The 55676-nt window shown below is 64.2% G+C and carries 56 protein-coding genes (1 of these 56 running past the window's edge); 17 read left to right on the top strand and 39 right to left on the bottom strand.

Annotated features, from left to right (window positions below; all coding sequences use genetic code 11):
- The 7 genes from IGS61_RS15435 to IGS61_RS15405 all read right to left on the bottom strand — a co-directional run.
- On the bottom strand, positions 1-30 hold the start of the coding sequence (locus IGS61_RS15435) for an SIMPL domain-containing protein (protein ID WP_230540366.1). The gene continues 726 nt to the left of window position 1, outside the view; the window shows 30 of its 756 coding nt (coding positions 1-30); it begins with the start codon at positions 28-30; its stop codon lies off the left edge, out of view.
- A 103-nt stretch (positions 31-133) separates the two neighbouring features.
- Complete coding sequence (locus IGS61_RS15430) at positions 134-889, bottom strand: SIMPL domain-containing protein (RefSeq protein WP_230540365.1); 756 nt, start codon at positions 887-889, stop codon at positions 134-136.
- A 206-nt stretch (positions 890-1095) separates the two neighbouring features.
- The gene (locus IGS61_RS15425) at positions 1096-2334 is read right to left on the bottom strand and encodes an MFS transporter (protein ID WP_230540364.1); all 1239 of its coding nucleotides are present in this window, start codon (positions 2332-2334) and stop codon (positions 1096-1098) included.
- Positions 2335-2509: 175 nt separating this feature from the next.
- A complete protein-coding gene (locus IGS61_RS15420) occupies positions 2510-2920 on the bottom strand; it encodes a hypothetical protein (RefSeq protein ID WP_230540363.1) in 411 nt (136 codons plus the stop codon).
- Between the two features lie 150 nt (positions 2921-3070).
- Entirely contained in the window at positions 3071-4087 is a 1017-nt protein-coding gene (ilvC, locus tag IGS61_RS15415) for a ketol-acid reductoisomerase (protein WP_034750044.1), read from the bottom strand.
- Between the two features lie 74 nt (positions 4088-4161).
- Positions 4162-4653, bottom strand: a complete 492-nt coding sequence (gene ilvN / locus IGS61_RS15410; protein WP_010399754.1) for an acetolactate synthase small subunit — start codon at positions 4651-4653, stop codon at positions 4162-4164.
- A 1-nt stretch (position 4654) separates the two neighbouring features.
- A complete protein-coding gene (locus IGS61_RS15405; protein ID WP_051991041.1) occupies positions 4655-6385 on the bottom strand; it encodes an acetolactate synthase 3 catalytic subunit in 1731 nt (576 codons plus the stop codon).
- A 496-nt stretch (positions 6386-6881) separates the two neighbouring features.
- On the opposite strand from IGS61_RS15405, the gene IGS61_RS15400 reads away from it, so the two are divergent.
- From IGS61_RS15400 to IGS61_RS15380, 5 genes are all read left to right on the top strand, one after another.
- A complete protein-coding gene (locus IGS61_RS15400) occupies positions 6882-7451 on the top strand; it encodes an RNA polymerase sigma factor (protein WP_230540362.1) in 570 nt (189 codons plus the stop codon).
- Positions 7448-7852 carry a DUF3619 family protein gene (locus tag IGS61_RS15395; protein ID WP_230540361.1) on the top strand — a complete coding sequence of 135 codons (405 nt, stop codon included), beginning with the start codon at positions 7448-7450 and terminating at the stop codon, positions 7850-7852. The genes IGS61_RS15400 and IGS61_RS15395 overlap by 4 nt, the downstream gene beginning before the upstream one ends.
- Positions 7853-8623 carry a DUF3106 domain-containing protein gene (locus IGS61_RS15390; protein ID WP_230540360.1) on the top strand — a complete coding sequence of 257 codons (771 nt, stop codon included), beginning with the start codon at positions 7853-7855 and terminating at the stop codon, positions 8621-8623.
- Complete coding sequence (locus tag IGS61_RS15385) at positions 8613-9149, top strand: RDD family protein (protein ID WP_230540359.1); 537 nt, start codon at positions 8613-8615, stop codon at positions 9147-9149. Before IGS61_RS15390 ends, IGS61_RS15385 begins: the two co-directional genes overlap by 11 nt.
- A 63-nt stretch (positions 9150-9212) precedes the next feature.
- Entirely contained in the window at positions 9213-9641 is a 429-nt protein-coding gene (locus tag IGS61_RS15380) for a group III truncated hemoglobin (RefSeq protein WP_230540358.1), read from the top strand.
- Here the strand turns inward: IGS61_RS15380 and IGS61_RS15375 are convergent.
- From IGS61_RS15375 to IGS61_RS15305, 15 genes are all read right to left on the bottom strand, one after another.
- Positions 9638-10396 (bottom strand): rRNA pseudouridine synthase, encoded by a 759-nt coding sequence (locus IGS61_RS15375; protein ID WP_230540357.1) that lies wholly within the window; start codon positions 10394-10396, stop codon positions 9638-9640. The genes IGS61_RS15380 and IGS61_RS15375 overlap by 4 nt on opposite strands.
- An 82-nt stretch (positions 10397-10478) precedes the next feature.
- On the bottom strand, positions 10479-11405 hold the full coding sequence (locus tag IGS61_RS15370; protein WP_230540356.1) for a class I SAM-dependent methyltransferase: 927 nt from the start codon (positions 11403-11405) through the stop codon (positions 10479-10481).
- Positions 11392-11586 carry a Fe-S cluster assembly protein IscX gene (gene iscX, locus IGS61_RS15365; protein WP_071076333.1) on the bottom strand — a complete coding sequence of 65 codons (195 nt, stop codon included), beginning with the start codon at positions 11584-11586 and terminating at the stop codon, positions 11392-11394. The genes IGS61_RS15370 and iscX overlap by 14 nt, the downstream gene beginning before the upstream one ends.
- Position 11587: 1 nt before the next feature.
- Positions 11588-11929: an ISC system 2Fe-2S type ferredoxin gene (gene fdx, locus IGS61_RS15360; RefSeq protein WP_034750070.1), complete on the bottom strand. Its 342-nt coding sequence runs from the start codon at positions 11927-11929 to the stop codon at positions 11588-11590.
- Between the two features lie 67 nt (positions 11930-11996).
- Entirely contained in the window at positions 11997-13877 is a 1881-nt protein-coding gene (hscA, locus tag IGS61_RS15355; protein WP_230540355.1) for a Fe-S protein assembly chaperone HscA, read from the bottom strand.
- A gap of 108 nt (positions 13878-13985) precedes the next feature.
- The gene (hscB, locus tag IGS61_RS15350) at positions 13986-14501 is read right to left on the bottom strand and encodes a Fe-S protein assembly co-chaperone HscB (RefSeq protein ID WP_230540354.1); all 516 of its coding nucleotides are present in this window, start codon (positions 14499-14501) and stop codon (positions 13986-13988) included.
- Positions 14502-14567: 66 nt separating this feature from the next.
- On the bottom strand, positions 14568-14888 hold the full coding sequence (gene iscA, locus IGS61_RS15345; RefSeq protein WP_230540353.1) for an iron-sulfur cluster assembly protein IscA: 321 nt from the start codon (positions 14886-14888) through the stop codon (positions 14568-14570).
- Positions 14889-14939: 51 nt separating this feature from the next.
- Complete coding sequence (gene iscU / locus IGS61_RS15340; protein WP_076567031.1) at positions 14940-15329, bottom strand: Fe-S cluster assembly scaffold IscU; 390 nt, start codon at positions 15327-15329, stop codon at positions 14940-14942.
- 55 nt (positions 15330-15384) lie between these two features.
- Entirely contained in the window at positions 15385-16641 is a 1257-nt protein-coding gene (locus tag IGS61_RS15335; RefSeq protein WP_070288779.1) for an IscS subfamily cysteine desulfurase, read from the bottom strand.
- Positions 16642-16681: 40 nt separating this feature from the next.
- Complete coding sequence (iscR, locus tag IGS61_RS15330) at positions 16682-17158, bottom strand: Fe-S cluster assembly transcriptional regulator IscR (protein WP_034779566.1); 477 nt, start codon at positions 17156-17158, stop codon at positions 16682-16684.
- A gap of 189 nt (positions 17159-17347) precedes the next feature.
- The gene (locus tag IGS61_RS15325) at positions 17348-17899 is read right to left on the bottom strand and encodes an NADAR family protein (RefSeq protein WP_230540352.1); all 552 of its coding nucleotides are present in this window, start codon (positions 17897-17899) and stop codon (positions 17348-17350) included.
- Between the two features lie 32 nt (positions 17900-17931).
- Positions 17932-18711: a uracil-DNA glycosylase gene (locus IGS61_RS15320; RefSeq protein WP_230540351.1), complete on the bottom strand. Its 780-nt coding sequence runs from the start codon at positions 18709-18711 to the stop codon at positions 17932-17934.
- A gap of 158 nt (positions 18712-18869) precedes the next feature.
- On the bottom strand, positions 18870-19520 hold the full coding sequence (gene maiA, locus IGS61_RS15315; protein WP_230540350.1) for a maleylacetoacetate isomerase: 651 nt from the start codon (positions 19518-19520) through the stop codon (positions 18870-18872).
- A 14-nt stretch (positions 19521-19534) separates the two neighbouring features.
- Positions 19535-20557: a fumarylacetoacetate hydrolase family protein gene (locus IGS61_RS15310; RefSeq protein ID WP_230540349.1), complete on the bottom strand. Its 1023-nt coding sequence runs from the start codon at positions 20555-20557 to the stop codon at positions 19535-19537.
- A gap of 52 nt (positions 20558-20609) precedes the next feature.
- A complete protein-coding gene (locus IGS61_RS15305; protein WP_070224143.1) occupies positions 20610-21143 on the bottom strand; it encodes a VOC family protein in 534 nt (177 codons plus the stop codon).
- A 106-nt stretch (positions 21144-21249) separates the two neighbouring features.
- Here IGS61_RS15305 and IGS61_RS15300 point away from each other — a divergent pair, with 106 nt between their 5' ends.
- The 7 genes from IGS61_RS15300 (at position 21250) to IGS61_RS15270 (ending at position 29893) form a co-directional block, all read left to right on the top strand.
- The gene (locus IGS61_RS15300; protein WP_230540348.1) at positions 21250-22185 is read left to right on the top strand and encodes a LysR family transcriptional regulator; all 936 of its coding nucleotides are present in this window, start codon (positions 21250-21252) and stop codon (positions 22183-22185) included.
- Positions 22186-22214: 29 nt separating this feature from the next.
- Positions 22215-22832: a gamma-glutamylcyclotransferase gene (locus tag IGS61_RS15295; protein WP_230540347.1), complete on the top strand. Its 618-nt coding sequence runs from the start codon at positions 22215-22217 to the stop codon at positions 22830-22832.
- A 218-nt stretch (positions 22833-23050) separates the two neighbouring features.
- Positions 23051-25453, top strand: coding sequence for a sigma-54-dependent transcriptional regulator (locus tag IGS61_RS15290; protein ID WP_230540346.1), 2403 nt, complete (start codon positions 23051-23053; stop codon positions 25451-25453).
- Entirely contained in the window at positions 25428-26648 is a 1221-nt protein-coding gene (locus IGS61_RS15285; protein WP_230540345.1) for a DUF917 domain-containing protein, read from the top strand. Before IGS61_RS15290 ends, IGS61_RS15285 begins: the two co-directional genes overlap by 26 nt.
- On the top strand, positions 26645-27358 hold the full coding sequence (locus IGS61_RS15280) for an aspartate/glutamate racemase family protein (RefSeq protein ID WP_230540344.1): 714 nt from the start codon (positions 26645-26647) through the stop codon (positions 27356-27358). Before IGS61_RS15285 ends, IGS61_RS15280 begins: the two co-directional genes overlap by 4 nt.
- 290 nt (positions 27359-27648) lie before the next feature.
- A complete protein-coding gene (locus IGS61_RS15275) occupies positions 27649-29562 on the top strand; it encodes a S8 family serine peptidase (protein WP_230540343.1) in 1914 nt (637 codons plus the stop codon).
- Positions 29563-29716: 154 nt separating this feature from the next.
- Complete coding sequence (locus IGS61_RS15270; protein WP_230540342.1) at positions 29717-29893, top strand: hypothetical protein; 177 nt, start codon at positions 29717-29719, stop codon at positions 29891-29893.
- 463 nt (positions 29894-30356) lie between these two features.
- Here the strand turns inward: IGS61_RS15270 and IGS61_RS15265 are convergent, their stop codons facing one another.
- The 12 genes from IGS61_RS15265 to IGS61_RS15210 all read right to left on the bottom strand — a co-directional run bounded on the left by IGS61_RS15265 (position 30357) and on the right by IGS61_RS15210 (position 43209).
- Positions 30357-31544, bottom strand: coding sequence for a PA0069 family radical SAM protein (locus IGS61_RS15265; RefSeq protein ID WP_442908071.1), 1188 nt, complete (start codon positions 31542-31544; stop codon positions 30357-30359).
- An 80-nt stretch (positions 31545-31624) separates the two neighbouring features.
- Positions 31625-32332, bottom strand: coding sequence for a tRNA-uridine aminocarboxypropyltransferase (locus IGS61_RS15260; protein WP_230540341.1), 708 nt, complete (start codon positions 32330-32332; stop codon positions 31625-31627).
- A 96-nt stretch (positions 32333-32428) separates the two neighbouring features.
- The gene (locus tag IGS61_RS15255) at positions 32429-34186 is read right to left on the bottom strand and encodes a methyl-accepting chemotaxis protein (protein WP_230540340.1); all 1758 of its coding nucleotides are present in this window, start codon (positions 34184-34186) and stop codon (positions 32429-32431) included.
- Positions 34187-34448: 262 nt separating this feature from the next.
- Positions 34449-34961 (bottom strand): lipocalin family protein, encoded by a 513-nt coding sequence (locus IGS61_RS15250; RefSeq protein WP_230540339.1) that lies wholly within the window; start codon positions 34959-34961, stop codon positions 34449-34451.
- A 21-nt stretch (positions 34962-34982) separates the two neighbouring features.
- The gene (locus tag IGS61_RS15245; RefSeq protein ID WP_230540338.1) at positions 34983-35768 is read right to left on the bottom strand and encodes a substrate-binding periplasmic protein; all 786 of its coding nucleotides are present in this window, start codon (positions 35766-35768) and stop codon (positions 34983-34985) included.
- A gap of 48 nt (positions 35769-35816) precedes the next feature.
- Entirely contained in the window at positions 35817-36851 is a 1035-nt protein-coding gene (gene tssA / locus IGS61_RS15240) for a type VI secretion system protein TssA (protein ID WP_230540337.1), read from the bottom strand.
- A 20-nt stretch (positions 36852-36871) separates the two neighbouring features.
- A complete protein-coding gene (tssH, locus tag IGS61_RS15235; RefSeq protein ID WP_230540336.1) occupies positions 36872-39514 on the bottom strand; it encodes a type VI secretion system ATPase TssH in 2643 nt (880 codons plus the stop codon).
- Complete coding sequence (gene tssE, locus IGS61_RS15230) at positions 39511-39972, bottom strand: type VI secretion system baseplate subunit TssE (RefSeq protein WP_230540335.1); 462 nt, start codon at positions 39970-39972, stop codon at positions 39511-39513. The genes tssH and tssE overlap by 4 nt, the downstream gene beginning before the upstream one ends.
- A gap of 66 nt (positions 39973-40038) precedes the next feature.
- The gene (locus IGS61_RS15225) at positions 40039-40530 is read right to left on the bottom strand and encodes an Hcp family type VI secretion system effector (RefSeq protein ID WP_034750126.1); all 492 of its coding nucleotides are present in this window, start codon (positions 40528-40530) and stop codon (positions 40039-40041) included.
- A 31-nt stretch (positions 40531-40561) separates the two neighbouring features.
- Positions 40562-42061: a type VI secretion system contractile sheath large subunit gene (gene tssC, locus IGS61_RS15220; protein WP_230540334.1), complete on the bottom strand. Its 1500-nt coding sequence runs from the start codon at positions 42059-42061 to the stop codon at positions 40562-40564.
- 1 nt (position 42062) lies between these two features.
- A complete protein-coding gene (tssB, locus tag IGS61_RS15215) occupies positions 42063-42572 on the bottom strand; it encodes a type VI secretion system contractile sheath small subunit (protein WP_230540333.1) in 510 nt (169 codons plus the stop codon).
- 37 nt (positions 42573-42609) lie between these two features.
- Positions 42610-43209, bottom strand: coding sequence for a hypothetical protein (locus tag IGS61_RS15210; RefSeq protein WP_230540332.1), 600 nt, complete (start codon positions 43207-43209; stop codon positions 42610-42612).
- 279 nt (positions 43210-43488) lie between these two features.
- On the opposite strand from IGS61_RS15210, the gene tssJ reads away from it, so the two are divergent.
- The 3 genes from tssJ to icmH are packed head-to-tail and all read left to right on the top strand — an operon-like array spanning position 43489 to position 46278.
- Entirely contained in the window at positions 43489-44088 is a 600-nt protein-coding gene (tssJ, locus tag IGS61_RS15205) for a type VI secretion system lipoprotein TssJ (RefSeq protein ID WP_230540331.1), read from the top strand.
- A 37-nt stretch (positions 44089-44125) separates the two neighbouring features.
- The gene (gene tssK, locus IGS61_RS15200; RefSeq protein WP_230540330.1) at positions 44126-45496 is read left to right on the top strand and encodes a type VI secretion system baseplate subunit TssK; all 1371 of its coding nucleotides are present in this window, start codon (positions 44126-44128) and stop codon (positions 45494-45496) included.
- On the top strand, positions 45493-46278 hold the full coding sequence (icmH, locus tag IGS61_RS15195; RefSeq protein WP_230540329.1) for a type IVB secretion system protein IcmH/DotU: 786 nt from the start codon (positions 45493-45495) through the stop codon (positions 46276-46278). Before tssK ends, icmH begins: the two co-directional genes overlap by 4 nt.
- A 127-nt stretch (positions 46279-46405) precedes the next feature.
- On the opposite strand, the gene IGS61_RS15190 is transcribed toward icmH, so the two are convergent.
- The 4 genes from IGS61_RS15190 to IGS61_RS15175 form a co-directional block, all read right to left on the bottom strand.
- Positions 46406-47185, bottom strand: a complete 780-nt coding sequence (locus IGS61_RS15190; protein ID WP_230540328.1) for an OmpA family protein — start codon at positions 47183-47185, stop codon at positions 46406-46408.
- Positions 47186-47194: 9 nt separating this feature from the next.
- The gene (tagF, locus tag IGS61_RS15185) at positions 47195-48175 is read right to left on the bottom strand and encodes a type VI secretion system-associated protein TagF (RefSeq protein WP_230540327.1); all 981 of its coding nucleotides are present in this window, start codon (positions 48173-48175) and stop codon (positions 47195-47197) included.
- On the bottom strand, positions 48172-52002 hold the full coding sequence (gene tssM, locus IGS61_RS15180; RefSeq protein ID WP_230540326.1) for a type VI secretion system membrane subunit TssM: 3831 nt from the start codon (positions 52000-52002) through the stop codon (positions 48172-48174). Before tssM ends, tagF begins: the two co-directional genes overlap by 4 nt.
- A 217-nt stretch (positions 52003-52219) precedes the next feature.
- Positions 52220-53059 carry a M15 family metallopeptidase gene (locus IGS61_RS15175; RefSeq protein ID WP_230540325.1) on the bottom strand — a complete coding sequence of 280 codons (840 nt, stop codon included), beginning with the start codon at positions 53057-53059 and terminating at the stop codon, positions 52220-52222.
- A gap of 139 nt (positions 53060-53198) precedes the next feature.
- On the opposite strand from IGS61_RS15175, the gene IGS61_RS15170 reads away from it, so the two are divergent.
- Positions 53199-53879: a hypothetical protein gene (locus IGS61_RS15170; protein WP_230540324.1), complete on the top strand. Its 681-nt coding sequence runs from the start codon at positions 53199-53201 to the stop codon at positions 53877-53879.
- 58 nt (positions 53880-53937) lie between these two features.
- Here IGS61_RS15170 and IGS61_RS15165 read toward each other — a convergent pair whose 3' ends face one another.
- Positions 53938-54732, bottom strand: a complete 795-nt coding sequence (locus IGS61_RS15165) for an alpha/beta fold hydrolase (protein ID WP_230540323.1) — start codon at positions 54730-54732, stop codon at positions 53938-53940.
- A gap of 336 nt (positions 54733-55068) precedes the next feature.
- Here IGS61_RS15165 and IGS61_RS15160 point away from each other — a divergent pair, with 336 nt between their 5' ends.
- The gene (locus IGS61_RS15160) at positions 55069-55452 is read left to right on the top strand and encodes a hypothetical protein (protein ID WP_230540322.1); all 384 of its coding nucleotides are present in this window, start codon (positions 55069-55071) and stop codon (positions 55450-55452) included.
- The last annotated feature ends 224 nt before the right edge of the window (positions 55453-55676 follow it).

Below are 55676 nucleotides of genomic sequence, written 5' to 3'. Positions count from 1 at the left end.
AGCGGCCAGCAACGATTTCATGACGGTCATGGTGTTCTCCTGGAAAATAATGGGGCAAAAACGACCATGGGGCCAGCAGCCCCATGATCATCTTAAAACATGCTAACGCGGAAACATTTCCACGCGAGTGCGCTTACTTGAACTTGACCTTGCCGACGACGCGCATGTCGAGCGTCGTTTCGCCTGGTTCGAAGCTCGGTTCGGCGACGGTGCTGTCTTCGGCCATCTTGGCGCTGCGCATCATCATCGGTGCGGCGGCAGGACGGCTTTCGGTGGCGTAATTGCCCGAACCTTCGAAGTCCACGGTATCGAGCACGGCGTCGGAGACGTTGCGGCCCATGGCCTTGGCGATGGCGGCCACGCGCTCGTTCAGGTTTTTATACGTGGCGGCGATGCGCTGGTCGTCCAGCAAGCGGATGGTTTCCGGCTTCAGGCCGAAATTCAAGCCATTCAGGGTCAGCACGCCTTGCGCCGCCGACACGGTTTTTGGCAAGGTCGCCAGGTTGGCCGTCGTCACTTCCAGGTACTGGCCGACACGCCAGGCCGTCGGCAAACGCGGCTTGGCCACGGCGCCGGCCGGCAATGGGCGCTCTTCCGGGTACACGGGATAGGTGTAGTAGCCGTACGATTTCAGTGCGGCCGACGGATCAGCCTGCTTGACGATGGCGATACCCTTGTTCATCTTCTGATTGACTCTCGACGCGGCGGCGGCCTTGTCCTTGTCCTGTTCTTCGACGGCCAGGGTAGCGACCACCTGGTCATTGACATGCTTGACTTCGCCAAATGCGGGGACGACCACCAGGGTGCCGGAAGTCGGCAAGGATTGAGCTTGCGCGCTCAGGGCAACGGTGGCTGCGGCGGCAACAAGGACGGATTTCATCACGGTCATGGGGGTACTCCTAGGTAGTTAATGTGGCTGACAGCCCGCGAAAGGGACGCTTTTGCCATCCCTTTCGCTTGAGAAACTTGTCAAACTGTGTAGATTCTAACGCCTCGTTCATTCCTGTGGCGCAAATTAACAAATCGTCACAAAATGTGCTTGCCAGTCACATCTGCTCACATTTCAATACACTGCCATTGAAAATAACAGTGCTGTTAGTGACCTATGACCGCGCCGCCGCTGCGCCGGCCCGGCTTGAAACTGTGCCGGTGCGCGCGCCAGGCGATGGCCAGCGCCACCAGCAGCAAGGCCAGCATGGCCCATGGGAACGACGCCGCGCCATAGCCGTCGAGCAACATGCCGCCCGCCAGGCCGCCGCCCGCGATGGCCACGTTCCAGATGGTCGCCACCATCGCTTGCGCCACGTCCATGCCGTCGCCGGCCGCATCCGCCGACGCCGTCTGCAGCAGGGTACCCGCGCCACCGAAGGTGATGCCCCAGATGGCCATGCTGACATAGATGACGATTGGCGAGTCCATCGCCAGCCCCAGCGCCACCATCACGAGGGCAAAGGCGGCGATGCAGCCCAGCACGAGCGGGCGCAGCCAGCGGTCGATCAGCTGGCTGACCAGCCAGATGCCGGCCAAGGAACCCACGCCATACACGAGCAGCACCAGGTCGACGCGGGGGCGCAAGCCGGACGGCGCCAGGAACGGGGCAATATAGGTATATAAAATGTTATGCGCCAGCATCCAGGCGACGATCACCGCCAGAATCGGCCGCACGCCCGGCGTCATGAACACTTGCCGGATCGACAGGCGTTCGCCATTCTTTTGCCCCGGATAATCGGGCACGGCCAGCAGCACCCACGCGACCAGCACCACGGCCAGGCCGGACATGATGCCGAAGATGCTGCGCCAGCCCAGCACTCCGCCCATCAGGGTGCCCAGCGGCACGCCCAGCGACAGGGCCAGCGGCGTACCGATCATGGCAATGGCCATCGCCCTGCCCTGCTGTTCCACGCCGACCATGCGGCGCGCGTAGCCGGCCATCAAGCCCCAGGCGAGGCCGGCGGCCATGCCGGTGACGAAGCGCGCGGCCAGGGCGACGACGTAGTTGGGCGCCAGGGCCGTCGCCGTATTGAAGATCAAGAAACCGATGATCGCCAGCAACAAGACATTGCGCCGGCGCCAGGTACTGGTCAGCGCCGTCAGGGGAATCGCCGTCAGGATCGAGCCGATGGCGTACACGGTGACCAGCTGCCCAGTCATGACTTCGGAAATGCCCAGGTCGCGGGCAATCTGCGGCAGCAAGCCGGCCGGCAAGGTTTCCGACAGCAGGGCGAGAAACGCCGTCATGGCCAGGGCCAGCAAGGCCAGGACGGGAAGCCGTTCGGAAACGGAAGATTCGGCAGTGCCCGGCATGGGTACTGTGGCGGTAATGCGGTCGGTCATAGGGGTCCTTCAGGTTGCCAGACGGCTGATCAATTAGCGTCTGGCGTGCTACAAAAGCGGTGATGCGCGTTGCGGTCGGCAGATACCGAAACAGATGCAGCTATATGAAACTGCAAAGGAAGGGCGGGATTGTAAAGCAAACGCAGCAAAAGCGTGCGTACAAAGACAACCGTGCTCAGGCTGGCGTCATGCAGGCGTCATTGGCCGCCTTGCGCGGCGAAAACCAGGCATTCGATCTCGGACTGTACAGCAAGGCGCAGATGACGGCGAACAGGAGCGCGCCAGGCAAGACGTACATCTTCTGCGGCAAGGTCGCCAGGCAGAACGCAATGTCGATCACGCCCCACACCAGGTACACAGTGCGCGCGCCACGCTGTCTTTGCAGCATGGCCAGCGCTGCCACCAGGGTAATGCCCTGACTGAAGATCAAAATCGCGTATTGCACCTCGGCGGGAATCGCGCCGTCCGCCATCCACGCCTGCATGGCGGGATCGTTGCGGCCGAGGTAAGCCGACACCAGCGCCGACAGCGAGCCGATGACCAGAAACCAGCAGCTGATGGCAACCGAAACGGGGCGCTTGACCACATGAAGATTCCCAACAAGAACTTTAGAAAAAACAAGCATGAGGCTGACGGTGTGGTTGAATGGGCCTGATTGTAACGGATGTCGGCTGCCGAACGCCCGCGCACAAAAAAAGCCGGCTTGCGCCGGCTTCGTGTGAGGAACGGTAAATGCTTAGTTCTTCGACTGGTCAACCATCTTGTTCTTGGCGATCCAAGGCATCATGGCGCGCAGTTTCGCGCCCACTTCTTCGATCTGGTGCTCGGACGTCAGACGGCGGCGCGAGATCAGGGTCGGTGCGCCTGCCTTGTTTTCCAGGATGAAGCTCTTCGCGTATTCGCCCGTTTGAATGTCTTTCAGGCATTGACGCATCGCATCCTTGGTGGCCGAGGTCACGACTTTAGGACCGGTCACGTATTCGCCGTATTCGGCGTTGTTCGAGATCGAGTAGTTCATGTTGGCGATGCCGCCTTCATAGATCAGGTCGACGATCAGCTTGAGTTCGTGCAAGCACTCGAAGTACGCCATTTCAGGCGCGTAACCCGCTTCCGTCAGGGTTTCGAAGCCGGCCTTGATCAGTTCCACGGCACCGCCGCACAGCACGGCTTGTTCGCCGAACAAGTCCGTTTCGGTTTCTTCACGGAAATTCGTTTCGATGATGCCGGCACGGCCGCCGCCGTTGGCCGACGCGTACGACAAGGCGATATCGCGGGCGATGCCCGATTTGTCCTGGTACACGGCGATCAGGTGGGGCACGCCGCCGCCCTGGGTGTAGGTGGCGCGCACGGTATGGCCTGGCGCTTTCGGCGCGACCATGATCACGTCCAGGTCGGCGCGTGGCACGACCTGGCCGTAATGCACGTTGAAGCCGTGGGCGAAGGCCAGCACGGCGCCCTGCTTGGCGAACGGAGCGATGTTTTCGTTGTAGACCTGGGCGATGTTTTCATCCGGCAACAAGATCATGATGACGTCGGCCGCTTTCACGGCGTCGTTGACTTCCGCTACTTTCAGGCCAGCTTGTTCGACCTTGGTCCACGAAGCGCCGCCCTTGCGCAGGCCGACGGTGACGTTGACGCCCGAATCGTTCAGGTTTTGCGCGTGCGCGTGGCCTTGCGAACCGTAGCCGATGATGGCAACGTTTTTGCCCTTGATCAAGGAGAGGTCAGCGTCTTTGTCGTAAAAAACTTTCATGGTATTTCCTATAATTTGATGATGCGTTGTTGTTTTAAATGCGGCCCGCGGGCCGCGTAGTGCTGCTTGTATTTTTATACTTTGAGGATGCGTTCGCCGCGGCCGATGCCGGAACCGCCCGTGCGGACGGTTTCCAGGATGGCGGCGCGGTCGATCGAATCGATGAACGCGTCGAGCTTGACCTTGTTGCCGGTCAGTTCGATCGTGTACGTCTTTTCGGTGACATCGATGATGCGGCCACGGAAGATATCGGCGGTGCGCTTCATTTCCTCGCGCTCCTTGCCCACGGCACGAACCTTGATCAGCATCAACTCGCGTTCGATATGCTGGCCTTCGGTCAGATCCACCACCTTCACCACCTCAATCAGACGGTTCAGGTGCTTGGTGATCTGCTCGATGATGTCGTCCGAACCGCTGGTGACGATGGTCATGCGCGACAGGGTCGAGTCTTCCGTCGGCGCCACCGTCAATGTTTCGATGTTGTAGCCGCGTGCCGAGAACAGGCCCACCACGCGCGACAGGGCGCCCGCTTCGTTTTCCAGCAAGACAGAAATAATATGGCGCATATTAAAGATCCTCCGAACCGAGCATCATTTCGGACAGGCCCTTGCCGGCTTTCACCATTGGCCACACGTTTTCGGACTGGTCGGTAATGAAGTTCATGAATACCAGCCTGTCTTTCATGCCGAACGCCTCTTTCAGGGCGCCGTCGACGTCGCCCGGTTTTTCAATTTTCATGCCCACGTGGCCATACGCTTCGGCCAGCTTCTCGAAGTCGGGCAGCGAATCCATGTACGACTCGGAATAGCGCGAACCGTAATCGATTTCCTGCCACTGGCGCACCATGCCGAGGAAACGGTTGTTGAGCATGATGATCTTCGGCGTCAGGTGATACTGCTTGCACGTGGCGAGTTCCTGGATGCACATCTGGATCGAGCCTTCGCCGGTAATACAAGCAACGGTGGCGTCCGGATTGGCCATCTGCACGCCCATGGCGTACGGCAAGCCGACCCCCATGGTGCCCAGGCCGCCGGAATTGATCCAGCGGCGCGGCTTATCAAAACCATAATATTGCGCGGCCCACATCTGGTGCTGGCCCACGTCGGACGTGATGAAGGCATCGCCCTTGGTGATCTGAAACACTTTTTCCACCACCGATTGCGGCTTGATGACCAGGTCGGAGGTTGGATATTTCAGGCATTCGCGGCCGCGCCATTCGGCGATCTGCTTCCACCAGTTGCTCAAGGCATTGACGTTCGGCTTGGCTTCGGCCGCGTCCAGTTGCGCGAGGAACTCGATCAGCACGTCCTTGACGTTGCCGACGATGGGGATATCGACCTTGACGCGCTTGGAAATCGACGATGGATCGATGTCCACGTGGATGATCTTGCGCGGATGCGAGGCGAAATGTTTCGGGTTGCCGATCACGCGGTCATCGAAACGGGCGCCGATGGCGATCAGGACGTCGCAATTTTGCATCGCCATGTTCGCTTCGTAGGTGCCGTGCATGCCGGGCATGCCGACATACTGCTCGCTCGAGGCGCGGTAGCCGCCCAGGCCCATCAAGGTGTTGGTGCAAGGGAAACCCAGGCGGTCGACCAGCTTGTTCAGCTCGGGAGCCGCATGCGCCAGGATGACGCCGCCGCCCGTGTAGATCATCGGGCGTTCGGCTTGCAGCAGCAGCTGCACGGCCTTGCGGATCTGGCCCGAATGGCCCTTGTCGACGGGACGGTAGGAACGCATCTCGACTTCCTTCGGGTAGTCGAAATGGCATTTGTGCATGCTGATATCCTTGGGGATATCGACCAGCACGGGTCCCGGACGGCCGGTACGGGCGATGAAGAAGGCTTTCTTGATCGTCGCTGCCAGGTCCTTGACGTCCTTGACGAGGAAGTTGTGCTTGACGACGGGGCGCGTGATGCCGACCGTGTCGCATTCCTGGAACGCATCCTGCCCGATGGCGTGGCTCGGCACCTGGCCGGAGATCACCACCATGGGAATCGAGTCCATGTACGCGGTCGACAGGCCCGTGACGGCATTCGTGACGCCCGGACCGGACGTGACGATGGCGACACCGACCTTGTTCGAGCTGCGCGAATAGGCATCGGCGGCGTGGATCGCGGCCTGCTCGTGGCGTACCAGGATATGCTGGAATTTGTTTTGCTGGAAGATGGCGTCGTAGATATAGAGTACGGCTCCGCCCGGGTATCCAAAGACGTGCTCGACGCCCTCTTCAGCCAGACAGCGCACGACAATTTCTGCGCCGGTAATGGGTCCTGCTGCTGCTTCGGTATTCATGAAACATTCCTTTCAAGGTCCATTGGAGATTGATCGGATGTTCTTTCCTGACGAGGTACGCCTAACGCAACAGTGCTCCTGCTTCCCTTTTCATGCGGTCACGCAATTTCTTTGGGCACCCATAGATACCTTACAAAACAACGCTTAACGCAACTCGTTTGGCCGGAGTTTCTGTGGCGCCTGTACGAACCGCTCGCGCTTGTGGCGCGGGTTAGAACAAACTGCCTACAAATGAAAGCGCGTCTTGCCGCGGATAGCCTTGTGTGCCGGTCGCGACCTGACCATAGGGCTTTGGGGTGTTCAAAGCGTCCCATACGTTATCGCGTTGCACCATGATGGTCAAGGAAAATGTCGGCCTCGCTGCATTTTTGCCCGCACAACGTGCAAAAACCCTGCGGAAACGCACATTTTTTGCTAGCATGCACGGGGTTGCAAAAAGCATACCCGCCCCCATTTCGCCCACCGCACCCGCAGCCGCTAAGATCCCCGATACCGCATGGCAACAGACAAAGAATTATCCGACTTTCTAGAAAATGTCGAGCGGCGCGCTTTCAAGCAGGCCGCCTACGCGGTCCGCAAGGAAGAATCGGCACTCGACATCGTGCAGGATGCCATGATCAAGCTGGCCGAGAAATACGGCGACAAGCCGGCCGCCGAGCTGCCGATGCTGTTCCAGCGCATCTTGCAGAACACCATCCTTGATTATTTCCGTCGTGAAAAAGTTCGCAACACCTGGGTCAGCCTGTTTTCCGGCATGAAGCCCTCGGGCGACGAGCATGAAGATTTTGATATACTTGACACGTATGAATCGGAACAGGGATCGAGCGCCGCCGAATCCTCGGCCGACCAGGTCGAACGCGCGCAAATCCTTGATTTGATTGATATAGAGGTACAAAAACTGCCGTCACGTCAACGCGAAGCCTTCCTCATGCGTTATTGGCAGGACATGGATGTGGCTGAAACAGCGGAAGCGATGGGTTGCTCCGAAGGTAGCGTGAAAACACATTGCTCCAGAGCTACCCACACGCTCGCCGAATCGCTGAAAGCCAAGGGAATTAAATTATGAACACCGACGATCTCAATTTCGCTTACAAAGTGCGCCATGCACTGAACGAAAAACTCGACGACCTGCCCGCATCGGCCACCGATCGCCTGGCAGCGGCACGCAAGCTGGCCCTGTCGCGCAAGAAGGCGGACGCGCCCATCGCCGTGGCCGCGCGTGAAAACGTGTTCGCCGGCGTGGCCAGCCAGTTCTTCGCCGAGCCGCTGTCGTGGCTGGGCCGCATGAGCGTCATCATCCCGCTGCTGCTGCTGGTCGGCGGCCTGGTGGGCATCTATCAGTTTGAGCAGGAACAACATATTGCCGAACTGGCAGAAATCGATGCCGCCGTGCTGTCCGACGAATTGCCGCTGTCCGCGTACATGGACCATGGCTTCAACGCCTACCTGACGAAACGCGAGCAATAAATGGCACGCACGAGCGTACGCAAAGGCTGGCTGGCCGGCGGCATCGGCCTGGGCGCCTGCGCCCTGGCGGGCGCCGCCTGGGTAGGCGCGCAGCAACATGCCGCGCCCGCCGCGCCTCCCGTGGCGGCAGCGCCCGTGGTGGCGCCGGCCCCGGCCGTCAAACCCGGTTCGCCCCGCACGGCCGGCAAGGGCGGCACGCCGCCCAAGGCCAGCGAGAATCCCTCGTGGAACAAGCTGTCGCGCGCGCAGCAGGAAGCCCTGCAGCCGCTGGCGGGCGAATGGAACAAGCTCGAAGCCTTGCGCAAGCAGAAATGGCTCGATATCGCCAACCGCTTTGCCTCCATGTCGCCCGACGAGCAAACCCGCGTGCATGAGCGCATGCGCGAATGGGTCAAGCTGACGCCGGAACAGCGCCGCCTGGTGCGCGAAAACTATGCGCGCACGAAGAAGATTGATCCTGGTCAAAAAACCGCGCAATGGGAGCAATACCAGCAATTGCCGGAAGATCAAAAGAAAAAGCTGGCCACAGAACTGGTGCCGATGCCGAAAAAGCCGCTGGAAAAAGTTCCCGCGATCAATTCGAACACGAGCAAGCCGGCCCCCATCCTGCTCCCCACTACGCCGGCAGCGCCTGTCGCCACCGCCCCCGCCACGCCGCCAGCCGCCACGCCAGCGGTGGCCGTGCCGGTCACGGATCCGGCCGCGATCCCCGCCACCGTGCCCGTCACGCCACCCACCACGCCTGCCCCACTGCCGACCAATGCCAAATAGCACGCCTGCCGCCAGCATCACTTCCCATCCCACGATCAAGCGCCGCCTGATTTCCATGGTGTACGAATCGCTGCTGGCCCTGGCCGTGCTGTTCCTGCCTTTCCTGCTGTTCGAACTGGCCGTGCAAGGCGCGCATACGCCGTTGACGGAACACATGCGCCAATGCCTGGCCTTCCTCGTCATGGGCGCGTATTTCATCCATCAATGGAGCCGCGAAGGGCAAACCCTGGCCATGAAGACGTGGCGCCTGAAAGTCGTGCTGCCGGGCCATGCCCACGTGCCGCTGCGCGTGGCCGCGTACCGCTACATCCTGTCATGGATGTGGCTGCTGCCTGCGCTGCTGGTGTCGTATGCATTCGGCTTGCAGCACTGGACAGCGCTGGGCGCCATCGGCGCGGGCATCCTGGCCTGGTCGGCCACGGCCCTGTTCACGGGCAATGGGCAATTCCTGCACGACAAGCTGGCGGGCACGCAGATCGTGCAATTGCCGGCACCGGCCAAGAAGTCGAAGAAAGTCGCCGCCTGAGTTTTTATGCGGCTTGACCTGGGTCATTGAAGCGCCACGGGGGCTCTGCGATCATGGCATGCCATGAATAATACCGCCCCCCTCCCCCACACACGTTTCGCTCCCTACCGCGAGGAAGTCTGCAGCGAAGACGACGTCAAGCATCTCGTTCACACCTTTTATGCGGCCGCGCGCGACGACGCCATGCTGGGCCCCATCTTTGCCGCCGAGGTCAAGGATTGGGATGCCCACCTGGCCACATTGGTCGATTTCTGGTCAGGCTTGCTGCGCGGCACCATGCGCTACCACGGCAAGCCGCTGGCCCAGCACGCGAACATGGAAAACCTGACACCGTGCATGTTCCGCCGCTGGCTGACCCTGTTCTTCGCCACCACCGAAAGCATGGGCAATGCCGCCTTGCAAGAGAAGGCCGACACCATCGCCTTGAATATTGCCGAACGGCTTTGGAAAAGCTTTGCGGAAAGCCACGCCATCGTGGCGCCGCAGCTTTAAAACCTCTCGTAGCCTTGAAGGTAGCGCCACTGGCCTGACGGCATGGCGCCCATCGAAATGCGGCCGATGCGCAGGCGTTTCATGGCGACCACGTCCAGTCCCACCATCTTGCACATATGGGCGATCTGGCCCGGCTGCACGTTTTTCAGGGCAAAACGCAAACGCGTCTCGTTCTGCCAGCTGACCTTGATCGGCGGCAAAGGCTTGCCATTGAAGGGCAAGCCGTGATTCAGCAGCGCCAGGCCGTTTTCCATGATGCTGCCCGACACTTCCACGATGAATTCCTGCTCCACCGTTTTCGCTTCATCGACCAGCTTGCGGGCGACGCGGAAATCCTGCGTAAATACCAGCAGGCCCGAGGCCATGGTTTCCAGCGGATTGGTGATCGTCAGGCCGATCAGATGGCGCTTGAGGAAGCGCGTGACGGAGCTGGGCGCCACATTTTCCGGCGTGAAAATTTCTTCGGGACGCAAGCAACTGAGGGCTGGCTTGCCTTCCGCGCCGACGCCGCCGTTGATGCCGGCCGGCTTGTGCAGCAAAATCGTCACGGGCGGCATTTCATCGAGGGTGGCGTTCGGCAACAGCACCACTTCCTGATTATCCGCCACGCGCGCGCCCGATTCCTCCACCAGCACGCCATCGACCGTGACCCAGCCGCCCTCGATATACAGCTCGGCCTCGCGGCGCGAACAGGGCACGTCTTCGGACAGGCGCTTGGCCAGGCGGACGGTGGGCATTTCAATAGGTGTGGTCATGGCGGAGGCGCAAAAAGCAAGAGGAGGAGAAAGCCGGTATTGTAACCGACCCGCTCCTCCCCTCGTGTGCGACAGCGTATGCTTACGCAGTAGCCTTGGCCAGCTCTTCGGCAAAGAAGCGGTGGCCCATCTCTTCCAGGCCCAGCGTCTGCAGCACTTCCTGCAGGCGCTCCGTCGGACGCTGGCGCGGCAAGTTCTTGTAGCTGGCGATGATCAGCTCATTCTTCATCGAATGCTCCCAGCCCACCAGTTCCGTCACGCTGACCTGGTAGCCATGCGCTTCCAGCTGCAGACAGCGCAGCACGTTGGTGATCTGGCTGCCGAACTCGCGCGTGTGCAGCGGGTGGCGCCACAGTTCCGTCAAGACATTCTTGCCCAGGCTCTTGCCCTTGTTCTTCTTCAATACGGAAGCGACTTCGGCCTGGCAACATGGCACCAGCACCATGAACTTCGCCTTTTTCTTCAGGGCGAAGTGAATCGCATCGTCGGTGGCCGTGTTGCACGCATGCAAGGCCGTGACGATGTCGATCTGCTGCGGCAGCAAGTTCGATTCCGTCGATTCGGCCACGGACAGCGGCAAGAACGACATGCCGGGGAACTTGAATTTCTTCGCCAGCTCTTGCGAGCGCTGCACCAGCTCTTCGCGCGTCTCGATGCCGTAGATGTGCGAACCGTCGTTGCCATTCTTGAAGAACAGGTCGTACAGGATGAAACCCAGATACGACTTGCCGGCGCCGTGGTCGACCAAGGACACGCCGGGGTGGTCGAGCTGCACCTCGCGCAGCAGCGGCTCGATGAACTGCGTCAGGTGGTACACCTGCTTGAGCTTGCGGCGGCTGTCCTGGTTCATCTTGCCGTCGCGCGTCAGGATGTGCAATTCCTGCAGCAAGGCGACCGACTGGCCATCCTTGATCTCGGGCATGTTGCTGGCGGCGGTGATGACGTCTTTCGGCGCAACGGCGCTGTCGGCCCCCTTGGCGGCGGCTGCCGCGCCCTTAGCGCGCTTCATCGATCCACGCCATCTGTATCGCTTCGAGCACTTTTTCGCCGCCGCGCGTGTGGTCATCGTCGAAACCGTCCAGTTCCACTACCCAGTTGTGCAGGTCGGTGAAACGCACGGTCAGCGGGTCGATGTCCGGATGCGCATCGTACAGCGCTTCGGCAATCGCGTGTATGTCGGACCATTTCATGTTAGTGACTGCCTTCGCTGACCTGGTTGATCGTGTATTTCGGGATTTCGACGACGAGGTCGGCCTCGGCCACGATGGACTGGCACGACAGGCGCGACACGGCTTCCAGGCCCCAGGCCTTGTCCAGCATGTCTTCTTCCAGTTCCGTCGCTTCGTTCAAGGATTCGATGCCTTCGCGTACCAGCACGTGGCAAGTGGTGCAGGCGCACGATTTTTCGCAGGCGTGCTCGATGTCGATGTCGTTTTCCAGCAGGATGTCGCAGATGGACTTGCCGGCCGGTGCTTCGATGACGGCGCCGTCCGGGCAAAGCTTGGCGTGCGGCAGGATAACGATTTGTGGCATGGTTTCTTCTTTCAGTCTGTCATTCGGGGCGCGGCCACAATATCGGCGGCGCGCTGTTCAATTGGTTTTATACGACCTGATCCAGGGACTTGCCTTTCAGAGCAGTGCGCACGCTGCGGTCCATGCGGCGCGAGGCGAAATCCTCGGTGCCGTCGGCGAGCAGCTCGATCGCCAGCTTCAATGCCTGGTGGTCGATGGCGCCGCTTTGCGATTGCGCAATAGCGTCGCGCACCTTCTGCATCAAGCCATCCACGGCCGCGCGCTCGGCGTCGTCCAGCAGGGCGCCGTCTTCGTCCAGCGCCGACTGCGTGGCCAGCAGGATGCGTTCCGCTTCCACCTGCTCTTCGCGCAGCGCGCGCGCCACCATGTCGGTGTCGGCCGACGTGTACGAATCCTGCAGCATGCGGGCGATGTCGTCGTCGCCCAGGCCATACGCGGGCTTGACGCTGATCGACGCTTCCACGCCCGAGCGCAATTCGCGCGCCGAGACGGACAGCAAGCCGTCCGCATCGACCTGGTAGGTGATGCGGATGCGCGCGGCGCCCGCCACCATCGGCGGAATGCCGCGCAGCTCGAAGCGCGCCAGCGAGCGGCAATCGCTGACCAGTTCGCGCTCGCCCTGCAGCACGTGCACGGCCAGCGCCGTCTGGCCATCCTTGAATGTCGTGAATTCCTGTGCGCGCGCGCACGGAATCGTCGAGTTGCGCGGAATGATCTTTTCCACCAGGCCGCCCATGGTTTCGATGCCCAGCGACAGCGGAATGACATCCAGCAACAGCCAGTCGTCGCCGGCGGCGCGGTTGCCAGCGAGCAAGTTCGCCTGGATGGCCGCGCCCAGCGCCACCACCTTGTCCGGGTCGATATTCGCGTGCGGCGTCGTGTGGAAGAATTCGCTCACGGCGCGCTGCACGTGCGGCATGCGCGTGGCGCCGCCCACCATCACCACGCCGTCGACGTCGTCCGCATCCACGTTTGCGTCGCGCAAGGCTTTCTTGATGGCGTTCATGGTCTTGCCCACCAGGTGCTGCGTCATGGCGGCAAAATCCGCGGCCGTGATGCGCAGGTGGATTTCTTCGCCCGAGTTCAGCTTGGCGTCGATCGTCGTTTCCGGCTTGGTCGACAGCAATTCCTTGATTTCGCGCGCCTTCACCATCAGGATGGCCGTGTCTTCATCGGACAGCGGCGCCAGCTTGGCCTGCTCGCTGATCCAGCAGAACAGGCGGCGGTCGAAATCGTCGCCGCCCAGGGCCGAGTCGCCGCCCGTGGACAACACTTCGAACACGCCCTTGCTCAGTTTCAGGATCGAGATGTCGAAGGTGCCGCCGCCGAGGTCGTACACGGCGTACACGCCTTCGGAGGCGTTATCGAGGCCGTAGGCGATGGCGGCGGCCGTCGGCTCGCTCAGCAGGCGCAAGACATTGATGCCGGCCAATTGCGCCGCATCTTTCGTCGCCTGGCGCTGGGCATCGTCGAAATACGCTGGCACAGTAATCACGGCGCCCACCAGGTCGTCGCCCAGCGAGTCTTCCGCGCGCTGGCGCAAGGTGGCGAGGATTTGCGCCGACACCTCAACCGGGCTTTTCACGCCGGCCACGGTTTTCAGCTGCACCATGCCAGGCGTATCCTGGAAGTCGTAGGGGAGGTTTTCCGCGTAGGCGATGTCGGCCAGGCCGCGGCCCATGAAGCGCTTGACGGACACGATGGTATTCTTCGGGTCGGTGGTCTGTGCGGCCAGGGCCTTGTAGCCGATGTTCGCGTGGCCATTCGGCAGGTAGCGCACGACGGACGGCAGCAAGGAGTGCCCTTCTTCGTCGTTGAGCACCTCGGGAATGCTGTTGCGCACGGTCGCGACCAGGGAATTGGTGGTGCCAAGGTCGATGCCGACGGCCAGGCGGTGCTGGTGCGGCGCGGTCGACATGCCTGGTTCGGAAATTTGCAGAAGTGCCATTGTATTCGTGCCTCGATTAATTTTTTGCGTGATGCAGCTGATGCCTGGTGCGCATTATAAGACGGGGGCCGGACTGGCGCTTGGCACGCCGGTCAAGCTATCCGGCGATCAAACCTCGATGGCCTCATAGGCAAAACGGACTTCCTCGCCGAATTTGTCGAGGAACATCAGGGCGCGCACGCTTTGCGCGGCATTCACATAGTCGCCGCCATCGAGCTGGGCGGCCACCTGGGCCAGCAGGGCCTTGCGTTCGCCGCGCAGCTGGCGGTCCAGGGCGTCGAGCGCGTCGGCATCCTTGCCCGCGCGCGCGTCGCCCAGCTCTTCGCGCCACTCCATCTGCTGCATCAGGAAGCTGACGGGCATGGCCGTGTTCGACTCCGTCTGCAGGTCGACGCCATTGAGTTCGCACAGGTATTGCGCGCGCTTTTGCGGGCTTTTCAGGGTTTGATAGGCTTCATTGGCGCGCGTGGCCCATTGCATGGCCACGCGCTTTTCGGCGCTGCTGGCGTTGATGAAACGGTCCGGGTGGACCTTGCCCTGCACGTCGCGGTAGGCCGCATCGAGCGCGCTCATGTCGAGCCTGAACTGCGCCGGCAACTGGAATAATTCGAAGTGGTTTTGCATAATGGTCAGTGGTCGCTGTACCGCAATCGATGGGTACAGCGCACCGACCGGGGTCTTGCCAGCTGTTTAAATCCTGAAGGACTCGCCGCAGCCGCAGGCGTCTTTTTCGTTCGGATTGTGGAACTTGAAGCCTTCGTTCAAGCCTTCGCGCGCGAAATCGAGTTCCGTGCCGTCGATGTAGGGCAGGCTTTTCGGATCGACGAAGACTTTCACGCCGTGCGACTCGAAGACGCTGTCTTCGTCCGCCGCTTCATCGACGTATTCGAGCTTGTAGGCCAGGCCCGAGCAGCCCGTGGTGCGCACGCCGAAGCGCAGTCCCACGCCCTTGCCGCGCCGTTCGATATAACGGTTGATGTGCTTCGCCGCTTTTTCGGTCAGTGTGATCATGTATTTCTCCGCAACTGCCCCGGCCTTGCGGCTGGGGCGGGCTGCCAACGTTTAAGCTGCTACTGGATGGCGGGTCTGGTAATCCAGCACTGCCGCCTTGATGGCGTCTTCCGCCAGGATGGAGCAGTGGATCTTCACTGGCGGCAGGGCCAGTTCTTCGGCGATCTGCGTGTTCTTGATGGCCAGCGCCTGGTCCAGGGTTTTACCTTTGACCCATTCCGTTACCAGCGAGCTCGACGCGATGGCCGAACCGCAGCCATAGGTCTTGAATTTCGCGTCTTCGATCAGGCCGTCGGCGCCGACCTTGATCTGCAGTTTCATCACGTCGCCGCAGGCAGGCGCGCCTACCATGCCGGTGCCGATGGTTTCATCACCCTTGTCGAAAGCGCCCACGTTGCGCGGGTTTTCGTAGTGATCGAGTACTTTGTCCGAGTAAGCCATTTTGATGCTCCTTAAATATTCTTGCCGGCCCTGTCCAACAGGGCCAGAGTGTTGGTTAGTGGGCTGCCCATTGGATCGAATTGATGTCGATACCCTCTTTAAACATGTCCCACAGCGGCGACAGTTCGCGCAATTTGTGTACTTTCGATTTCAGCAGGTTCACGGCGAAGTCGATGTCTTCCTCGGTCGAGAAGCGGCCGATGGTGAAGCGGATCGAGCTGTGCGCCAGTTCGTCGCTGCGGCCCAGGGCGCGCAGCACGTACGATGGTTCCAGGCTGGCCGAGGTGCAGGCCGAGCCGGACGACACGGCGATATCCTTGATCGCCATGATCAGCGACTCGCCTTCGACGTAGTTGAAGCTGACGTTCAGGTTGTGCGGCACGCGGTGGTCCATGTCGCCGTTGATGTAAACTTCTTCGATCTCTTGCAAGCCCTTGGCCAGACGGTCGCGCAAGGCCTTGATGCGGCCGATTTCGCTGTCCATCTCTTCCTTGGCGATGCGGAAGCTTTCGCCCATGCCGACGATCTGGTGCGTCGGCAGGGTGCCCGAGCGCAGGCCGCGCTCATGGCCGCCGCCGTGCATCTGCGCTTCCAGGCGCACGCGCGGCTTGCGGCACACGTACAGGGCACCCACGCCTTTCGGGCCGTAGGTTTTATGCGCCGTGAAGGTCATCAGGTCGACCTTGGTCTTTTGCAGGTCGATGACGACCTTGCCCGTCGCCTGCGCGGCGTCGCAATGGAAGATGATGCCTTTCGAGCGGCAGAACACGCCGATCTCGTCGATCGGCTGGATCACGCCGATTTCGTTGTTCACCAGCATCACCGACACGAGGATGGTATCCGGGCGCACGGCCGCGGCCAGCTGCTCGACGGTGATCAGGCCGTTGTCTTGCGGTTCCAGGTACGTCGCTTCGAAGCCGATGCGTTCCAGTTCGCGCACCGTGTCGAGCACCGATTTATGCTCGGTCTTGACGGTGATGATGTGCTTGCCCTTGGTCTTGTAGAACTGTGCCGCGCCCTTGATGGCCAGGTTGTTGCTTTCCGTCGCGCCGGAGGTCCAGATGATTTCGCGCGGATCGGCGTTCACCAGGGCCGCCACGTGGCCGCGCGCCTCTTCCACGGCTTTTTCCGCCGTCCAGCCATACATGTGGCTGCGCGATGCCGGATTGCCGAACTGCTCGCGCAGGTAGGGAATCATCTTGTCGGCGACGCGTGGATCGATCGGCGTGGTGGCCGAGTAATCCATGTAGATCGGGAAATGCGGCGCGGTTTCAAAGTGCACCTGGCCTACGTTTTTTTCTGGGGCGTTCATCAATAACTCCTGCAATCAGCAACTTGGTATTTTGTTATGTTCAACCGAGGGCGGCGTGGTTACGGTGCATCACCATCACGCTTTGTTCGGCAATCTTTTGTCTCTGCTGGTCGACCAGGTCCTGCAAGGACACAGAATCCAGATAATCGACCATTTTTTCGTTGAGCGTGGACCACAATTCATGCGTCATGCAGCGCGCCCCCGTGGCCGCGTCGGCGCCGTGGCAATGTTCCTTGCCGCCGCACTGCGTGGCATCGAGCGGTTCGTCGACGGCGATGATGATGTCGGCCACCGTCACCTTGTCGGCGCGGCGCGCCAGGCTGTAGCCGCCGCCCGGACCGCGGATCGATTCGACGATCTCATGCCGGCGCAGCTTGCCGAACAGCTGCTCCAGGTAGGACAGGGAAATCGACTGGCGCTGGCTGATGCCGGACAAGGTGACCGGTCCCTTGCCCTGGCGCAGGGCAAGATCGATCATCGCTGTCACGGCAAAACGGCCTTTTGTAGTCAGACGCATACATCCTCTGGTCAACTGGTTTAAAATATTGCGGTTTTTCAACTCCTCAAACCCCGAGTAGTTGAATGATTTAGTCAAGTATAACAAATTCGGCGGGGTTTGTCAGAGCGCCCCTCGATGACCACAGGGCTGGCAGGGGCATGGCCGGCCGCGCCAGGCGCGGCGGCATCAGGAAAACAACAGTACTGCTCAGGCACGCAAGGCGGCACGTACTTTCATCAGTTCAAAACCCAGCAGGTTCAAGCCGTCCCAACGGGAGGGATCGCCGATGCGCGGATTGTCCGACGCCAGGCCCACGCCCCAGATGCGGTCGACGGGACTGGCTTCGACGATGACGCGCTCGCCCGTGCCCAGCAAAAACTTGCGCAGCGCGGCTTTTTGCGAGAACTTGGCAAAGTTGCCATCGAAGACGATGCCAGCGCGCGCCGCTTCCCACACCCTGGCGTCAAAATTGGCCACTTCGCGCCCCAGCTTCTTGACTTCCGACGGCCGTTCGGCCGCCACGATGCGCGCCTGCACGGCGGTATCGCCAAACAGGGCCGCCTTTTGCGCCATCATGTAGTGCTCGGCCGTCGCATACGTCACGCCAGCCAGGCTGAACGGCGACGGAAACCACTGGCTGAAGCAGCTTTTATCGGGCACCTGCGGCTGCGCCGGCGTGTGGCCCCAGAAATACAGATAGTCGGGCACGCCGCCCGCCGCGATCCACGCCTTCAATTCTTCCACGTTACTGATTTGCATATTCCCCGCACTTCCGCCAGACAGGCGATGATTCAAGCACGCAACAGTTGCATCGGGCCAAACAAGGCCTGCATGTCGCTGTTGCCGATAAAGGACAGATTATACGGATGTTCCGCCGTCACCTGCGGCAAGGCGGCCGCCACCGGCAGGCGTTTGATGAGCTCGGCAATCTTGCCCCACAGCACCAGTTGCGGCAAGGCCGCCCCGCCCTGCAGCGCCAGCGCTTCCAGCACCACCTGCAGGAAGGGCAGCCAGCCGCGCGCATCCTGCACGGGCGGCACGTGGGAACGGAACACCAGCGCCGCGTTGAGCAGCAGGAAACCCTGCTCCGTCATCTTGCGCTGCAAGTCGGGCAAGGTCTGGATCACGCCGCTGCCGGCTTGCAGCGCGGCGGCCGCCACGGGCGCCATGGACGCGCCGGACGTGTCGCCGCCCTGCAGCCGGCCATCGGCCACCAGCAGCATCTTCATGAAGTTGCGCAGGGAGGTGGCGCGGTTGACGGGCTTCGACAGGCCCGTCGCCGACCACAGGCTGCCGACGGCGCCATCCATGAAGCACACGCCCGTGGCGCTGTCGGCGCGCGGATACGGCCCCTCGCCCACCAGCACGTAACGCACCTGCGCCAGCGGCAGGGCAAAAGCGGCGAACAGCCGGCCCTGCGTGGGCAGATAATCGTCGGCGGCCAGCGCCGGCAGGTAGGCGGGATCGGCCGCCATCACGGCGTGCAGGCCGCGCAGCAGGATGGGCCGCCAGGAAGCATGCGCCAGGGACAGGGCATCGGTGATGCTGGCAGGAACGATTGTTGCGGTCATGGCGCGTCAGTAAAATATTTGGGCAAACGCAAATTGTAGCCTACCGGCAAGCACGCGTTGACTGCGCAAAATCAATTCCGCATAAAAAAAGCCCCGGCCTGCATGCTGGCCGGGGCGACTTGCGTTTGATGCGGCTCAAAGTTTGATGCGGCTCAAACTTACTCGGCGTCAGGCTGCCGCGACGGATGGGCGGCGGCAAACGCGGGCAAGGCGGCGCAATGCGCATGGATGCGCGCCACGCGCGGGTACGGCGCCAGGTCGATGGCAAAGCGCTGCGCATTGAACACTTGCGGCACCAGGCAGCAGTCGGCCATCGTCGGGCTGTCGCCATGGCAGAACAGGCCAGCTCCGGCCGGGTCGCCCTGCGCCAGCAGCGCTTCCACGGCCGCCAGTCCCTCGGCCATCCAGTGGCGGTACCACTCCTGCTTGGCCTCGTCCGACAGCCCCAGGGTGTTTTTCAGGTATTTCAGCACGCGCAAATTCGTCAGCGGATGGGCATCGCAGGCAATCGCCAGCGCCAGCGCGCGCACGCGGGCGCGTCCCAGCGCGTCGGCCGGCAGCAGCGGCACGGCGGGCCGCGTTTCATCCAGGTATTCGAGCATGGCCAGCGACTGCGTCAGGATGGCGCCGTCGTCGTCGAGCGCCGGCACCAGGGCCGACGGGTTGACGGCGCGGTAGGCCGGCAGCAGCTGCTGGCCGCCGTCCTGCAGCAGGTGCACGGGGATGCTGTCGTAGGCGATGCCCTTTAAATTAAGGGCGATGCGCACGCGGTAGGCGGCCGAACTGCGGAAATAGGTGTACAGCTTCATGGCGCGCCCTCCCCTCAGGCGCGGCCGGCGTACAGGGCCACGGTTTGCTCGATGCTGCCGAAGATGCTGGCGCCCGCCGCGTCGCGCATCTCGATGCGCACCGTGTCGCCGAACTTCAGGTACGCCGTCTTCGGCGCGCCGTGTTCGATGGTTTCATACATGCGCACTTCGGCCAGGCAGCAGTAACCGACGCCGCCATTTTCGATGCTGGAACCGAACAGGTTGCCCTGCTTGTTCGACACGGTGCCCGAGCCGACGATGCTGCCGGCGCCCAGTTCGCGCGTCTTCGCCGCATGCGCGACGAGCTGCGCAAAATTGAAGGTCATGTCTTCGCCCGCATTCGGCTTGCCGAACGGCTTGTCGTTCAGCTCCACCAGCAGCGGCAGGTGCAGCTTGCTGTCCGCCCAGTCGGCACCCAGTTCATCGGGCGTGACGGCGATGGGCGAAAACGCGCTGGCCGCCTTCGACTGGAAGAAACCGAAGCCCTTGGCCAGTTCGCCCGGGATCAGGTTGCGCAGCGAGACATCGTTGACGAGCATGACCAGGCGGATCGCTTGCGCCGCATCGGCCGCGCTGGCGCCCATGGCCACGTCGCCCGTAATCACCGCCACTTCCGCTTCCAGGTCGATGCCCCACTCTTCCGACAGGGCGAAGATGGGGTCGCGCGGCCCGATAAAACTGTCGGAGCCGCCCTGGTACATCAGCGGATCCGTGTAGAACGAGGCCGGCACTTCCGCGTTGCGCGCCTTGCGCACCAGTTCCACGTGGTTGATGTAGGCGGAACCGTCGGCCCACTGGTAGGCGCGCGGCAGCGGCGAGTGGCATTGATTGGCGTCAAACGGCTGCGCGTCCGGCGCCTGGCCCGCGTTCAGGGCCGCGTAGGCGGTTTCGAGCTTGGGCGCCACGGCGTCCCAGTTGTCGAGCGCCGCCTGCAGGGTGGGCGCGATGGCGGCCACGCGCTGGTACTGGCGCAGGTCGCGGCTGACGAGGATCAGGGCGCCGTCGCGGCTGCCGTTTTTCAGGGTTGCGAATTTCATGGAGTGTGTTCCTTGTTTGGCGTAGTGTTCAGATGGATGCCGTGGGCGGCGCTCAGGCTTCGGCCGGCGCGTGCATCCAGGCGGCGTGTTTCGGCGCGCGGCGCGTCTGCGACCATTCTTCCAGCATTTCCCATTTGACGGCGTCCAGTTTGGCCATCATTTCGGGCGTGCCCACGTTGGCCGCCAGTTCCAGGCGGTGGCCGTTGGGGTCGAAGAAATAAATCGACTGGAAGATGGCGTGATTCACGGGGCCCAGCACCTCGATGCCGGCGGCCACCAGCCGCTCCTTGGCGGCCAGCAGTTCTTCCATGCTGCCCACTTCCAGCGCCAGGTGCTGCACCCAGGCCGGGGTATTGCGGTCGCGGTCCATCGGCGGCTGCGTCGGCAGCTCGAAGAAGGCCAGCACATTGCCCTGGCCCGCGTCGAGGAAGACGTGCATGTACGGGTCCGGCGCCTTGGTCGACGGCACCAGGTCTTCCGCGATGGCGAGGACGAAATTCATGTTCAAATGCTTGACGTACCACTCGACGGTTTTCTTCGCGTCGATGCAGCGGTAGGCGACGTGGTGGATTTGCTTGATTTTCATAATGTCTGTCTCCGATGGATGGCGGGTTTTTCAGCTTTTCACCATTAGAATCCAGTTACAGCTATCATACAAACAATTTTTAACCATCGATTTATCGGATTATCTTATGAGTCCCAGCCTGCGACAGATGCGCGCCTTCGTGGCGCTGGCCAAGACCGGCAGTTTTACCCTGGCCGCCGAATACCTGCACGTGACGCAGTCGGCCTTGAGCGGCTTGATCAAGGAACTCGAAAGCGTGCTGGGCGTGCGCGTGGTCGAGCGCAGCACGCGCAAGACGCAGCTGTCGGAAATCGGCCGCGAACTGTATCCGCTGTTTGAAAAGATGATCGAGGACCTCGACGGCGCCATGGCCGGCATCGCCCAGCGCAAGGCTCTGAAGACGGGCCTGGTGCGCATCGCCGCGCCGCAGATGATGGCGTGCACCCTGCTGCCGGAAGTGATCGCCGCCTACCGCCAGGCGCACCCGGACGTGCAGCTGCGCCTGGTCGACTGCCCCGTGGAAAACGTGTCGGCGCGCGTCTTCAGCGGCGAAGTCGATTTCGGCATCGGCCCCGAGCGCGACCCGACGGCGGAAATCGCCGCGCAAGTGCTGTTCGAGATGCCTTTCGTGCTGGTCTTCCCCGAGCAGCACCCGCTGCAGCAAAAAGAGCGCGTGACCTGGGCCGACGTGGGCGACTATCCGTTCATCTCGCTGCAGGGGCAATTTACGGAACGCCTGCTGCGCGACATGCACGGCGCGTTTCGCGAACTGTCGCTCAATCCCTACAACGAAGTGACCTTCATGACGACGGCGCTGGCCATGGTCAGCGCCAACCTGGGCATCACGGTTTGCCTGCCGTACGCGGAACCGATGGTCAAACTCTACAAATTGCACATGCGCACCCTGCACGAGCCGGAACTGACGCGGCGCTTTTTCGTCTACACGAAGACGGGCCGTTCGCTGTCGCCGGCGGCCGAAAGTTTCATGGCCTTCCTGTTCCGCTTCGTCGAGACGCACGAGTGGAACGTGGGAGCGGGCGGCCCGGCTGGCACCGCTTTATAATCCATCATCGCCCCCTCACCGCTTACGCCATGACCCAGCCTGACCAGCACGCCCTGTCGCCCACCGACGCCGCCACCATCGCCGCCAACCGGCGCATGAACAAATTCGACGGCCATGCACAGGTCTGGCTGTTCGGCTACGGCTCGCTGATCTACAAGGCCGATTTCCCCTATATCGAACGGCGTCCCGCCAGCATCGAAGGCTGGACGCGGCGCTTCTGGCAAGGTTCGCACGACCACCGCGGCACGCCGATGGCGCCGGGCCGGGTCGCCACCATCGTGCCGCAGGCCGGCGCCGTGTGCGACGGCATGGCGTACCTGATCACGCCCGAAGTCTTCGCCCACCTCGACCACCGCGAAAAGAACGGCTACCTGCGCCTGGCCACCGACATCACCTTCGACGATGGCAGCAAGGTCGAAGGCCTGGTGTACATCGCCAACGAGGAAAACGCCGCCTTCCTCGGCGCCGCGTCCGAACTCGATATCGCGCGCCAGATCGCCCGCTCAAACGGCCCCAGCGGCCCGAACAGCGAATATCTGCTGCACCTGGCCAGCGCCCTGCGCGAACTGGGCAAGAGCGATCCTCACGTCTTTGCCATTGAGCAACATCTGGCGCAATTGAAGGATGCGCCGCCTGCAGCGCAGTGAGTGGCGGCAGGCTGCCAGCTTGCAAGATGCAAGCGATGAATATCTTTTTATTGTGACAATTGGCGACTATCCCCCGTTTTATTAGCGCCCATAATCGGAACGCGCGATTCCTTATGCATGAATGGAGCAACGGTACGCGTCAACAGGCAACGGGGCCGTACATCCATCACAATCACTGCCCTGCACGATAGAAGCGACTTCATCGGAGCGAGACGACCATGTCCGACAGGTCTATGCTGCAACAGCATGGCGGGCAGCCGCATGCCATGCTTCCCGGGACGGGCGCCATTGCCCCGGTGCAAGCCCCCATGCACCGCGGGTGCGCCGGGGGCGGGCTGAGCGTCATCGGCAGCTCCCCGGTATTCCAGCGCCTGCTGCGCATGGTCGACGCGGTGGCACCGACCCGCTGCACGGTGCTCATCAGCGGTCCCACCGGTTCCGGCAAGGAAATCATCGCCCAGCTCGTGCACCGGCAAAGCGGCGATCCCGGCGCGCCCTTTGTCGATCTCAACTGTGGCACCCTGCCGGAACACTTGATCGATGCGGAACTGTTTGGCCATACCAAAGGGGCATTTACGGGCGCACTCAGCAACCGCGCCGGTTTTTTCGCCCAGGCGGGGCAAGGCACGCTGTTTCTCGATGAAATAGGCGAACTGCCGCTGGGCGTGCAAAGCAAGCTGCTGCGCGTGCTCGAATCGCGCTGTTTCCGGCCGCTGGGCGGCGGCGATACCCAGCCGTTCAACGGCCGCATCGTGGCCGCCACCCACTGCGACCTGGCCGCGATGGTGCAAGCGGGCCGTTTCCGCGCAGACCTGTACTACCGGCTGGCGGTATTGAAACTCGACGTGCCGGGCCTGGACCAGCGCCGTGGCGACGTCGCCGCCCTCGCCGCGCACTTTGCCGGCCAGCAAAAGCGCCCCATCCGCTTTACCGCCACCGCCATGGAACGCCTGTGCCGGCAAGCCTGGCCCGGCCATATCCGCGAACTGCGCAACCTGATTGAACGGCTGTCGATACTGGCCGAATCACCGTTGATCGATGCGCACAGCCTGGAAACCTTCCTGTCGGCAGACAAGCCGGAGAACGCCGACCGCACGCTGCTGGCGGAAGCGCTGATGCGGCTGGATGGCGACGACAAGCTGGCTGCCGCGCAACAATTGCTGATCGACTATGCGATGCGCCTTGCCGATGGCAACAAGACGATCGCGGCCCGCCACCTGGGCATCAACCGCAAGGTCATCGAACGCCGCCTGCACGGCGACGAGGAGCGCAGCAATTTCGCCCGCGTCTGCCTGCTGGAGGGGCGCGCACTGATCGAGGCGGCCCGCTTCAAGGAAGCCATCGAAGTGTTGCGCCGCGGCCTCACCTTGCTGGCCGCCGATGCGCACCCCTGCACGGCGCGCCGCCTGAGCTGCGACCTGCACCGCTGGCTGGCCATCTCGCACCGCGGCATCAGCGGCTGGCAAAGCGCCGAAGCGCTGGCCTGCTATCGGCAGGCATTGCAGGAGGCGGCGGCGCTGGGCGACGAGGTGGAAATCACCGCCCTGCGCTTCGGCATCTGGAGCACGCAGCTGATGGCGCTGGACCTGGTGGCGGCCCGGGCCACGGCACAGGACATGCTGCAGCGGGCGCAGGCGATAGGCGACACGGACTTGCTGTCGCAGGCCCACCTGGCCCTGGCCAACACGCTGTTCTGGCTTGGCGACTACCGAGAAACGCTGGCCTGCCTGGAACGCGGACACCTGCTCTGCGGCGCGGTACCGGCCGAGACCGGGGGACAGGGCCTGGACATCGCCGCGCTGTCCTCCACCTTCGAAGGCCTGTCCTGCTTCCAGAGCGGCGCCTTCCGGCGCGCGCGCCTGGTGATGGAACAACTGACATTGCGCGGCACCGCCGACAACCCGCATCCCTTCCATCGCGCCATCGCGCTGCAGGGCGCCGCATGGCTGGCCTGCATGTTCGAAGACTGGACCCGGCTGGCAAACCTGGCGGCGGACCTGAAAACCGTCGCCAGCGAATATGGCTACCAGTTCTACCTGGGGGTGGGCCAGATATTCCATGCCTGCGCATTGGCGCCGGGCAACACCCATGTGCAAATCGAGCAGCGCATCGCCGACGGCTACCAGCGCTACATGCTGTGCGAAGGCGGCATGCTCTTCCATTCATTCCAGGCCTGGAAGCGGGGCGAACTGCTGCTGTCGGCAGGCTTGCCATCGCAAGCCCGGCAATTGCTGCACGGCGCCATCGAACTGGCGCTGGAACATGGCGAACGGGCCTATCTGGTCGAATTGCTCGACATGCACGCCCAGACGTGGATCGCGGTGGGCGACCTGGACAAGGCGGAACGCGAGCTGGGCAGTGCACTGTCGACCGCCAAGGCGCTGGGCGCGGCGGCCGGCAGCCTGCTGGTGGCGACCCGCCTGGCGCAACTGCTGCTGCAGCGCGGACGCCGGCCCGAAGCGCTGGAGCACCTCACGCGCGCCTTGCGCGGCGTGGAGCGCGACACGGCTTTCCCCCGGTTTGCCCAGGCGCTGCAGTTGCAGGCCACCCTGGCGCAAGCCTTTTCCATGCCATGCCAACCTGAGGACCCGCATCATGAGCTATCTGCTGAACCACGATGACCTTGAATCGCTATTGCTGGGAGCTTGCTTCTTCGGCAGCGGCGGCGGCGGCACGCTCACTTCCGCGCGCAGCCTGCTGGCCCAGTTCCACGCCGGCGACTACTATCCCGACGCCCGGGTGCGCGTGGTCAGCGTCGAGGAAGCCACCGATGGCGATACGGTCATGGTGGCTTACCTCGGTTCGCCCGTGGCGATCAATGGCGCCCATTTTCCGCAGGGCCCCGTCGATGCCGTGATCGCCGTCAGGGAGCGCCTGGCGCTGGAAAACCGCACCTTGGCCTACCTGGCGCCGCCGGAGAGCGGCGCGCTGGGGTTTCTCGTCGCCTGCCTGGTCGCCGCCCGCCTGGGGCTGGCGGTGATCGACGCCGACGGCGCCGGCCGCGCCGTTCCCTCGCTGCCCCAGCTGACCTATGCGGCCGCGCAAATCAATCCGCGCCCGGCCTTCCTCGTCAGCCAGGCCGGACTGCGCGTGGAACTCGACGTCCAGCCCAGCCAGTGCGTGAACGGCGCCCATGCCCATCAGCAGGACGTGGCAACGATCATCGACCAGATGATGCGCCCCATCGTCTCGCAAGCCGACTTCAAGCAGTTCGGCGGGCTGGCCATGTGGATCATGGCGCCGGCCGAGCTGGCCCGGGCGCTGCCGGTGCGCGGCACCCTGGGACGTGCCCTGCGCCTGGGCCGCGAACTGCAGGCAGGCCGCTTGCGCAGCGCGGACGAACTGGTCACCTATCTGGCGCTGCAATTCGACATACGCGCCCGGCCCCTGTTTCCACAAGGCACATTCGTCGCCGCCGAAGTCGAATCGCGCAATGGCTTCGACCTGGGCAAGATCACCATCCGCGCCGGCGAGCGGCTATGCACGGTCCTGTACCAGAACGAATCGCTGCTGGCCTGGGACAGCAGCCGCAGCAGCCCCATCTGCATGGCACCCGACACCATCAGCTACCTGGTCGAGGGCGATGGCCAGGCCGTGTATTCGAATGGCGACTTGCTGCTGCCGGACGGCAGCCTCAACCCGGCCCTCCTGCAGCGCAAGGTGACGCTGCTGGGCCTGGAAGCCAATCCCGTACTGCGCGAACGGGGCGGCCTGATACTGGACAGCTTCATGCAACTGCTCGACACCATCGGCTACCTGGGGCCGTATGTGCCGCTCAGTGGCAATGCCGGCGCGGCGGCAGGGAGCGCCGCATGATGCCGCTGCGCATCTGCATCGTGGCGCCGGTGGCCACCGACGCCTACAACCAGCGCCTGCTGGCCGCCATCGAACCCGTGATGCAGCCCGATGTCGAAGTGTCCGTGCGCAATATTTCCACCGGGCACGACTGCATAGAATACCGCGTCGACTGGCTGCAAAACGGCTATCCGGTGGTACAGCTGGCCAGGGAAATCGAACGCGACGGCTATGACGGCATCTGGCTCAGCGACTTCGACATGTGCGGCGTGGAGGCGGCGCGCGAAGTGATCGACATTCCCATTCTCGGCGGCTTTCCGCCCGCCGCCTTTACTGCGCTGGCACTGAGCCAGCGCCTGTCGATCATGACGATACTGCCCAGCACGCTCGCCATGCAGCAGGGCCACATGCAAGCCTACGGCTTGCAGGACAGCTTCGCTTCCATCCGCTCCATCGACTGTCCCGTCGGCGATCTCGACAAGCTGGACAAGGTGGTGGAAAAAACCTTCCAGGCCGCCATGCTGGCCGTCCAGGAAGACGGTGCCCAGTCCATCCTGCTCGGCTGCACCGGCTTTGTCGGCGTCGCCGCGCGCGTCACCGCCCGGCTGGAAGACGCGCTGCACACCTATGTGCCGGTGATCGATCCGAACCAGGCAGGCTTCAGCTTCCTGGTTTCCCTCGTGCGCATGGGCCTGCGTCCCAGCCGCGCCTGCTACAGCAAGCATCGCTGATGCAGCGCACGCGCCGGGGCCACCCCATGCCGTGGCCCCGGCGTCCCTCCTTCCCCGCCCGCCGTTTTCGTCCATCCCGGCAAAAAAGGGTGGACGATATGCGCCAGTATTGTTGCGCCATGACAAGGTAAATCAGCCCCATCCCTTGCAAATCAAGCACTTGGCGTTCTGGCACATCCCTTGCTAAAGATCAAGCTATCGGCGCCTGGCAAGCAGGCGCCGCAGCAGGCGTGCGGCGCACCTCGAATAGCGTGCCGCACGCCCTCCAGGACCCAGCAAGGAGCCCGGCCGTGCCGACGATTATGGACGAATCCACCACCCAGGACAGCCTGGCCAATCATGGCTTGCTGCCCGGCCTGGCAGCCTTGCAAGAAGGCAACACCGGCTGCGCCGACATCTGCATCGCCGTGCTCGACGGTCCCGTCGATACCAGCCACCCCTGTTTTGCCGGAGCCAGGCTGCAACGGATCGATACCCTCGCCACGGGCTCCAGCGGCAGCGGCCGGGCATCGCAACACGGCACGCACGTCGCCAGCATCATCTTTGGCCAGCCCGGCAGCCCCGTCACGGGCCTGGCCCCCCATTGTCGGGGCTTGATCCTGCCCATCTTTGCCGACCGCGCCGACGGCACCTTGATGCAATGCACGCAGCTCGACCTGGCCCGCGCCATCACCCAGGCCGTCGAGCACGGCGCACACATCATCAACGTCAGCGGCGGCGAACTGTCCGACAGCGGCGCCGCCGATGGCTTGCTGCAAAAAGCCATACAACTGTGCCATGAACGCAACGTCCTGCTGGTGGCGGCGGCGGGCAATGACGGTTGCGATTGCCTGCACATCCCCGCCTCCATCGAGTACACGCTGGTGGTCGGCGCCCTGGACCGGCAAGGCGCTCCCATGCCCAACAGCAACTGGGGCGAAGCCTATCGCAGGCGCGGCCTCATGGCACCGGGCACCGACATCCTCGGCGCCGCTCCCGCGGGGCGGGTGCGGCTCAGCAGCGGCACCAGCTTTGCCACCCCGATCGTCTCGGCCATCGCAGCCTTGCTGCTATGCCGGCAACACCAACATGGGGATCGTCCTGACCCTCGTGGAGTTTGCAGCGCACTGCTGCAGAGCGCAACGCGTTGCAAAACCAATGGCGAGCTGGACTGTCGCCGCCTCCTGACTGGGACATTGAATGTGCCGGGCGCCACTCAACTATTATTAAAAGGGAAAATTGAAATGTCAGACGATACTGTGATTGAAGCGAGCCCAGCCAATGCCGACACTTCCGCGCAGGCGCATCCGCTCAGCATCCCCATGCTGGAAACCTCCTCCCCGGCCACGCTCGCCGCCCCTGCCGGCGCTGCGCGGCAAGGCATCGCCGCTTCCGGCATCGATGCCTCCGATTGCGGCTGCGGCGGCGGTGCGGCCAAGGGTCCGACGCTGGTGTATGCGCTGGGCAACCTGGGCATCGACTTCGGCAGCGAAGCGCGCCACGATTCCTTTGTCCAGGCCATGCCATCGGGCAGGAACAACCCCGACGATCCCCAGCAATTGATCGAGTTTCTGCGCGCAAAGCCATATTTCCGCCAATCGCTGACCTGGACCGTCAACCTGGACGCCACGCCGATTTACGCGATCGTGCCCGTCGGCCCGTATGCCGACCTGACCTATGAACTGCTGTTCGAAGCCTTCGTCGGCACGATCGATGGCAAGGTCGTCATGAATTCCTTTCCCGGCGTAATCTCGGGTGCCGCCAGGCTGATGTCCGGCCAGGTCGTGCCCGTGATTCAGCCGGCCCTACGGGGCATGTTCAGCTGGAATGTCCCGGAGCTGATCAGCAGCCTGATGGCGGCACAGGACAACCAGGAAATCAGCAGCGGCAACACGGGCGCGCGCCTGGAAAACTTCCTGAACCGCATCTATTACGACTTCCGCAACCTGGGCGTCACGGGCATGGACCGCGCGCTCAATTTCTCGGCCACGAATGCCATGCAGGCCACGGAAATGCTGAGCAAGACCACCGGCATGCAGCTCGATACCATCGTGGTGCAACAGAGCCCCGTGTGCCGCCCGGGTTCCGAGTGCTACGACATCATCATGACCTTCTTCAACCCGGAAAACCTGCAAATAGCCAACACGGTCGCCCGCTTCGCCGTCGACGTCAGCGACGTGATACCGGTCAGCGTCGGCCCCGTGCGCTACTGGTCGCAGCGCTGACCGCAACGCCATTGGAATTGTCGGGGCACGTGGGCGCAGCGATGCGTGCACGCGCTTCAGCAGACGGTCGTTGGCGGGAAACGATCAGCACCGTACTTCGGTACGCACACCCATTGCCGTTGCCCGCGGCGGCGCCACCACAAGGAGTTTCAAAATGAACAATCTTCCATTGCAAGCCAAAGCCGTTCAACGCAGCCCCAGCATCTCCGGCGTCAGCCAGGGTGTCGCCCCTTCCGGCATTGCCTGCACCCTGTGCCAAATGGGTTGCAGCGCCTTGAGCGGCACCGCGCAGCAACTCTGCCTGGCCGCTTGCGCCGCCACCGTTTGCTGATCAAGCCAGCAGGATCGAGCCATTCCGGCTAAACCCGGCATGCCTGCGGGCGATGCGTTTCTCGTCGCCCGTTCAGCCTGCCGGCATCATCCACGATTGAGGAAGGACAGCGATGCGACTCCCACTACAAAGCCCGCCTGTTTCGCGCAGCGCGCGTGGCCCTATCAATGCGCAAGCCAGCGGTCCGCACGCGAGCGGCATGCAACCGTCCGCCTGCGGACCGACCAACACGGGCCAGGGCCAGTGCTTCGATACGAACGGGCCGATAGGCGGTCCGACGGCCCACAATTGCAGCGCCTGCTGCGCCCGGCGCGGTGCGATTCACTGGCAAGGCGTGAATGGCACTTTTGCCATCTGCCAATAAACACCGATTCGGCCAGCAGTATCCCCGCCTCCTGGCCTCTGCCGGAAGCGGGGACTGCGTCGGACGCCGGCCCTTCCCGCCCCGTCCACGCCGCATGCGCTAGAACAGATCCAGCTGCCCCGCATTGCCATTTTTCACTTTTGCGCCCAGCGGCGGCACCACCAGCGGCCGGCGGAATTGCGTGCAATCGAGCTGCTTGAAGCGGCCGCCCTTGCCGTGCAGCCCCAGCCGGTGCACGGCCTTTTCAAAGCGCTGGCGGATGAGGTCGGCCCACACGCCTTCGCCCCGCATGCGCGTGCCGAACGCGCTGTCGTAATCCTTGCCGCCCCGCATTTCCCGCACCCGGTTCATCACGCGCTGGGCCCGTTCCGGGAAATGCGCTTCCAGCCATTGCTGGAACAAGGGGCTCACTTCCCACGGCAGGCGCAGCACCACGTAATGGGCGTGGATGGCGCCCGCGTCGCGCACGGCTTCGAGCAGCTGCTCGATTTCCGGCTCCGTGACAAAGGGGATGATGGGCGCGATGCTCACGCCCACGGGAATGCCCGCCTCCGTCAGGGTGCGGATGGTGCGCAGGCGCCGCGCCGGGGCGGCCGCGCGCGGCTCCAGCGTGCGCGCGATAGCCGGGTCGAGCGTGGTGACAGTGACGGCCACGGCTGCCAGGCGTTTGGCCGCCATGGGCGCCAGAAGATCGATGTCGCGCTCGATCAGCGACGATTTCGTGATCAGCGCCACCGGATGGTCGCATTCGTGCAGCACTTCCAGCACGCGCCGCGTCAGCTGCCGTTCCCGTTCGCACGGCTGATACGCATCGGTATTGACGCCCAGGGCGATCGGTTCGGGCACATACGACGGCCTGGCCAGTTCGCGCCGCAACAGTTCCGGGGCGTTCACCTTGGCGTAGATGCGGCTTTCGAAATCCAGGCCCGGCGACAAGCCCAGATAACTGTGCGTGGGACGGGCAAAGCAATAAATACAGCCGTGTTCGCAGCCCCGGTACGGGTTCAGCGACACATTGAAGGGCAAATCGGGCGAAGCGTTGCGTGTGAGGATGGTGCGCGCCTGCTCGTCGCTGACCTGCGTCTTCCAGGCCGGCGCCGCCTCCCCGGCCGCCTCCTCCAGGCCGTCCACGCCCCAGCCGTCATCGAAGCCGGCGCGCGCATGCGCCTCGTAGCGCCCTTGCAGGTTCGAGACGGCACCGCGCCCCTTGCGGGCTTTCAGCGATTGCGGCGGCAACATGGCTTGCCCGGCGAAGCTGTCATCGTGCTCTGGAATGATTGCTTTCATGAACGGCCCCATAAACTGTATATACGTACAGTATACTATGCCGCTGCGCGGGCAAGATCAAGGGCTACCGTGTGACCGTTTCAAGCTTTTTCAGCGTGCGGCATGACATAACTCAACTGCTGCGCGACAAAGCCGTCGAATGCCGCGATCAGGGGAACGAAGCGGGGCGTGTCCTGCTCCAACTGCATCAGGGCATAACACGTCGCTTCCAGGGTCGATAACTGGTCTGGCGCGTGCGCCTTGCGGATCAGGTAATGGGAAGCAGGCGTATCGCGCAGCGGCAGGCGCGGCAGCTGTTGCAGCTGCGGATTCAGATACAGCATCTTGCGGCTCTTGCGCCAGGTGGCGTCCAGCACCACCAGCCGCAACTGGGCCGAAAATCGGGCCAGATCGCGCAAGATGGCGGGGTCGAGCGCTGGCGGCGGCGCGATGCCCAGCGAACGGTCGCCGGGCGTATCCGGGTACAGCAGCACATTATGCTTGCCGGCCAGCAATTCGGCGAGGTCTTGCGGGGCAAACTGCTCGCCCGTCAGCAGGCGGCTGTTGGGCAGGCTCAGATGCAGCAAGCGGGCGCTGCCCTTGGCGTTGTGGACTTCCAGCGGATGCTGGAGGATCAGCACTTCCACGGCGTGGGCAACGGGGGCGATCCAGCGGCAGATGCAGCTGGCTGCGGCACGCAGACAGACCGGGCAGCGTGCCCGTTTGGCGGGTTCAGCCGGGGAGAACGATGCAGCGCCAGCGTGAGAGGCGGGGTCGGAGGCAAGGCTGGAGGTACGGCGGGTGGTCATGGCGGAGCGCGTTCGCGGGATTCTTCAAGCCGCGATTGTAGCGCCCGTGCCATGCCAAGGGAAAGCTGCGCTTAAAACACCTGCGCTTAAAACCGATTAAAACTCTTCCCAGTCGTCGGCGCCGGATGCCACCGGCGTCTTCGGCGTGCGTGCACGCACAGCTTCCGCTGGCGCCGCCTTGCCCGGCGCAGGGGCGGCCACGGCGGGTGCCGGCGTCCGCGGCGTGGCGTGCCGCATGGCAGGCCGCATCGCAGCTTTGGTGGGCGCAGACGCCGTCACGGACGGAGCAGCACTGGCCGATGCATATTGCTGTGTGGCATCGAGCTTGAACACGCCCACCACGTCGGCCAGCCTGGCTGCCTGTTCCTGCATGGATTCGGCCGCCGCGGCCGCTTCTTCCACCAGGGCCGCGTTTTGCTGCGTCACCTGGTCCATCTGGCCGATGGCCCGGTTGACTTGTTCGATGCCGGTGCGCTGCTCATCGCTGGCGTCGGTGATCTGGTTCATGATCTGCGTCACATGGCTGATGCTTTGCACGATTTCGTCCATGGTGCGGCCAGCCTTGTCCACCAGTTGCGAACCGGCCTCGACCTTTTGCACGGAATCGTCGATCAAGCCCTTGATTTCCTTGGCCGCCGCACTCGAACGTTGCGCCAGGTTGCGCACTTCGGAAGCGACGACGGCAAAGCCACGGCCCTGTTCGCCGGCCCGGGCCGCTTCCACGGCCGCGTTCAAGGCCAGGATATTCGTCTGGAAGGCGATGGCGTCGATGACGCTGATGATGTCGACGATCTTGCGCGAGGAATCGTTGATCGAGCCCATGGTGCTGACCACTTCCGACACCACCACGCCGCCCTTGCTGGCGATCTGCGAGGCGTCGATGGCCAGCTGGTTGGCGCTGCGCGCATTGTCGGCATTGAGCTTGACGGTGGAAGTCAGTTCTTCCATGGAAGACGCCGTCTCTTCCAGCGAGCTGGCCTGCTCTTCCGTGCGCGACGACAAGTCCAGGTTGCCGGCAGCAATTTCACTCGACGCCGTGCTGATCGATTCCGTGCCGGTGCGCACCTGGCCGACGATACTGACCAGTTTATCGTTCATGTTTTTCAGCGCATGCATCAGCTGCCCCGTTTCATCGCGGCTGTCCACCACGATATGGCTGGTCAGGTCGCCAGCGGAAACGGCTTCCGCCACCTCGACGGCGCGCGTGATGGGACGCGTGATCGAGCGCGTGATCCAGTACGCGCAAGCGATGCCCAGCAAGATGGCAACCACGCCCAGCGAGATCAGCAGCGAACGGCCGTTTTCATAGCGCGAACGGATTTGCGCGGCCGCTTCATCGAGCAATCTTGCTTCCAGCACTTCCAGTTTTTTGAGCGACGCCAGATAGATGTCGCGCTTGACGGCCATGTCGCCTTCGTACAGGCGCTTGCCCAGTTCCAGGTCGCCCGCATTCTTGGCCTTGAACACATTCTTGCGCACTTCCGTATAGGCTTTGCGCGTGCTCAGCACTTCCTGGTACAGCGATTGCTCTTCGGTGTTCAGCTCGCTCTTGCCGATCGCGTTCTGGATTTCCGTGGCGCGTGCCGACGAGACGGCCATTTCCTGTTCAAACTGCTTCTGGTGTTCGGGATCGCCCACCTTCCAGGCGGCCGCCGTGCGCGCCGCGTTGACCTCGATGACTTTGGTCCATTCGCCGATCAGGCGCTCGTTGCGCACCTTGACGTTGACGAGCGCATCGGTTTCCTTGCTGGCGCTTTGCATCTGCACGATGCCCACCACGGTGAGACTGGTCAACAGGAGCAGGACGGCGGCAAAAGCGCCACCGAGACGTACGCCGATTCTGAGGTTTTTCATTGCGTGATTCCTATCTGAAGAAAACAATGCACAGACGCCACGAAACCGACTTACTGCTACGTACCAATATAGCAGGCATCTGCCGTGCGGCAATCACGAGCGGTGGCGCAACGGTACCCGCCACCGGAATGGCAGCACGCCGCAGCGCACCACTTTGGAGCAGATTGTGAGTGAATCAGAGTGGTATTGCAAGAAATAACATGCAGAAAAGCAACAACCAGAAGATGCCATGCCGCCACGAACGGGCGGCAGCCAAGCAGAGTCAGTTTTGCTTCACATAGATCAATTTTGACGTATCGAAACCCAGGCCACGGGCTTTTTCGATCAGCCGCTGCTGCAATGCGGGATCCATGCTGGGCGTGCGCGACAGCAACCACAAGTACGACTTGTCGGGGCCGCTGATCATGGAATAGCTGTAATCTTGCTGGTCCAAATCAAACACGATGTAGGAACCATAGAAGGGACCGAAAAACGACACTTTCAGATAGCCCACGTCTTTCTTGTCCACAAAATACGCCTTGCCTTCCGCTTCCTTCCACTTCGCGTCCGCATCCTGGTAGCCCCGGTTGAGCACTTTCAGGCCGCCATCCTGGCGCAGGCTGTAGTCGGCCGTCACATGGCTCAGACCCCGTTCGAACGAATGGTCCAGGCGCGCGATCTCATACCATTTGCCCAGATAGCGGGTCGTGTCGAAGTTGCTGACGGGGACGATGTTATCGGGACGGCCCACGCAGCCGGCCAGCACGAGCACACACAGGAACAACAGTTTTTTCATGGTCTTCTCCAGATGGTGAAATCAGGGCAGCAATGCGCGGTCGACGATGCGGCGGATCGCGCCATTATTCTGCATGCGCACGATGGCGGCATTGAATTGTTCGATAAAGTCTTCGCGATAGGGGTAAGCGACGGGCCGGCGCGCCGTAAAACCCAGGTGGCCCTGCTGGCTGGCCAGTTGCGCCGTTTCCTGTATCGCCTGCATCGGCGTGCCCGGCGGCCCCTCGCGCCGGATGCGCTGCAATTCCCACTGCGCCGACAGGCGGTCGCTGACATAGCAATCGATGCGCCCGCGCATCAGCTTGAGCAGATTCGTGCGCGTGCCCTTGGCCGGGTCGAGCACGATTTTTTCGGCGCGCAGGGCCGCCATCAGCCCCGCATCGCCCGGCAAAAAACCTGCGTTCACGCCGATGTGCAGGCCGCCGTAATCGGCGGGCCACTGGCGCAGCGCGCGCCTGGCCAGCACGTCCTGGCTGCACAGCACCACCAGCTGCTCCATCAGCAGCGGCACGGAATAGCGCACGTACGGCCGCTCGCTGCGCCACGAATACGGCGGATACAGGGCGAAGGCCTCGCCCGTCTGCAGCATCAGCAGCCCCCGTTTCCAGGGTACGGGGCGCAGCTGCACCGCATACTGCGGCATCGCTTGCGCCGCTTCGCGCACGATCTCCGTGTAGATGCCTTTCAGCTGGCCATTCTCGACGTAGGAGTACGGCGGATAATCGTCGTCGCCATAGATCACCAGCGGCGTTGCCCCTTCGGCCCGCGCGCTGGCGGCGATAAACAGGCATAGCGCGGCAGGCAACATGAGCATTCTGGACATGCCCGAAGAGTAGCACGGAAGGGACAAACGCCATCATCCGTTTGCGCTGTTCGTGCCCAGCATCTCGTCGAGCTGCGCCAGGGTGCCTGAATCCTTCACGACGGCGCGCAGCCACAGGTGCAGCGGCAGTTCGCCCCAGCTGGCGGCCTTGTCGGCCAGGTAGGCGACGGGGCTGTGCGGCTCCGTGCGGCGGAAAAAATCGGCCACCTGGCGCAGCTGGGCCAGCGCCTGCTGGCGCTGCACGATGGCGCCGCCAGCGCCCCCGTCGGCGCCCTGGCCGGCGGCGGCCGGCGCGCCGATAAAGTCCGCGCCGGGCGACAGTGGCGCGATGAAATGAATGGCGTTTTCCAGCGCTTCGCGCGCGGCGCGGAAACTCGGCCCATCGGCGCCGAAATGCGCGTCGACGCTGCGTTCGAACGCCAGCAGCGACTGCATGCAGTACTGCGCATCGGCCAGCAAGGCGCCGGAAAAGGCGCGCGTATTCCTTTGCCGCGCCGCCTCCATCTGCGCCAGGGTCGCCCCTTCGTCGTGGCGCGCATCGCCCCAGCCCTGCTCCGCCGCGCCCTGCGCCAGGCTGGCCGCCGCGCGCTGGCGCGCCGCATCGAAATCCTGCAGCGCAAACGGGCCATCGGCACCTTCCGTCAGCGGGATTTCGCGCAGCAGCTGCGGCGTGCGCGAGAGCAGCCAGAAGACATTGCCGATGCGCTGTTCCTGGTCGCCCTCTTCCGCCAGCGGGTACAGGCCCTCCCAGTAACGCTCGCACAGGCCGGCCAGCAGCGCGTAGCCGTCGCCCAGGCCGCGGAAATGGCGCGTCTTCGCGTGCGCCTCGGCCAGCCACACGGCCACGCGCAAATCCTTGCTGTGCGTGGCGATCAGCTGTTCGCAGCGCGTCGCCACGAAGGGCCAGTCGGCTTCCTTCAGCGCCGTCACCCATTCGCCCTGGTCCAGGCTCGGGTCGTCGTGCTGGCGCGCGCGCGCGATGGCGTCGAGCTCCTGGCTGAAGGTGATGTCTTCGCCGCAGGGGCTGACGGCGCTGACGGGGTGCAGCAACTGCTCCAGGTTGAACATGGCGCTCTCCGGAAGGTGGATTATCGGATCGTGTACTTGAACTGTCCCTGCTTGCTGGCAGTGACGCGGATCGACGCGACCGGCTCGCCTTCGGCCATGCGCGCCAGCACCGCTTCGGCAATCGCCGGCAGCAGGCTGCCGTTGAGAATTTGATCGACATTGCGCGCGCCCGAATCGACCTCGGTGCAGCGCGCCAGCACGGCGTCGACCAGGCCCGCGTCATGGCTGAACTGCGCCTGGTGGTTGCGCGCGATGCGCGCGCCTATCCTCGCCAGTTTCAGGGCGATGATCTCGGCCAGCACCGCGTCGTTCAGCGGATAGAAGGGCAGCACCTTGAGGCGCCCCAGCAAGGCCGGCTTGAAGTGCGCCACCAGTTGCGGGCGCACCAGTTCTTCCAGCGCGGCGGGCGTAGGCAAGTCTTGCGCCGCCCGGTTCAGGCAGGCGGCCATCATGGCGCCCGAACCCAGGTTCGAGGTGGCGATGATGATGGTGTTGCGAAAATCGACTTCGCGCCCTTCCGCGTCATCGAGCACGCCCTTGTCGAAGACCTGGAAGAACAGTTCGAGCACGTCGGGATGGGCTTTTTCCGCCTCGTCGAGCAGCACCACGCTGTAGGGCTGGCGCCGCACGGCTTCCGTCAGCACGCCGCCTTCGCCATAGCCGACATAGCCGGGCGGCGAGCCTTTCAGGCCGGCCACGCTGTGCGCCTCCTGGTATTCGCTCATGTTAATGGTAATGAGCTTGCGCTCGCCGCCGTACAGCAGGTCGGCCAGCGCCAGCGCCGTTTCCGTCTTGCCCGTGCCGGACGGCCCCGTGAACAAAAACACGGCTTGCGGCTTGTTCGGGTCGTCCAGGCTGGCGCGCGCCGTGCGCACGCGCTGCGCCACCGCGTCGATGACATGGTCTTGTCCCAGCACCCGTTCGCGCAGCGCGCCGTCCAGGGTCAGCACCGTGCGGATCTCGTCCTTGAGCATTTTCCCCAGCGGGATGCCGGTCCAGCCGGCGACGATGCCGGCCACCACCTGCGCATCGACTTCCAGCGGCGACAGCGGCGCTTCACCCTGCAGGGCCGCCAGTTCTTCCTTCAGCGCCAGCAGGCGCGCCGCGCCCACTTCGCCCGGCCGCTCGCCGCGCAGCTGCGCGCGCAGGTCGCCGATCTGCGCCACCAGCGTCTTTTCGCGCTCCCAGCGCTGCGCCAGCGCCGCGACCGCCGCCTGGCCTTCGCCATGCTCGCGCCGCAGCTGCGCCAGGCGCGCGGCGCCGGCTTTATCGGGCACTTCGCCGTCGGCCGCCTCGCGGGCCAGGGCGGCGATTTCCGCGCCGATGCGTTCCTGGCGCCGGTGCGCGTTTTCCAGCTGCGCCGGCGTGGCGCGCTGGCCCAGCGCCACCTTGGCGCACGCCGTATCGAGCACGCCGATGGCCTTGTCGGGCAGCTGGCGCCCGCTGATGTAGCGGTGCGACAGGCGCACCGCCTCGACGATGGCGGCGTCGCGCACGCGGATGCCGAAATGGCGTTCCATCAGCGGCGCCATGGCGCGCAGCATGGCGCAGGCGATGTCCTCGCTTGGCTCTTCCACCTTCACCACCTGGAAGCGCCGCGCCAGCGCCGCATCCTTTTCAAAGTATTTTTTATACTCGCTCCAGGTGGTGGCGGCGATGGTGCGCAGGGCGCCGCGCGCCAGCGCCGGTTTCAGCAGATTGGCCGCGTCGTTCTGCCCGGCCTGGCCGCCGGCGCCGATCATGGTGTGCGCCTCGTCGATGAAGAGGATGACCGGGTGCGGGCTTTTCGCCACCTCGTCGATGACGTTCTTCAGGCGGCTTTCGAATTCGCCTTTCACGCTGGCGCCGGCCTGCAGCAAGCCCATGTCGAGCGCGTGGATGTGCGCGCCCTGCAGCACTTCGGGCACGTCGCCGGCGGCGATGCGCAGGGCCAGGCCTTCCACCACGGCCGTCTTGCCCACGCCCGCCTCGCCCGTAAGTATCGGGTTGTTCTGGCGGCGGCGCAGCAGGATGTCGACGGCCTGGCGTATCTCCGCCTCGCGGCCGATCACGGGATCGAGCTTGCCGTCGCGCGCCAGCTGCGTCAGGTCGGTGGTGAACTGGTCCAGCGCCGGGGTTTTGCTGGCCAGGCTAGCAACAGGGTCGTCGCCGGTGTCGGCAAGCCGCGGCACTGCCGCGCTTTCCTCCTCGCCGGAGCCGGCCGTGAGCTTGTCCGGATGATGCTTCAATTGCTCCACGCTGAAGCGGGCGAACAGCTTCGAGCCGCGGTAGGCCAGCTGCGACAGTTCCGGTTCCGTCAGCAGCGCCAGCAGCAGGTGGCGGCTGCGGATGGGCCCCGGCTGCGCCGTATCGAGCGAAGCGATCAGCCAGGCGTGTTCGAACAGCAGCGGCAAGTGGGGTGAAAACACGGGCGTGCGCGCGCTGCCCGTGCGGAAGCCGCCGATCTCGCGGCGCAGATCCGCCTCCAGCGCCGTCAGGCTGATTTCGCTGCGCCGCGCAATGGTGACGAAATCGCTGCGTTCCTGCTCCAGCAGGGCCAGGAACAGGTGTTCGATATCGACTTCATACTGGCCCAGCCCGACGCAGATGGCGGCGGCGCGGGTGGCGGCCGTGCGCGCCGTGTCATTCAGTTTGGCGATCAGGGTTTTCAGGTTATTGCTCATGCGGCGGCTCCCTTGCGGTTGATCGAATAGCGCAGCGACGATGGCTGCAGCACGGCGTCGAAATTGACCGTCTCGCCGCCGGCCTGCACGGCCAGGGTGCCGCTGATGACGAAGCCGACGCGGTTGATGGCGCCCGCCTCGCGCTCCAGGCGCGCGCGCACGTTGCGCAGGCGCGGTTCGTGGCGTTCGATGGCGGCCTTCAGGGCGGCGCAGATGCGGGCGCGGTCGTCGCTGCTGGACAAGCACATGCCGGCGAAATCGATCAAGCCATAGTTGACGATGGACGCCGCGCATTCCGGATAGGCATCCAGCGCGCCGGGCGGCAGGGCCACGCGCGTGTTGAGCAGCTCTTCCAGGTCGCGCGCCACCGCATCCTTCAATTGTTCCAGCGACAGGCGCGCCGCCGCGCCGCCGTCGCCCATCAGGCGGTCAAACAAGCCAGGTACATAACTGTCCATGCACACTCCTGGAAAATCGGCGCGGCGCGCGGGCGGAGGTGGCCGCCGCGCGCCGCGCGCAATGGATCAAGCCACGCGGTTCGCGGCCAGATCCCAGCCGCCCGAGGTATTGCCGCCGGCGCCGCCCGTCACTTTTTGCTGCGTGTATTTCCACTTCACTTTGGAGAACTTGAAGCCGACGTGTTCGCCGAGGATGTCGCCCTCTTCCACGTTCGGCGTGACGGCGCCGATCAGCACATTCTCGATTTCGATTTCAAAGTATTTGACGCGTTCGCCCTGGCCGTCGGCGCGCATGAATTCGAAGCGCGCCTTGGGGATGGTCTTGCCGGCCGAGCAGGTCTGCAGCAGCACCGGCGAGGCCAGGTCGGCCAGCTTGGAAATGACGATGTCCTTGTGCTCGCAGCGTTCGGCCGTGTGCCCGCCGCCCGTCGAGGCGGTGGCGGACTTCGGCTGCTCGACGCTCCAGCTGACCGATTTGCACTCGATCCAGTCCTTGTGCTTGTCATCGGTGGACTCGCCCTTGATGCCGTCTATCTGCAGATATACATCGATTGCCATGGTGTGCTCCTGTGGTTGAAAGAGGGGTGGATCAGGAATTGGTCGACTTCGGCAACTCCGCGACCAGTCGGAGCGAAACGGACAGCTCATCGAGCTGGAAATGGGGGCGCAGGAACGACACGGCGCGGTACACGCCCGGCCGGCCCGGCACTTCATGCACCTGCACGGACGCCTCGCGCAGCGGGAACTGCGCCTTCTGTTCCTGGCTGGCGTTATCGTCGAGCAGCACGTACTGCATCAGCCAGCGGTTCAGAAAATCCTCCACGTTGGAGGCGGCGGCAAAGCTGCCGATCTTGTCGCGCATCATGGCCTTCATGTAGTGGGCGATGCGCGAAACGGCGAAGATGTACTGCAACTGCGACGACAGCACAGCGTTGGCGTTGGCCGCGTCGCTGTTGTACTTGCGGCTCTTCTGCGCCGACTGCGCGCCGAAGAAGGCCGCATACGCCGTGTTCTTGCAGTGCACCAGCGAGATGAAGCCCAGGTCCGACAATTCCTTTTCGCGGCGGTCCGTGATCGCCACTTCGGCCGGGCATTTCAGGGCCACGTCGCCCTCGTCCGTCTTGAAGGTGTGGGTCGGCAGGTCGTCCACCAGGCCGCCGCCTTCCACGCCGCGGATGGCGGCGCACCAGCCGTAATCGGCAAAGGCGCGCGTCAGCTTGCAGCCGAACGCATACGCGGCGTTGCACCACAGGTATTTGTGATGGTCGCTGCCGTCGACTTCCTCGACAAAATTAAAACCTTCGACGGTGGTGCCGTCGACGGGATTGAACGGCAGCCGGCCCAGGAAGCGGGGCAAGGTCAGTCCGACATAGCGCGCATCCTCGGATTCGCGGAAGGCTTTCCATTTCGCGTACTCGATGGTGTCGAACACCTTGGCCAGGTCGCGCGGTTTGCCCAGGTCGCCGTAGCTTTCCAGGCCAAACAGTTCCGGCGCGGCCGAGGCGATGAACGGCGCATGCGCGGCGGCGGCGATGTGCGACATCTGCTCGACGAAATACATGTCTTCCGGCTGGCGCGAGATGGCGAAGTCGCCCAGCAGCGCGGCGAAGGGCGCGCCGCCGAAGGTGCCGAATTCCTCTTCATACACCTTCTTGAACATGCTGCTCTGGTCGAATTCCAGCGCGGCCTGGAAATCCTTCACCAGTTCGCGCTTGGTGGCGTTGAACATGCGGATCTGCAGCCGCGTGCCCGTGTCGGAATTGCCGACCAGGTAGCGCAGCCCCGTCCAGCTTTGCTCGAGCTGCTGGAACGGCGCCGCGTGCATGATTTCGCTGAGCTGGGCGGAGATCAGGCGGTCGATTTCCGCCACGCGCCCGTCCAGGGTGGCCGACAGGCTGCTGGACATCAGCACCGTGCCGTCAAGCACCTGCGCCACCAGTTCCGAGATCAGATCGCGCGCGCGCGCATGTTCGGCGCCGGACTTGGCGACGCGGCTCTGCTCGACGATCTGGTCCAGCAAATCGGTGGCGGCCGGCGCACCGGATGCGGATACAGAGAGGGATTCTGGGGCTTCTGCCTGGGCGCTCATCTCAATCCTCCTGCGCTGGGAACTGCGGTTTCAGGGTGGCCAGGCTGTCCGTGTTGTTCAGCACTTCCGTCAGCAAGTCTTCCAGCTTGTCGTTGCCCGCCAGCTTGTTGCGCAAGTCGGCCAGCTTGGTGCGCGCGTCGAGCAGCTTGCGCAAGGGCTCCACCTGGCGCACCACCGATTCCGGACGGAAGTCGTCCATCGAGCGGAAATGCAGGTCGACGGCGAAGGTGCCGCCCGCCTCGCTGAGGCGGTTCGGCACGGCGAAACGGGCGACCGGTTCCACGCCGGCCAGCACTTCGTCGAAGTTGTCGCGGTCGAGGGCGACGAACTTGCGGTCCTTCAGGCGTTTTTTCTCGCTGTCCGGATTGCCGCCAAAGTCGCCCAGCACGCCGACCACGAAGGGCAGCTCCTTGTTTTCAATCGCGTCGCCGATCTCGACGTCGTAGGTCATTTGCACGCGCGGCGCGCGTATCTGCTTCAGGCGTTTTTGCACGCTGTCGGACTTGGGCATGTCGCTTCCTTTGCAAGGGGATGGTGGGAATGCTCGCTTATTTCAGGCCGCTGAACGGGTCGGCCGTGCTGCCTGGCGAGGCCGCGCCCTTCGCCGCCGGCGTGCCGGAACCGGGAGCGGCGGCGCGCTTGCCGGCCGCCGGCGGGCGCCTGGCCGGCGGCACCAGAACTTCTTCGCCGATGCTGGCGCGCAGCAGCTTGGCCAGGTCCTGCGCTTCCGAGCGCAGCGAGCCGTTCAGATTGTTTTGCCGCGACAGGTCGGCCAGTGCCTTGCCGGACAGGCGCAAGCCGCTGACGGCGACGATGCTGTTGGCGACCTTGTCGTCCGGGTCGCGTTCCAGCGCTTCGAGCGCATGGCCGATGGCGTCGCCGTACTGGCCGCGGTCGAACTTCATCTGCGCCATTTGCAGCCACGGCGCCTTGTCGGCCGGATAGCTCGTGCCGCCGCGCTGAAGCAGGGTCATGGCGCGTTCGTACTGGCCGGCGCGCGCGGCCGCGTCGGCGTCGCTCATCACTTGCGCCAAGGTCGGCGCGGCAGGTTTGCTGGACACGGGCTGGTCTGGCGTGGCGCAGGCGGCCAGCAACAGGGCGCTGGCGAGGCAGGCAAGACGGGGCAACACGGTGGTGGCAGGCTTCATCGGGGCACTCCTTCACGTGGAGGACGCTACCGCTGGGAAAGATGGGCGGCGCCTTGGTGGAGGCCATTATTGATCGCCAATTTTTTGGCCAGATTGAGATTAATCAGCAAAGAAGAAGTTCCGCGCCAAAGCCGCGTACAGGTGCATGAATCCTGATCTGGCGCAGGAAGTGCGTTGATCGCAGGCGGACTTTGCGCCAACGCAAGCGGGCCGCCCCTGCATGCGTTTAAATGGCTGCAACACTTTTATTTCCACCCACCATTTTTACAAAGAGTGCCCATGCCATCTGACGCCCCGCTCCGCCGTCTGGCGCGCGCCACCCCGCTACGGCTGCCGGTGTTGCTGCTGGCCTTGCTGCAAGCCGGCTGCGCGGGCGGCGCCATCGGCACCCTGGCCAACGCGGCGCTGCAGATGGCCGGCGTGGCCAAGCCGCCGCCCGAACTGCCCGACGCGCAACAGCCGCCGCGCAACGTCAGCATCCGCCTGCACGCGGCGCAGCGCCTCAACACCGACGCCGAGGGCCGGCCGCTGGCGCTGGTGGCGCGCATCTACAAGCTGCGCCAGAGCGCCGCCTTCGAGCAGGCGCCCTACGACAGCTTCCTCGACGCGCAGCGCGAAAAGGCGGCGCTGGGCGCCGACCTGATGGAAGTCAAAGAGGTGCTGCTGGTGCCGGGCCAGCGCTACGAGGTGCAGGAAAAAGTCAGCAAGGAAGCGTCTTTCATCGGCGTCGTGGCCCTGTTCCGCGCGCCGGCAACGCAGCGCTGGCGCGCCACCTTTGCCGCCGCCGACGCTGAACGCGGCGGCATCACCGTCGGCCTGCATGCGTGCGCGCTCAGCATCAGCGGCGCGTCCACGCTGTCGGCCCCGCGCTGCCAGTAGCACGAACAGACACGCCACACATACAAGGAGAAACGAGATGGGCATGGCAGCGAAAGTCTTGTGGGGAGAAGGCCTGTTCCTGCGGCCGCAGCATTTCCAGCGCCAGGATCAATATCACGAAGCGCGCCTGCATCACACGGCCAGCGCACTGCATCCCTACCTGTGGGGCGTGGCGCAGATGCAGTGGGACCTGGCGGCGCTGAAGACGGGCACCCTGCGCCTGCACGCCCTGTCGGCGATCTTCCGCGACGGCGAAGTGTTCGAGGCGCTGGGCGACGGCGCACCGGGCAGCGACACCCTGCCCCCGCCGGTGGACCTGGAAGCGCTGCCGGCCGCGGTGCAGGAAGTGACGTATTACGCGGCCCTGCCCATCCTCAACCGCGAAGGCATGAACTACACGGCGCAAGCGCCGGCAGCGGGCACGCCGGCGGCCACGCGCTTTGCGCACGCCATGCGCGCCACGCCCGACCTGTTTACGGAGTCCGCCGTGGCCGACGTGGCCTACCTGAAAAAGACCGTGCGCCTGATTCCCGACAGCGAGGCGCGCGGCTCCTACGACTGCCTGCCGCTGATCGCCCTGCGGCGCACGGTGTCGGGCGGCTTCGAGCCCGTGCCCTCGTTCATGGCGCCCAGCCTGGCGATCGCCGGCGCGCCGCGCCTGCAGGGCGTGCTGGAACACCTGCTCGACGCCTTGCAGGCGAAAGTGAGCGCGCTGCACGGCCACCACCGCGAGCCGAGCCGCAACGTGATCGAATTCCGCTCGGGCGACGTATCGTCATTCTGGCTGCTGCACACGGTGAGCACGGCCGCCGCCGCGCTGATGCACTATGTGCGCCATCCGGCCCTGCATCCGGAACGCCTGTACGAGGCGCTGCTGGGCCTGGCGGGAGGCTTGCTCAGCTACTCCAAGCATTACACCCTGGCCAGCCTGCCCGCCTACGACCACGCGCAGCCGGGCGCCTGCTTCGACGCCATCGACGCGATCATCCGCGAACTGCTCGACACCGTCATCTCGTCGAAATATTTTTCCATCGCCCTGCTGGAAGACCAGCCGTCGTACTACCTGGGCAAGCTCGATTCGGGCAAGATCGACCAGCACACCACCCTGTACCTGGCGATACGCGCCGCCATGCCCGCAATCGAGCTGGTCGACGTGGTGCCCGTGCGGGTGAAAGTGGGCGCGCCCGACGACGTGGAAAAATGCGTGCTCACGGCCATGCCCGGCCTCAAATTGTCGCATGCGCCGCAAGTGCCGGCGGCCATCCCCGTGCGGCCCGACACCTATTATTTTGCGATTGAAAACCGCGGCGCGCTGTACGAGCAGATGCTCAAGGCGCAGTCGATTTCCGTCTACGTGCCGGCCGGCATACGCGACCTGCAGCTGGAACTGATCGCGGTGACGGCATGAGCCAGCTCATCGAACGGCGCGCGGCGCCCTCCCTGCTGGGATCACGCGGTGCCGCACCGGCAGGCGGCAACCGGCATGCGGGCAGCGCCCTGCTGGACCTGATGCACGAAGGCTTCTACATGCTGTTCATGCTGAAGCACGGTTCGGCACCCGGCGACGAGCAAAGCTTCATGGACCGCATCACGGCCTTCCTCGGCGACTTCGAACGCGAAGCGAAAAAGATCCGCGCCGACGGCGACGATATCGAGGCGGCCAAGTATGCGTTCTGCGCGGCCGTCGATGAAATCATCCTGGCCTCGCCTTTCGCCCTGCGCAAGCAGTGGGAGCGGCGCCCGCTGCAGCTGCTGATCTTTGGCGACCAGCTGGCAGGCGAACACTTTTTCGACCGCCTCGACGCCTTGCGCGGCAAGGGCGCCATGCGCGTGCAGGCGCTGCAGGTGTTCCACATGTGTTTATTGCTGGGATTCCAGGGCAAGTATGCGATCGACGGCGGCGAAAAACTCAGCTACCTGACGGCGCGCCTGGGCGACGAGATCGCCCACATCAAGGGCAAGAGCCGCGGCTTCGCGCCGCGCGCGGAACGCCCCGACCAGGTGGTCAACAAACGCGGCAGCGACGTGCCGCTGTGGGCGCTGTCGAGCTTTTTCGCCCTGCTGGCCATCTGCGCCTACCTGGGCCTGAAAACGCATCTGACGCGCGGCACGCAAACGACCCTGGCCGCGTATGCGGACCTGGTCAAACTGGCGCCAAGCCCCGCGCACCTGACCATCACCTTGCCCTGAACACCTCACAAAACCTACTGCGCGTCGGTATAGGCGGCCTGCGATGCTCACCGTGCTCTAGCACGGTTGCGCTTCTCGACCGCCTCTCCCTTCCGCTCGCTACGGTTTTGTGAGGTGTCAACCCAATCTATTGCGCGATTCTGAACTCGATGCGCCGGTTACGCGCCCGGCCATCGGCCGTGGCGTTGCTGGCCACGGGACGGTCCGGTCCCTGGCCCGACACCAGCACCGAGTCCGCCACCACGCCCTTGCTGGCCAGGTAGGCGCGCACGGCTTCGGCGCGCGCCAGGCTCAGGGCCACGTTGCTGGCGCGCAGGCCCGTGTCGTCCGTGTGGCCGATCACCTCCACCTTGCGGCCCCGCAGCCTGAGCATGGCGGCCGCCATCTCGTCGAGGATGGCCAGGCCGGCCGGCGTGATGGACGCCTTGCCGCTGTCGAATTCGATGATGCGTTTATCGAGCGCCGCATCGAGCAAGCCCTGCTCGGCCTCGGCCGCCTTGACCCGCAAGCCGTTGTTGACGGTGTAGGTGGGATTGAGGCTGGTGGCGATGTCGCTGGCGATCTGCTGGCGCTGCGCCTCGTTCGCCACTTCGCCGCGCACGCTGACGTTGTTGCCGGCTATGCTGATCTGCCCCCGTGAAATCAGCTTCAGGTTGGGCGCGATCAGCTTTTGCACGTAGGCGTTCCAGTTGGCCGGCACGGCCACGCTGCCGATGGAGATCTGGTCGACCACGCGCTCGGCGCCATACAGTTCGCGCAGGCGGGCCAGCACGGCCGCCTTGCCCGCCTCGTCGGCCAGGGTGCCCGTGACGAGGATTTGCCCAGGCATGGGCGTCTGCGGCGCTTGCGCCTGGGCGTGGCAGGCAGTGGCGGCGCCCAGCAGCAGGAAGAAGACGGTTGGTTTCATCGCAATCCTTCAGGCAAAGGTATCCATGAACATGGCGCAGGCCGAGCGCAGCGACAGCTGTTCCTGCTGCAGGCAGGCGGAAAACCGGCGCAGCGCCGCATCGCTTCCCAGCTGCTCTTCGACCCAGTCGAGCTGGTCGAAGACGATCAGCCGTTCGCTGCCCGCCTGCGGATCGATCAGCGCGCGCAAGCCGTGCGGGTCGGCGCCGCAAAAGCCGATCACCAGCACGGGCGCCTCGTCGAAGCGGGAAAAGAACAGCGCCAGTTCGAAATCGGCCTGGCGCAGGAAAGGCGCGATCAGGTGCAGCCAGAAGCTGGCCACCAGCTCGCGCAGCGGCGCCTCTTGCGGCAGCGGCAGCACCAGGCTTTTCTCCAGGCGCGGCAAACCGCTCTGGCGCACCGGCCGCAGCAGCAGGCCCAGGCCCAGCAGCAGTTCGCGCACCGTCACGGGGAAGGCGGGCGAGGCCAGCATCGCTTGCAGCCCATGCACGGTCTGCGCCTGCAGGAAGGCGGCCAGCCGCGCCGCGTGGCACGGCGCGGCCGGTTCGATTTCCACCACGTTGCCGGCCAGCGCCAGCAGCGCCGGCCCCGGCTCGGCGCTGGCCACGATGCCCTGCGACAGCTGCTCCACGCGCTGCCACAGGGGCGCCAGCGCCAGCGGGCTGCAGCCGACAAAAGCTTCGGCATCGTCGACTTCCAGCGCGCCCATGGCCATGAAGGGAAAGCGCCGCTGCGACTGGTCGTTGCTCGCCTCCAGGCGCCCGGCGATGGCGCGCCGGCTGCGCGTGCCGACGAAGGCAAAGCGCAGCGGCGGCAAGGCGTCGTAATTGAGCTTCCAGCGCGGTTCCACCGTCAGCGCAGTCATGACCTGCGCCAGCCAGTCGTCGAGCAGCTGCACCAGCGCGTGATTGTCGCAAGCCTTGATGAAATCGCCGCGCGCGGGGATCTTGCCGAAGTAGCCGAGGCGCACCTGCTGTGGCGCGCGCATCATGGCGACACTCCCGCTGCGGCTGCGGCGACGGCGGCAATGGCCGGCGCGGGCGCGGCAGCCCCCACGATGGTCTCGGGCAGCTGCATGCCGCGAAAGCCCTGCTCCTGCACCGCAGCGGCGGCACCGGCGCCCGTCGCCGTCGTTTCGGCGCTGCTGGTGATTTTCAGGTCGACTGCCACGGCCACCTCGCCGCGCGCCCAGCGCAGTTCGAACACGCCGCCATCCTTGCGCTTTTTGCTCGCCGCATCGATCATGCGCTTCAGGCCGAACTGCCCCGGCTCGTTGAACAGTTCCACCGTGCGCCCGTCGAAGGTGACGGCCGTGATGCGCGCCCCCTGCATGCCCGCCGCGCCCTGCGGACCCGGATGCACCATGTTCGTCCACTGCGCCGGCGTGTTGCGGTAGCGCAGCTGCTGGCCGTCGATCTCCACCGTGTATTCCAGGGTGCCCGGCGCGGGCGACGGCTGGATCTGGAACACGGTTTGCGCCGCCGTCGACGTGGCCGCCACGCCGCCCGCGCCCAGCGGCGCGATCCAGCCGGGGAAGCGCGCCACCACCTGCGGCGACAGGCTGATGCCCATGTCGGCCCAGGTACGCGGCGCCAGCACGTCGCCGCGCCGCACCACCAGGGGGCCCATGGACGTCGTGACGAATTTCGCCACCAGGCCTTCCGGGCCGAAGAACTGGCCGATCTCCAGGTTGCTCGCCTCGATGCGCGCGCTTGGGGCAAACGGATATTTGTTGGCCAGCGATTTCTGGAACGGCTCATACACCTGCGCCGCCCAGGTCTTGTTGATATCGAGTTCGGCCGGCGCGACGATGACGGCAAAGGTCTGCATCAGCGGGCGCACGAGGATGGGGCGTATGGCCTGCTTCTGCGCGTCGCTCATCCCCGTGAGCAGCTGCTCGTCGACCAGTTTCAGGGCATCGGCCAGTTCGGAACCGCTGCCTTCCAGCGTCTGCTGCATGAACTGGCGCGCACCCGGCCCCGCGTCGCCCTGGTTCTTCAGCTGGTTCAGGCGGCTGCGCAGTTTCGACAGCGCCTCCAGGTAGGCGCGCATCAAGGACGCATTGTTGTCCCTGGCCGCCACCAGCTTGCCCACGCCGGCAAATTCGCGTCCCACGGGGCCCATCGGTTTATCGAGGCGGGCCGGGTCGATCTGCGCATTGAGGCCGGGATTGGCCGTCAGCTGCGACGGCGCGCGGCGCAGCACGGTTTCCTTGAACCAGGCGATGATGCCCCGCTCGGCCTTGCGCAGCTGCGCATTTTGCAGCGCCGGATTGTCCCACGAGGTTTCCTCGTAGATGCTCGTCAGCAGCCTGGCGATCGGCGACGACTGCGGGTCGCCCAGGCGGTTCATGGCCTGCACGGCGCCGTCAAAACCCTTCAGGTCGGCGACGGCGACGCCCTGCACGAATTTTTGCCACTCGCGCGCGTAGTCGGCCTTGTACATGGCCACCAGGTTTTTCTCGATCTGCTCCGGGCTGCCTTCCAGGGTCAGGTCGTCGGTGGAAGCGCTTTTCAGCACCCAGTCGGCGCTTTGCAGCTCGCGGTTGGCGGCATCGCGAAACGCGCCCTCGACGAACTTTTCCCACGCCTGGCGCGTAAAGGCGCCGGAGACGGCATAGCTGCCCGCCAGCAGCGCCTGATCCTGTTCGCCGACGATGCGCGCCACCGTCATGCCGGGAAAGCGCGTCGAAGCGCGCGCCTTGATGTCGGCATACACGCGTTCGCGCGCCGGCATGCCGCGCACCACGCGGCGCAGGTTTTCGCGCGCCTGGTCGACCAGCGCCAGCTTTTGCTCGATGCGCGGCCAGGACGGGTCGCCGATCTGCGCCAGGTAAAACGTCAGCAGCCGTTCGGCGCTGCGTATCATCTGTTCGCGCGGCATGGCGCCCCGGTTGCCCTCCAGCCAGCCGCGCCAGAAACGCGTCAGCTGGTCGTTCAGGTGACTGCTCTCGGCATGCGTCTTGTCGGCCAGCATCAGATAGGTTTTCAGCGCGTTGTAGGCGTCTTCCACATTCGTCGCGCTGGCCGCCTGGTACTGCACGCTGCGCGGCGCGGCGGAAGATGCTGCGGGCGCGGCGGCCGGCGTCTGCGGCGTGCGCGCCGTGGGCTGCAGCTGGTCGGCGCTGGCGTTCATTTCGTACAGCAAGGCTTCCAGCGCGCCCGCCACGGGGGCCAGCATGACCTGGCGCGCGCCGGCAAAATATTCCTCGCGCAGCTTGCGCTCCAGTAAGTCTCCCTGGTACAGGCCCAGGCGCAAGGACCACGGCCTTTGTTCCCGGTACGCTTCCAGCTGCTCGATGCGGTCCTGCAAGATCTCGAGTGCTTCCAGGCGCGACTGCAAATCCAGCCGTTTCTCTTGCAGCTTCACCACTTTATTCAGATCGGCTTCCACATTCGCCACCAGTTGCCGGTTGCCCAGGTAGGACCAGCTCCAGCCGCCCAGACAGGCGCCCAGCGAGACGGTGGCGGCAAAGAACACGGCATATTTGAAGCGCAGCCTGGCGCGGTTGGCATAGTTGGCCACCAGGTGCTTGTCGGCAAAAATCACCTTGCGGAACAGTTCCAGCAGGAAATAGCCATGCTGGCGCGCGCCCGATGGCACGGCGGCCGGGGCCGGCGCGAAGGCCAGGTCGAAGCGGCGCGCCACCTGCTGCGAAGAGGCACTGACGGGCTCGCCCTCCTGCAGCGCGCTGGTAAAGTAAAAGCCGCGGAAGACGGGCTGGAACTGGAACGGATTTTCCTCGAACAGGGTAGCGATGAAGGCGCGCAGGGCCGGCTTGATGGCGGCAAATTCCAGCGGAAACGTAAACACGCCGGGCGCCATCGTCTTGCGTTGCCGGTGCGCCATGTTGGCCAGGCTCAGCTCCGTCAAGCCGTCGTGCAATTCATCGAAGCTCTGGTCGAAAAAACTCAGCAAGTCGGCCGTGGGCAGCTTGCGCTGGTAGGGCATGGTGGCGCCCCAGACGCGCTCGCGCTCGCTGCGCTCGGCATCCGCAAAGAAATCCGTGAAGCCCGAGATCAGGTCCGCCTTGGTAAACACGATGTACAGGGGCGCGAACACTTCCAGGCGCTCGATGACGTCTTGCACGCGCTTGCGCAGGCTGCGCGCCAGTTGCATGCCGACATCGGGATCACCTTTCAATTCGGCGATGCTGACGGCGATGAGGATGCCGTTGATGGGCGCCTTGCGCCGGTATTTTTTCAGCAGGTCGAGAAAGCCGAACCACTCGCCGCGGTGCTCGTCGACGACGGAATAACGTCCCGCCGTGTCGAGCACGATGCCGTCCGTGGTGAAAAACCAGTCGCAGTTGCGCGTGCCGCCCACGCCTTGCACGATCTTGCCGTCGGCGAAGGGAAATTGCAGGCCCGAATGCAGGATGGCACTGCTCTTGCCGGCCGCCGGATTGCCGATGATCATGTACCACGGCAATTCGTACAGGGCCGCGGCGCCCGATTTGAGGCCCAGCTTGGACGTCTTGATGGTCTCGATAGCGGCCTGCATGCCCGTGCGCACGGCGTCGAGTTCGCCATGCTGCGTGTTGCTGGCCGTCGATGCCGAGGCCGCTTGCGCGGCGGCGATCTCGGCCTCGTTGAGGATGGCCTGTCCCAGCGCCTGCGCATCGCGCCGCGCGCGGCGCCGGCGCCACAGCCACAGGCCCAGCCACGTGACAAAGGCCAGCAGCAGCAAGGCCAGCGCCCAGATCAGCGCCACTTCCAGCACTTCGGCGCCCAGGTACAGGAACACGGCCAGCGCCACGAAGCCGAAGATGGTCAGATTGCGGCTGTCGGTGAGGAAATGCCAGAGTCGTCGCAGCATGATGAGCCCAGAGTGAGGTCGCAAAGCAGGAGGAACGCCGCCGCGCAGCAAGGCGGACTCGACCCATCCTGACAGCAATGCGGCACGCCTTTGTTGACATATGACAAGTACCCGGCGCCAGCGTGCCGCAGGTGCCGGCATGCCATTGACGCTGCGCAAGCAAGCTTGCAGCTGTGAAAATCCGGCCGCGGCGCGGCGCTAGAATGGCTGGCGCGGCTTACTTGCCCAGCACGCGCGGTTGCGGCAATTCCGTGTGGCCAAAATCCATCATGGTCCAGCGCCCGCCCCAGCGCAGGCCCACCGATTCGGCCGTCACGCCATATAAACGGTAGCCGCGCATGGCCCAGGCATTTTTTTCAGAAATGATGAGCTTTCCTTCATGCATGAATGCGCAATCGGCGGCCAGGCCGTACTGGTGATAGCTTTGAAACGCCCTGGCGTTCGTCACGTTGGGGCCGGCCGCCGCCAATTGATCCTGGCGCGCGGGACTGCGGTAGCCTTCCAGCAAGACCATGTCGTAGCCATGCACCTCCTTCATGATCTTGAAGACCAGCAGCAAACGCTGCGCGTAATCATGGTCGAGCAATTGCCAGTTGCGGCTGGCGCCGCCCAACAGCGGACGCAGCTGCGTCACTTCCGCCGTGGAAAACAGCAGCGGCGGCAAGGCGGGCGGCGGTACCAGCTGCTCGCCTTTCAGCAAGTCGCTGACCTGGTCATTGATCGCATGTTGCTGGTCGGCATAGCCGCGCAGGGCGATGCGGTCGCTGGACAGCCAGGCCAGCAGCGGCGGCACGATGACCAGCACGCTGCCTGCCAGGCTCAGCCAGCGATGCCGCCGCAGCAGCTGCCAGGCGCGCGCCATGCCCGAGCCCGTGTGCCGCTGCACGCGCTGCCATTGCGCGCCGCCACCCCGCTGCAGCCCCTGCGCGCGCCGCTGCATGCGCCAGCCCAGGTTGACGAGCGTATGCAGCACGATGGCGCGGCCGCCGGGAAACAGCAGCAGCCAGCAGGCAAAACAGGCGAGCAGGAAATACATCAGGATCAGGGCGACGAACATGGGGCGCTCCATAAGGGGAATAGCCAGGGCCGGGCAAGCAATTGCTCGGCGGTATCGCTAGATCGTAGGCGCCCGCGGCCCGCATGAGCGCGGTTTACATCAAGGTCAGTCGAGTTTGATCCACTGCGGAGGTGATATTTTGTCTTTATTGAAAACCGGAGATGGCCAGGCACGCGGTCCCAACCTGCTGAGCAAGGCCGGCACGGCCGGTGCGCCATGCGACAGCAAGGGCATCCTGTCGCAGCTCGAACACGGCGTCGCCGCGCCCGCTGTCCGGCCCGCCCTGCGCTGGCGCCCTGGCTGGCGGCACGGGGCCGCCGGCGTGCTGTGCCTGGCGGTGCTGATCACGGCCGTACTCGCTTACTACACGGAGGCCAGCTTCCTGCCGCCGGCACCCGTCACGGCCACGGCGGCGCCCGCAGTGCCGGCGCCATCCGCGCCAACGGTGCCCCCGCACGCGGCGCAAGCGGCCACCATCGTCAATACGGCGGGACCGCCCTTGCCTGTGGCGGCCGCCGCGACAGCAAGCGTCCCGCACAAGACGCCGCCGCCCGTACGCCAGGCCGCCGCCCGTCCACACGGAGCAAAACCGGCTGGCGCGCCCGGCGACAGCGACGTCGCCTTGCTGACGGCGATGGTGGCGCATGCGCACCGGCAGGAAGGCACGGCGCCGCCCGTGCGCGACGTGGTGCTGCGCCAACAGGAAGAAGAAACGGCTGAGCTGTTGCGCCGCTGTCAGCAGCTGGGCCTGATCGAAGGCATGCTGTGCCGCTCGCGCATCTGCTCGGGCCTCTGGGACAGCGATCCCGCCTGCCATTGAGGCTGACGCGCCGCATGGAAGCTCAGGCGCGCTTGTCGCGGGTGATCCATACCAGGGTCTATCCTGGGTTTTTCGGGTGGGCGGCCGCGTCCATGCGGCCTTGCAAAAAGCCTTCCATCAGCGCCAGCAACGCCTGCGGCTGCTCCTGATGCGGCGTATGGCCGCATTGCTCGACGATGGCGGGCACGGCGTTGAGGGCCTGCGCCACGATCGTGTCGACCTGGGCGGCGCTGCCGTACTGGTCCTCGCTGCCCTGCACCACCAGCGCCGGGCATTCGACGGAAGGCAGCAGGTACTCGATGTTCCAGAACTGGAAACCATAGCTGAGCCAGGTATCCGCCCAGGCCTTGAAGATGGTTGCCGTCTTGTCGCCATGGTATTTCGCCAGCGCGCGCAGCTTGCCCGCGCCAAACGCCGCGTCCGCCACGCGGATGCCATCGAGCGTGATGCCCTCGACAAACACGTGCGCCGCCTCGGTAATGAGGCCGCGCAAGCGCGGCGGCTGCTGCGCCGCATAGATCAGGGCGATGCTGCCGCCATCGGAATGGCCGATGAGAAAGTGATCCTGCCCCGGCAGCAGTGCGGCGAGCACCTGCGGCAGCTCGCACAGCGCGTAGTCGTGCAAATAATGGAGCTGGCGCCGCGCCGCCAGCGGCGACGACTGCCCATAGCCGTGGCGGTCATACAGCAAGCCGCGGCAACCCGTCGCCTGGCACAGCTGCGCGGGGAAATCTTTCCACATCGCGCAGCAGCCGAGCCCCTCGTGCAGGAATACCAGGCAGGGCTTGGCGGGGTCGCCGTCGATCAGTTCGTAATAGATATCGGTTTCGGCGCTCAGGTTCAGTATCGGCATGGGCTAGGCTCGCAACGGGTTCCGCATCGGCAGGACAGGCTGGCCTATTGTGCCATCGTCCGCAAGAGCATGCTCGTCGTACACGGAAAAATAGCCGCCTGGAAAATTTGCAAGCCGCTGTCCGCACGCTGTTTGCGTCAACGCAAATACCCGCTGTTTTTCCCCGCCCTGGCGCCCCTTTTCGCCACGGCGCGGGCCTAGAATTGGCTTCTCCTCCCTCGGAGCAGACGGCTACCTTATCAGCCTAGACGTGACACTGGCCGTCACGGCAACAGATAGGGCGTCTTGCCGCACGACGTCAGGCGCGGCGTCCAAACTATCGATCAGGAGTACATCATGGAAATGAAAGTAGAACATCGCACGGGCAGCAACCTGGCACTGGAAGAAACCGATGCGCCGACGGAACAGGAAGGCCAAAGCGCCCAGGGCGCGGCCGCACAGGACTTGAACCTGAGCCCCGCTGCCTTCACCACATACTACACGTGGACGGCCAATGGCGTGCATCCTTCGGTCAACTTCGTCAATGCCAATGTGAAGGCCAATTCGCGCGTCTTTCTTAACATCAGCGAGTATGCCGCCACGCCCCAGGACCGCTTCATCGGCGCCGCCCGCATGGCCGTGTACAACATCGCGCCGTACAACGGCGGCTTCCGGGCCTGGGTGGAAATCTCCTGGGGCAGCCCGCTCAAGGTGCGTTTCGACGTATTTGTCGATCCCTGATCCGGGAAACACTGCGCGTACCCCCGCCACCAGCAGACCGGCATCGCGCACGTGGTTAAGGCACTGAAAGCTTGGATGGCGTGAACGGGAAACCGCGCGCGCAAAACAAAAGGGCCACGTGTTGCCACGTGGCCCTTTGCTACTGCTTGTTCTGGCTCCCCGACCTGGACTCGAACCAGGGACCTGCGGATTAACAGTCCGTCGCTCTACCAACTGAGCTATCA

Source organism: Janthinobacterium sp. FW305-129, from assembly GCF_020858115.1.
Lineage (GTDB): Bacteria > Pseudomonadota > Gammaproteobacteria > Burkholderiales > Burkholderiaceae_D > Janthinobacterium.
Note: the sequence above shows the minus strand (reverse complement) of the source record. Positions and strands in the feature narration are given on the sequence as shown.

Excerpts from the sequence above, each read along its gene's own strand:
- IGS61_RS15385 (WP_230540359.1), top strand. The coding sequence starts at position 8,613 with ATGCCAAATAGCACGCCTGCCGCCAGCATCACTTCCCATCCCACGATC.
- hscB (WP_230540354.1), bottom strand. The coding sequence starts at position 14,501 with ATGCAAAACCACTTCGAATTATTCCAGTTGCCGGCGCAGTTCAGGCTC.
- tssJ (WP_230540331.1), top strand. The coding sequence starts at position 43,489 with ATGCCATCTGACGCCCCGCTCCGCCGTCTGGCGCGCGCCACCCCGCTA.
- IGS61_RS15305 (WP_070224143.1), bottom strand. The coding sequence starts at position 21,143 with ATGAAAATCAAGCAAATCCACCACGTCGCCTACCGCTGCATCGACGCG.
- iscR (WP_034779566.1), bottom strand. The coding sequence starts at position 17,158 with ATGCGTCTGACTACAAAAGGCCGTTTTGCCGTGACAGCGATGATCGAT.
- ilvC (WP_034750044.1), bottom strand. The coding sequence starts at position 4,087 with ATGAAAGTTTTTTACGACAAAGACGCTGACCTCTCCTTGATCAAGGGC.
- IGS61_RS15375 (WP_230540357.1), bottom strand. The coding sequence starts at position 10,396 with ATGACCACACCTATTGAAATGCCCACCGTCCGCCTGGCCAAGCGCCTG.
- IGS61_RS15245 (WP_230540338.1), bottom strand. The coding sequence starts at position 35,768 with ATGTTGCCTGCCGCGCTATGCCTGTTTATCGCCGCCAGCGCGCGGGCC.
- IGS61_RS15430 (WP_230540365.1), bottom strand. The coding sequence starts at position 889 with ATGACCGTGATGAAATCCGTCCTTGTTGCCGCCGCAGCCACCGTTGCC.
- fdx (WP_034750070.1), bottom strand. The coding sequence starts at position 11,929 with ATGCCACAAATCGTTATCCTGCCGCACGCCAAGCTTTGCCCGGACGGC.
- IGS61_RS15405 (WP_051991041.1), bottom strand. The coding sequence starts at position 6,385 with ATGAATACCGAAGCAGCAGCAGGACCCATTACCGGCGCAGAAATTGTC.
- tssM (WP_230540326.1), bottom strand. The coding sequence starts at position 52,002 with ATGCTGCGACGACTCTGGCATTTCCTCACCGACAGCCGCAATCTGACC.
- IGS61_RS15165 (WP_230540323.1), bottom strand. The coding sequence starts at position 54,732 with ATGCCGATACTGAACCTGAGCGCCGAAACCGATATCTATTACGAACTG.
- tssC (WP_230540334.1), bottom strand. The coding sequence starts at position 42,061 with ATGAGCGCCCAGGCAGAAGCCCCAGAATCCCTCTCTGTATCCGCATCC.
- IGS61_RS15370 (WP_230540356.1), bottom strand. The coding sequence starts at position 11,405 with ATGAAGCGCGCTAAGGGCGCGGCAGCCGCCGCCAAGGGGGCCGACAGC.
- IGS61_RS15390 (WP_230540360.1), top strand. The coding sequence starts at position 7,853 with ATGGCACGCACGAGCGTACGCAAAGGCTGGCTGGCCGGCGGCATCGGC.
- tssA (WP_230540337.1), bottom strand. The coding sequence starts at position 36,851 with ATGTTCAACCTGGAGCAGTTGCTGCACCCCGTCAGCGCCGTCAGCCCC.
- IGS61_RS15380 (WP_230540358.1), top strand. The coding sequence starts at position 9,213 with ATGAATAATACCGCCCCCCTCCCCCACACACGTTTCGCTCCCTACCGC.
- IGS61_RS15325 (WP_230540352.1), bottom strand. The coding sequence starts at position 17,899 with ATGCAAATCAGTAACGTGGAAGAATTGAAGGCGTGGATCGCGGCGGGC.
- IGS61_RS15300 (WP_230540348.1), top strand. The coding sequence starts at position 21,250 with ATGAGTCCCAGCCTGCGACAGATGCGCGCCTTCGTGGCGCTGGCCAAG.
- IGS61_RS15160 (WP_230540322.1), top strand. The coding sequence starts at position 55,069 with ATGGAAATGAAAGTAGAACATCGCACGGGCAGCAACCTGGCACTGGAA.
- IGS61_RS15395 (WP_230540361.1), top strand. The coding sequence starts at position 7,448 with ATGAACACCGACGATCTCAATTTCGCTTACAAAGTGCGCCATGCACTG.
- IGS61_RS15225 (WP_034750126.1), bottom strand. The coding sequence starts at position 40,530 with ATGGCAATCGATGTATATCTGCAGATAGACGGCATCAAGGGCGAGTCC.
- tssH (WP_230540336.1), bottom strand. The coding sequence starts at position 39,514 with ATGAGCAATAACCTGAAAACCCTGATCGCCAAACTGAATGACACGGCG.
- IGS61_RS15320 (WP_230540351.1), bottom strand. The coding sequence starts at position 18,711 with ATGACCGCAACAATCGTTCCTGCCAGCATCACCGATGCCCTGTCCCTG.
- IGS61_RS15175 (WP_230540325.1), bottom strand. The coding sequence starts at position 53,059 with ATGTTCGTCGCCCTGATCCTGATGTATTTCCTGCTCGCCTGTTTTGCC.
- IGS61_RS15265 (WP_442908071.1), bottom strand. The coding sequence starts at position 31,544 with ATGAAAGCAATCATTCCAGAGCACGATGACAGCTTCGCCGGGCAAGCC.
- maiA (WP_230540350.1), bottom strand. The coding sequence starts at position 19,520 with ATGAAGCTGTACACCTATTTCCGCAGTTCGGCCGCCTACCGCGTGCGC.
- IGS61_RS15335 (WP_070288779.1), bottom strand. The coding sequence starts at position 16,641 with ATGAACGCCCCAGAAAAAAACGTAGGCCAGGTGCACTTTGAAACCGCG.
- IGS61_RS15400 (WP_230540362.1), top strand. The coding sequence starts at position 6,882 with ATGGCAACAGACAAAGAATTATCCGACTTTCTAGAAAATGTCGAGCGG.
- IGS61_RS15280 (WP_230540344.1), top strand. The coding sequence starts at position 26,645 with ATGATGCCGCTGCGCATCTGCATCGTGGCGCCGGTGGCCACCGACGCC.
- ilvN (WP_010399754.1), bottom strand. The coding sequence starts at position 4,653 with ATGCGCCATATTATTTCTGTCTTGCTGGAAAACGAAGCGGGCGCCCTG.
- IGS61_RS15425 (WP_230540364.1), bottom strand. The coding sequence starts at position 2,334 with ATGACCGACCGCATTACCGCCACAGTACCCATGCCGGGCACTGCCGAA.
- tagF (WP_230540327.1), bottom strand. The coding sequence starts at position 48,175 with ATGATGCGCGCGCCACAGCAGGTGCGCCTCGGCTACTTCGGCAAGATC.
- IGS61_RS15310 (WP_230540349.1), bottom strand. The coding sequence starts at position 20,557 with ATGAAATTCGCAACCCTGAAAAACGGCAGCCGCGACGGCGCCCTGATC.
- IGS61_RS15290 (WP_230540346.1), top strand. The coding sequence starts at position 23,051 with ATGTCCGACAGGTCTATGCTGCAACAGCATGGCGGGCAGCCGCATGCC.
- IGS61_RS15250 (WP_230540339.1), bottom strand. The coding sequence starts at position 34,961 with ATGAAAAAACTGTTGTTCCTGTGTGTGCTCGTGCTGGCCGGCTGCGTG.
- hscA (WP_230540355.1), bottom strand. The coding sequence starts at position 13,877 with ATGGCACTTCTGCAAATTTCCGAACCAGGCATGTCGACCGCGCCGCAC.
- tssB (WP_230540333.1), bottom strand. The coding sequence starts at position 42,572 with ATGCCCAAGTCCGACAGCGTGCAAAAACGCCTGAAGCAGATACGCGCG.
- IGS61_RS15270 (WP_230540342.1), top strand. The coding sequence starts at position 29,717 with ATGAACAATCTTCCATTGCAAGCCAAAGCCGTTCAACGCAGCCCCAGC.
- IGS61_RS15255 (WP_230540340.1), bottom strand. The coding sequence starts at position 34,186 with ATGAAAAACCTCAGAATCGGCGTACGTCTCGGTGGCGCTTTTGCCGCC.
- iscU (WP_076567031.1), bottom strand. The coding sequence starts at position 15,329 with ATGGCTTACTCGGACAAAGTACTCGATCACTACGAAAACCCGCGCAAC.
- IGS61_RS15190 (WP_230540328.1), bottom strand. The coding sequence starts at position 47,185 with ATGAAACCAACCGTCTTCTTCCTGCTGCTGGGCGCCGCCACTGCCTGC.
- iscA (WP_230540353.1), bottom strand. The coding sequence starts at position 14,888 with ATGATCACACTGACCGAAAAAGCGGCGAAGCACATCAACCGTTATATC.
- tssK (WP_230540330.1), top strand. The coding sequence starts at position 44,126 with ATGGGCATGGCAGCGAAAGTCTTGTGGGGAGAAGGCCTGTTCCTGCGG.
- IGS61_RS15260 (WP_230540341.1), bottom strand. The coding sequence starts at position 32,332 with ATGACCACCCGCCGTACCTCCAGCCTTGCCTCCGACCCCGCCTCTCAC.
- IGS61_RS15285 (WP_230540345.1), top strand. The coding sequence starts at position 25,428 with ATGAGCTATCTGCTGAACCACGATGACCTTGAATCGCTATTGCTGGGA.
- tssE (WP_230540335.1), bottom strand. The coding sequence starts at position 39,972 with ATGGACAGTTATGTACCTGGCTTGTTTGACCGCCTGATGGGCGACGGC.
- icmH (WP_230540329.1), top strand. The coding sequence starts at position 45,493 with ATGAGCCAGCTCATCGAACGGCGCGCGGCGCCCTCCCTGCTGGGATCA.
- IGS61_RS15210 (WP_230540332.1), bottom strand. The coding sequence starts at position 43,209 with ATGAAGCCTGCCACCACCGTGTTGCCCCGTCTTGCCTGCCTCGCCAGC.
- iscX (WP_071076333.1), bottom strand. The coding sequence starts at position 11,586 with ATGAAATGGTCCGACATACACGCGATTGCCGAAGCGCTGTACGATGCG.
- IGS61_RS15295 (WP_230540347.1), top strand. The coding sequence starts at position 22,215 with ATGACCCAGCCTGACCAGCACGCCCTGTCGCCCACCGACGCCGCCACC.